Raw genomic sequence first — 41,401 nt, forward strand, 5'->3', positions numbered from 1 at the left:
TAGCACTGCCGAAGTCTCGTCTTGACCGACCTGTTACCAGACCGGTCCGCAAGAACTCCGCCGCCTACGTTTCTCTTTCCCATATTCAGTTGTCAAAGAACCGGAACCCGGAGGCTCCCACCCAAAGGGCGACTGAAACCCACCTTCCAACCCGGAGGCCGGAAGCGCCATGCACCAGAAGGTGACTGAGAAGCTTCAGAGACGCAGAACCGGGCCGGTCAAAGCGCGGCGCCGCGTCGAGGAGGCGGCTTATAGGCCAGCCCGCTCGGGGGTGTCAACAGCCCTTTTTAATTTTTTTGGGGCATCACCCGCAAAGCCTGATCCTTGCTGGCTTCCGCGACAGAACAATGACGGCCGGTGCCCCCCGCCCTCGCCGGCGGATCCAGCACAGCCCTGCCGAGTCGCCGGGGGGATAGGGGAGCAGCCCCCTTCTCGTATAGGCTCGTGCCCTGCCCGCACCGCCGGGCCTTCACCACCCTCTGCACGGGATACCCGACATGACCGCTTCGTCCGACTACACGCCCCCGAAGGTCTGGACCTGGAACAAGGCGAGCGGCGGCCGCTTCGCCAACATCAACCGGCCCATCGCCGGACCGACCCACGACAAGGCGCTTCCGGTGGGCCGCCACCCCATGCAGCTCTATTCGCTCGGCACCCCCAACGGCGTGAAGGTGACGGTGATGCTGGAGGAGCTGCTCGCCCTCGGCCATGCCGGTGCAGACTATGACGCCTGGCTGATCCGCATCTCGGAGGGCGAGCAGTTCTCCTCCGGCTTCGTGTCGGTCAATCCCAATTCCAAGATCCCCGCCCTCCTCGACCGCAGCGGACCAACGCCCATCCGGATCTTCGAGTCGGGCGCCATCCTGGTGCATCTCGCGGAGAAGTTCGGCGCCTTCCTTCCCGAGGACCCGGCCGCGCGGGCGGAAACGCTCTCCTGGCTGTTCTGGCAGATGGGCTCGGCGCCCTTCCTCGGCGGCGGCTTCGGCCATTTCTACGCCTATGCCCCGACCAAGATCGAATATGCCATCGACCGCTACGCCATGGAGGTGAAGCGGCAGATGGACGTGCTCGACCGCCGCCTCGCCGAGAGCGCCTTCGTCGCCGGCCCCGACTACACCATCGCCGACATGGCGATCTGGCCCTGGTACGGGCAGCTCGCCAAGGGTCTCCTGTACAATGCCGGCGAGTTCCTTGAGGTCGAGAGCTACACCAACGTCGTCCGCTGGTCGGAACAGATCTTCGCCCGCCCGGCGGTGCAGCGGGGCCGCATGGTCAACCGGGTGACGGGCGATCCGGCGAGCCAGCTGCACGAGCGGCACGAGGCCAGCGACTTCGAGACGAAGACGCAGGACAAGGTGGGCGGTCCTGCCTGACGAAAGTCCCGGGGCGGCGCCCGCGCGACGCGTTCATGCCGCGCGGCGCCGCCTACCTGCCGACATCCGGCAGGATTCCGCCATGACGCGCGGAGTCAATGATGCATTGTTGCTTTCGCTCGAATACCCCGGTTTGACCTCGCGCAATCTTCGACGAAGGTAGCGCCCTATTTCGCTTTTTTGCGGCGTAAATTCAGACAATTTTTACGGAACCGGCGCACCGTCGCCTGTGACGGATCGTCTCACCGACAGATCCGCCGGCAAGTGCAGACCGCCGTTTTCCCCCAGCGACGGTAAAACCGTTCTGCCCTGCAGACGTCCTCTGGGAACGCCACAATGAAAACAATTCCTCACGGGGCCTCGGACGAGGCCACCGAACGCTCGTCTCGCATGCACTTCATGCGTATCACACCGGAGACGTCGGCGCTTCTCCGCGAGTTCTGGAAGATCGTCGAGCCAAAACTTCCCGACATCCTCGAAGCCTTCTATCGCCATGTCACCAGCGAACCGAAGCTCGCGGCCATGCTGGGCAAGGACATCCCGCGCCTGAAGACCGCGCAGGGCACCCACTGGGCCCGCCTTTTCGATGGCGCCTTCGACGCGAACTACATGCGCGGCGTGCGCACCATCGGCCATATCCACAACAAGATCGGCCTCGAGCCGCGCTGGTACATCGGCGGCTACAACATGGTGCTGAGCGAGCTCTCCGCCCATGCGGTGGCGGCCTACAAGTGGAAGCCGGCCAAGCTCGCCAAGGTGCTGAAGGCCGTCAACGCGGCCGTGATGATCGACATGGATCTCGCCATCTCCGTCTACCAGGAGGCCATGCTGGCCGAGCGGCAGGAGAGGCAGGACCGGATGAGCCGCGCCATCGAGTCCTTCAACGTCGAGATGACGACGTCGCTGAAGTCTATGGAACATTCCGCCGAGCAGCTGAGCACTACCGCCAACGGGCTCGCCGCCAATGCCGAGGAGACCACCCGGCAGTCGACGGCGGTGGCCGCGGCCTCCGAGCAGTCGGCCTCCAACGTGCAGACGGTGGCAGCCGCCTCCGAGGAACTGTCGAGCGCGGTGGCCGAGATCGGCCGCCAGGTCGGCCATTCCACGGAAATCGCCAACCAGGCGGTCAACCAGGCACGCCAGTCGAAGACGGTCATGGACGGCCTTGCGGAAGCGGCCCAAAAGATCGGCGACGTGGTCAATCTCATCGCCAACATCGCCGGCCAGACCAACCTCCTCGCGCTCAACGCGACGATCGAGGCGGCGCGCGCCGGCGAAGCCGGCAAGGGCTTCGCTGTGGTGGCCTCCGAGGTGAAGAGCCTCGCCAGCCAGACCGCCAAGGCGACCGACGAGATCGGGGTGCAGATCGCCGCCATCCAGGCCGCGACGAACCAGTCGGTGAGCTCGATCACCCAGATCGGCACGACGATCGAGACGATCAGCAACATTGCCGGCGCCATCTCGGCCTCGGTCGGCGAGCAACAGTCGGCCATCGAGGAGATCGCCCGCAATATCCAGGAGGCCGCCCGCGGCACCCAGGAGGTGTCGAGCAACATCGCCGGCGTCAGCCAGGCGGCCAGCGAGACGGGGACCACCTCCACCTTCGTCCTCACCGCGGCGAACGCGGTGGCGGACCAGACGACGAAGATCCGCGCCGGCGTGACCGACTTCTTCTCCACCATCAAGGCGGCCTGACGGGCCGTCCACCGTCGGTTCCGGGGGCCGGCCGCTGCGCCGGCCCCCTCGACGGGGCTTCACTTCCCTGCCCCGTCATGCTCTTTTCCTCGCGAACTTTCGCTGAAGGCCGGACGAACCGGCCCGCCCGTTCACGAGGAAACGTCGATGACCCTGCTGATCAACCGCCGCGCGGCGCTCGTCGCCAGCGCCTCTCTTCTCGGCCTCGCGGCCCCTGCCCTCTCCCAGGCCCGCCGCCGCCTGACCGTCGCCACCGGCGGCACCGGCGGCGTCTATTTCGTCTATGGCGGTGGCCTCGCCCGGGTGCTCACCGAGAAGGTCCCGAACGTCCAGGTGACCTCGCAGGTCACCGGCGGGTCGGTGGACAACATCAACCTGCTCTCGGCGGGAGACGCCGACATCGGCTTCTCGACCCTGGATTCGGTGATCGACGCGCTCAACGGCGTCGGGGCCTATGCCCGCGGCGGCAAGCGCGACGTGCGCCTCATCGCGGTGCTCTACGACAATGTCCTGCATACGGTGGCGACGACGGCGCTCAACTCGGTCGCCGACATGAAGGGCAAGCGCATCGGCGTCGGCTCGGCGGGCTCGTCGACGGAAGGGTGGGCGGACCGCACGCTGGAGGCCGCCGGCCTCAACCCGAAGACCGACATCATCCGCGACAATCTCGGCGTCGCCGAGAGCGCCAACGCCCTCGCCGACGGCAAGATCGCCGGCTTCTTCTGGGGCGGCGGCGTGCCGACAGCTGCCATCCGCGACCTCGCCCAGAACGGCCGCACGCCGTTCAAGCTGCTCGACACGTCGAAGGAGCTGGTCGAAATGGACAAGAAGTTCCCCGGCCTCTACCGCCTGTCGGTCATGCCGCCCAATTCCTATGCCGGCCAGACGCAGGCGGTGCAGGGCATCGGTGTCGCCAACGTCATGCTGGTCGACGCCAAGGCGCCGAACGATCTCGTCACCCTCATCCTCGAGGGCATGTTCAACAACCTGACCGACATGCAGGCCATCCACCCCGAGGCCCGCAAGCTGTCCCTGCAGAGCGCAGCGTCGAAACTGGCGGCGCCGTTCCACCCGGCCGCCGAGGCCTTCTACAAGGCGCGCGGCGTCTCGATGTAATCGCGGCGCGAAGACGGTCGAAGGGAAGCCGGAGCGGCGCGACCGTTCCGGCTTTTCCGCATCACTGCGCAGGGCGGCCGGCGAGAGCTCCGTCCGATCCGGCGGGCGCCGGCAGGGGAACAGACAGATGGCGGCAGGTGGAACGACACCGGCGTCGACGGCGGGCGAGCGCATCCTCACGGACGAGGAGATCGAGAAGCTGTCGTCGGATTCCGAGGGCGGACCGGCCCGGCGGGTCGGCGGATGGCTCGGCTGGCTGACGGCGGGGGTTTCCTTCCTCGTCGCCGCCATGGCGCTCTACTGGACGCAGTTCTCCATCACCACGACGGTCTACCGGGCGAGCTTCCTCAGCCTGTGCCTCGCGCTCATCTTCATCCTCTACCCGCTGGCGCGCCCCGGGTCGGACGGTATCACGCAGACGCGCCGTCCGAGCGTCGAGGAGCTGGTGGTGGCGCTCATCGCCATCGCCATGGTCGCCTATGTTCTGCACCACCCCAACCCGATGTTCACGGTGTTCGGGCGCTCGAGCTTCGGATACGGCCTCGGCTGGGCGCTGATCCTGTGCTTCGCCGCCTATCCGCTGCTGGTCTCCAACCGGTTCCTGGCGCGGCTGCAGCCGGCCGACTGGTTCTTCGCGGTGCTGGCGCTCTACACGGCCTGGTACCTCTCCACCAACATCGACGAGTACAAGACCCGCGCCATGCGGCCCTCGCCCGAGGAGCTGGTCATGGGCCTCGCGCTGATGCTGCTGGTGCTGGAGGCGACCCGGCGGACGGTCGGCTGGGTCCTGCCGGCGATCGCCGCCGCCTTCCTCATCTACTGCTATGCCGGCACGGGCTGGCTGATCCCCGACGTGTTCGAGCACCGCGGCTTCACGCTCAACCGCATCGTCGGCCAGAACTTCCTCACGCTCGAGGGCATCTTCACGACACCCCTCGACGTGGCGGCGACCTTCATCATCCTCTTCACCATCTACGGCGCGGTTCTCGACCGCGGTGGCGCCGGGCGGTTCTTCATCGAATGGGCCTTCGCCCTCTTCGGCAAGAACCCCTCCCCCTCGGCCCCCGGGCGCGCGGTGGTCGCCTCCGGGTTCCTGCTGGGCACCGTGTCGGGCTCGGGCGTTGCCACAACGGTGACTGTCTCGACCCTCGCCTGGCCCATGCTGAAGCGTTCGGGCTACGACCCGCAAGTGGCCGGCGGCATGCTCTCGGCGGCCGGCATCGGCGCGACCCTTTCGCCGCCGACGCTCGGCGCGGCGGCCTTCATCATCGCCGAGTTCCTCGACGTCGACTACCTGCAGATCCTGATCTACGCGACCATTCCGACGGTCCTCTACTACGTCTCCTGCTGGCTGATGACGGAGGCGGACTCCCGCCGGCTCGGCGTCGTGCCGGTGCGCACGTCGGAAGCCTCGGTGTGGGAACTGACCAAGCGCGGCGGCTACCACTTCATCTCGCTGGGCGCGATCGCGGTGTTCCTGGTGATGGGCTTCACCAGCTTCATGGCGGTCTACTGGTCGATCGTCGTCGCCTTCGTCCTCTCCATGGTGCGCGAGGACAGCCGGCTGGTGACGCGTGAGGCCTTCGGCATCGGCTGCGTCGCCATGGTCGGCGCCTATCTCTTTGGCGTCAGCGGCGCCGCGCAGCGCATGGGGCTGCAGGAACTCTTCAACGACCGGGCCTCGGTCGCGACGTTCTGGGGCATCGCCGCGGCGGTGGCCGCCTCGGGCCTGCAGAGCTTTGCCGCGACCCGCGCCGGCAGGCCGGTTCCCGCCGGTGGCACCGGCATGATCGACGCCCTCCTCGACGGAACGCGCTCGACGCTCGGCATCGTGGCGGTCTGCGCCTGCGCGGGCATCATCGTCTCGGTGGTGAACCTGACCGGCCTCGGCCTCACCATTTCCGGCATCATCATCTCGGCCGGCGGCTCGAACGTGTTCCTCATCCTCCTCATGGCGGCCCTCGCCATGTGGGTGCTCGGGCTCTCCGTGCCCGTGACGGCGAGCTACATCATCGCGGCGGTCATGCTGGTTCCGGCCCTGGTGAAGGTCGGAGTGCCGCCGGCGGCCGCGCATATGTTCATGTTCTACTATGCCGTGCTGGCGGACGTGTCGCCGCCCACTGCCCTCGCCCCCTTCGCCGCCTCGGCGATAACCGGCGGCGAGCCGTTCCGCACCACGATGCAGGCGTGGAAATACACGCTGCCGGCCTTCATCGTGCCCTTCATGTTCTGCCTGACGCCCGACGGCGCCCAGCTGCTGATGCTGGTGCCGACCGGCACCAATGCCGCGGGAGCCGTCGTCTACGGCATGCCGTCGACCTTCGGCGCATGGATGTCTGTGCTGTGGGTGACGCTTGCCGCCTGCATCGCCCTGGTCGGGTTCTGCATGGCCTTCGCCGGCTACGGCCTCGCCCGCGCCACGGCGACCGAAAGGGTCATCTGCCTCGCCGCGGGCTGCCTGCTGCTTGTGCCGCACGCCTACAGCCAGGCGGCGGGCCTCGCCCTGCTCACCGTGGGACTGGGCGCCCACTGGCGGCGTGTCGGCGGCACCGGCGGCGCGCTGCCGGCTGGCTAGCGCCCGCTCCGCAGCTTCTCGTAGCGGCGGATCGCCCTTTCGCGCTTCAGCCGCGACAGGCGGTCGAGCCAGAAGATGCCGTCGAGCTGGTCGATCTCGTGCTGGAGAACGACGGCGAGGAAGCCCTCGGCCTCGGCCCGTTCCTCAGCTCCGGACAGCGTGTTCCAGACGAGACCGATGCGGGCGGGTCGCTCCAACTCCTCGGCGATGCCGGGCATGGAGACCGATCCCTCCTGCTCGCGCTTGAGCTCGGGCGAGGTCCAGAGGATCTGAGGGTTGACGTAGAGCCGCATCAGCGCGTCGTCGGCGAGACGGATCGCCACCAGCCGCTGCGGCACGCCGATGTGACAGGCGCTGAGACCGATGGCGGGGGCCGCGACCACCGTGTCCATCAGGTCCTGCGCCAGCGATTCAAGGGCTGCGTCGAATTGCTCCACGGGTGCCGCGCGCAGCTTCAGGCGCGGATCGGGATACATGACGAGCGGTCGTGCCGGCACCGGAACTCTCCTTCGGATCCCCGTTCCTCTAGACGAGGACCCCAAAGCACAAAAGGGGCCCGAAGGCCCTCCTTTGCCCATTCGGACGCCGTGGCCTGCTCCGCCGATGGGCGCTCTCCGGCACCCGGCGCGGCGCGCGACCGCGCGTCGTCCACAGCATCGGCGCCATGCCCGCGGCGGGTTGCAATGGAATGGATGTTGCATGAGGATGCGAGCCCGGCGGAGGCCCCGGCCCCGCACAGAAACCTTTTCAAGCGAGTGACATTCGACGTGAGCGCACTGCCCCAGTCTGCCGCCGATTCCCTGGCCCCCGTCCCGAATGCCGGCCCCGTCCTGTCGGTGTCCAACCTCGTCACCTCGTTCCTGCGCGAGGGTGAATGGAACGCGGTGGTGCGCGGCGTCTCCTTCGACGTCGGCCCCCGCGAGACGGTGGCCATCGTCGGCGAATCCGGTTCCGGCAAGTCTGTGACGGCGCTGTCGATCATGCGCCTCATCCCGCCGCAGAGCGGCCGGGTCGAGGGCAGCATCAAGCTGGCGGGCCGCGAGCTCACCACGCTGCCCGAGAAGGCGATGCACCACGTGCGCGGCAACGAAGTCGCGATGATCTTCCAGGAGCCGATGACCTCGCTCAATCCGGTGCTGACCATCGGGTTCCAGATCGCCGAGGCCCTGATCTACCACCGCGGCATGTCGCGCCAGGAGGCCGAGGCCGAGACGGTGCGCCTCCTCGAGAAGGTGCGCATCCCCGCCGCCAAGTCGCGCTTCCACGAATATCCGCACCGCTTCTCGGGCGGCATGCGCCAGCGCGTCATGATCGCCATGGCGCTGGCCTGCCGGCCGAAGCTCCTCATCGCCGACGAGCCGACGACGGCCCTCGACGTGACGATCCAGGCGCAGATCCTCGAGCTCATCAAGGTGCTGCAGGAGGAGGAGGACATGTCCGTCCTCTTCATCACCCACGACATGGGCGTCGTCGCCGAGATCGCCGACCGCACGGTCGTCATGTACCAGGGCAAGGCCGTGGAGGCCGGCGAGACAGGGCAGATCTTCGCCGCCCCCGCCCATCCCTATACCAAGGCGCTGCTCTCCGCCGTGCCGCAGCTCGGCTCGATGACCGGCATCAGCCGGCCGATGCGCTTCCCCATCGTCGACAAGGCGACGGGCGAGAGCGACGTGCCGGTGGAGACGCCGGACACGGTGAAGGCCGCCGAGCGGCCGGTGCTTGAGGTCTCCGGCCTCACCACGCGCTTCGACATTCATTCCGGCCTGTTCGGCAAGGTTTCCGGCCGCGTCCACGCGGTGGAGAACGTGTCCTTCTCGCTCCATTCCGGCGAGACGCTGGCTCTCGTCGGCGAGTCGGGCTGCGGCAAGTCCACCACCGGCCGCTCCATCCTGCGCCTGATCGAGCCCAATGCCGGTTCGGTGCTGGTGGACGGCGAGGACGTGCTCGCCATGGACGGCGGCAAGCTGCGCGACATGCGCAAGCGCATGCAGATCATCTTCCAGGACCCCTTCGCCAGCCTCAACCCGCGCATGTCGATCGGCTCCGCCATCGCCGAGCCCTTCTATGCCCACGGCCTCGCCACGGGCGCCGAGGCGCGCGACCGGGTGGCCGACCTGCTCACCCGCGTCGGCCTGTCGCCCGACATGGCCTCGCGCTATCCGCACGAGTTCTCGGGCGGCCAGCGCCAGCGCATCTGCATCGCCCGCGCCCTCGCCCTCGGCCCGAAGCTGATCGTCGCCGACGAGGCGGTCTCGGCCCTCGACGTGTCGGTGAAGGCGCAGGTGGTCAACCTGATGCTCGACCTGCAGGCGAGCATGGGCCTCGCCTACCTCTTCATCTCCCATGACATCGCGGTCGTGGAGCGCATGTGTCACCGCGTGGCGGTCATGTATCTCGGCGAGATCGTCGAGATCGGCCCGCGCGCCGCGGTCTTCGGCAATGCCCAGCACCCCTATACGAAGAAGCTGATGTCGGCCGTGCCGATCCCGGATCCGGCCCGCCGCCTGCAGAAGCGCGGCGTGTCGAACGACGAGATCAAGAGCCCGGTGCGCGCGCCCGACTACGTGCCGCCCGTCCGGCAGTACCGTGAGGTGTCGCCCGGCCACGTGGTCATGGCCTGGGAAGAGTGAGCGCTGCTGCGCTGGAAATGGAAAAGGCCCCGGTTTCCGGGGCCTTTTTCGTGTGCGGTGGATGCCAAGGAGGCGGCTGGGAGGCACAACGCTTTCCGTCATGGCCGGGCCTGTCCCGGCCATCCACGACTTGAATACCGCGCGTCGAAAACAAGTCGTGGATGCCCGGCACAAGGCCGGGCATGACGCGGTGGCGTGGGCGGCGCCAGACTCCCGCGAAGAGAGTGGCCCTCTCAGAAATGCTCGAACCGGCTGGAGGCGAAGGAGAGCACCCGCCCGTCCGCCATCCAGGTCACATCGGTGCCTTCCGTAACCTTGCCCATCACCACCAGAGGGACATCGGCCGCCGCCGCATCCTCGCGCAACTCGTCGAGCCGCTCCGGCGGGCAGGCGAGCAGGACCTCGTAGTCGTCGCCGCCGGTGAGGACGCGCTCCCGCAACGCCGGATCGATCGCCAGCGCACGCGCAGCGGCGGACGAGAGCGGCACCGCCGCCGCATCGAGCCGCGCCCCGGTGCCGGATGCCGTCATCATCTTGGCGAGGTCGCCGACGAGCCCGTCCGACACATCCATGGCGGCGGAGGCATGGCGGGCCACGGCCGCGGCGAGGGCGACTCGCGGCCGGGGGCTGAGATAGCGGTCGACCAGATGGGCGCGCTCGTCCGGCGCGAGCAGGCGCAGCCAGTCGGGCGACGCCGCGGGCTCGCGCTCGGCCCGCCGGGCGACGAGGCCCAGCGCCCCATCGCCGATCGTGCCGGTGACGCATAGGACGTCCCCCGGGCGGGCGCCTCGGCGGCGGACGGTCCGGGCGGCGCGGCCGAAAGCGGTCACGGAAAGGGTCAGGGGACCCGGCACCTTGACCGTGTCGCCGCCGAGCAGCGGGCAGCCATAGCCGCCGATATCGGTCGCGAGGCCCTCCGCGAAAGCGCCGAGGAAATCAGTCGTCCAGTCCGGCGGCAGGCCGAGGCCGAGGAGGAAGCCGGTCGGAACCGCGCCCTTGGCGGCGAGATCGGAGAGGTTGACCCTGAGCGCCTTGGCGGCAATTAGGCCCGGCGGGTCGTCGGGGAAAAAGTGGACGCCGGCGATCGCCATGTCCATGGTCACGACGAGGTCGCCCTCGCCTTCCGGGACCACGGCCGCGTCGTCGGTCAGTCCGTCGGCGCCCGCGGTGGTGGCGAGCGGTGCGAAGAAGCGGGCGATCAGATCGTCTTCGGACGGACGTGTCATGCGGCGATGATGGCGGAAAGCCCGGGGGAAAGGGAGGCCCGCGGTCCTCAGCCCTTCGGAGCCTCGCCCATCTCGGCGGCGCGCACGCGCTTGGCGATCTTGTCGAGCACGGCGTTGGCCATGCCGACCTCCTCGCGGTCGACGAAGGCATCAGCCACGTCGACATATTCGGTGATGATCACCTTGGCGGGCACGTCAGGCCTCTCGAAGAGCTCGTAGGCGCCGGCGCGCAGCACGGCGCGCAGCACCGCCTCGATGCGGCGCAGCGGCCATTCGTCGGCGAGGATGCGGTCCACGGCCACGTCGATGCGCTGCTGCTCGCGCATCACGCCCTGGATGATGTCGCGGAAGAACTGGTGGTCGGCGGGCAGATAGGTCTCACCCTCCACCTCGCGGCCCATCCAGAAGGTCTGGAAGGAGCCGATGACGTCATTGATGTCGGAGCCCGCGACATCCATCTGGTAGAGCGCCTGGACGGCGGCGAGCCGTGCGGTGCCGCGCTTGTTGGCCTGTTTCGGGCTGGTCTCGGCCATCACGCCTGCTCCGCCGCGCGCTTCAGGCGGATCATGGCGAGGCAGGCCTTCGCCGCCCCGCCGCCCTTGTCGAGGTCGCTGCGGCGGGCGCGAGCCCAGGCCTGGGCGTCGTTCTCCACCGTCAGGATGCCGTTGCCGAGCGGCATCTTGCGCGCCACAGACAGGTCCATGAGGGCGCGGGAGCTTTCCTCGGAAACGATCTCGTAGTGGGTGGTCTCGCCGCGGATGACGGCGCCGAGGGCGACCGCACCGTCGAAAGGCTGGCCGCGCGCCGCCGCCGCGTCCATCAGGATGGCGATGGCGGCGGGAATCTCGAGGGCGCCCGGTACGGTGTGCACCTCGCAGGTGGCGCCGACCTCGGCGATGGCGGCCTTCGCGCCCTCCAGCAGGGCGTCGGCGAGATCGTCATAGAAGCGCGCCTCGACCACCAGCACGCGGGCATGGGTCGGGATCACGTGCTCGGGCGCGGAACGCGGGGCGGCCATGGCAGGTCCTTCGGAATGGGAGCGCTCTAGTAGCCCCCCGCCTTCGCCTCCGCAAGGCGCGCCGCGTAACGGGCCATCATGTCGACCTCGAGGTTGACCCGGTCGCCGGCCCCGGCCGCGCCCCAGGTGGTGACCTGAAGGGTGTGCGGGATCATGGTGACCGTGAAGGTATCGCCGGTTACGCCGTTGACGGTGAGCGAGGTTCCGTCGAGGGCGACCGAGCCCTTTTCGGCGATGAACTTCGCCAGTTCGCGGGGCGCGCGGAAGACGAACCAGGCGGTGCCGTCGCGGTCCTCGCGCGAGACGATCTCCGCGACGCCGTCGACATGGCCGGTGACGATGTGGCCGCCGAGCTCGTCGCCGATCCGCAGCGAGCGCTCGAGGTTCACCTTCATGCCCGTCGCCCAGGTCCCGAGCGTTGTGCGGGCCAGGGTCTCGCCGGAGGCGTCGATGGTGAAGACGGTGCGGGCGTCCTGCTCGGCGAGCGAAGTCACCGTCAGGCAGATGCCCATGTGGCAGACGGAGGCGCCGAGCGGCAGGCTATCGGCGGGATAGGAGCAGGCGATGGCGAGGGTCCGCGCCGTGCCCTTCTCCTCGACGGCGACGATCTCGCCCACATCGGTGATGATGCCGGTGAACATGGGTCAGGCTCCCTGGGGGACGGTCGGATCGGGGCGGAAGGTTTCGATGCGATCGCAGCCGGCCATGCGGCTCTCAGCGAGCCGGTAGCGGGCGGGCATGGGCTCGATGAAGCCGGGGACGCCATCGCCGAGCGCCGCCGGCGAATGGGCGACGATGATCTCGTCGGCGAGTCCGGTGCGCATCAGCGTGGCGCCGAGGATCGGGCCGCCCTCGCTCATGACGCGGGTGATACCGCGGGCGGCGAGCAGGCGCAGCGCGGCGCCCATGTCGACGACGCCGTCGGGCCGGCGACTCACCAGCATGACCTCGCAGCCCGCCTGGCGCAGGGCGCGCTCGGCCTCGGGCGGCGCACCGACGGTGGAGATCACCCAGGTCGGCACCTCGCGGGCGGTTTCCACCAGACGCGACGCCAGCGGCAGGCGGAGCTTCGAATCGATGATGACGCGGATCGGAGAGCGCGCCTCCATGCCGGGCAGACGGCAGGTGAGCAGGGGATCGTCGGCGAGGACGGTGCCGATGCCGATCATGATGGCGTCGGCCATGGCGCGCACCAGGTGGAGCTGGACGGTCGCCGCCGGGCAGCTGATCTGGGTGCGGGCACCGCCCGCCGCCGCAACATAGCCGTCGGCGGAGAGCGCCATCTTCAGCTGCACGAAGGGTCGCCCCTGCCGGACACGGATGAAGTGGCCGCGGTGGTCGAGGGCAGCCTCCGCCGCTCCCGGTCCGACGTCGACGGCGATGCCGTAGGCCCTCAGCATGTGGAAGCCGCGGCCGTGGACGCGCGGGTCGGGATCGCCGATGGCGCAGACGACGCGGGTGATGCCCGCGCGCGCGAGCGCATCGGAGCAGGGCGCCGTGCGGCCGTAGTGCGAACAGGGCTCGAGCGTCACATAGGCGGTGGCGCCGCGCGTCGCGCCGGGGCCGGAGACGGCGAGCGCGTGGGCGATGGCGGTTGTCTCGCCGTGCGGCCGCCCGCCAGCCTGGGTAACGCCGCGGCCGACCACGACGCCGTCTCTGGCGATGACGCAGCCGACAGAGGGATTGGGCCAGGCGAGGCCGAGATGCCGCCGGCCGAGGCGCAGCGCGTGGTCCATGTGCGCGCGATCGAGCGCCGTGAAGGCGTCCCCGTCCATCACGCTAGCTGCGCTCGGGGTCGCCGGCCCCCTCGCCGTCCTCGGACATCTCGCCGATGAGCTGCTGGAATTCGCGCGGATCGCGGAAATTCCGGTAGACCGAGGCGAAGCGGACATAGGCGACGTCGTCGAGCGCCTTCAGCGCCTCCATGACGATGCGGCCGATGTTTTCGGCGGGAATGTCGGATTCGCCCGAGGCCTCCAGTTGCCGGACGATGCCGGAGACGAGCCGCTCGACGCGCTCCGGATCCACCGGCCGCTTGCGCAGCGCGATCTGGATGGAACGCATGAGCTTGTCGCGGTCGAAGGGAACGCGCTTGCCGGACCGCTTGACCACCACGAGTTCGCGCAGCTGGACGCGCTCGAAGGTGGTGAAGCGGCCGCCGCACTCGGTGCAGACGCGCCGGCGGCGGATGGCGGAGCCGTCCTCGGTGGGACGCGAATCCTTCACCTGCGTGTCGGCGAAACCGCAGAAGGGGCAGCGCACGGGCCGCGCGCCGCGTCAGGAATAGATGGGGAAGCGGGCGGTGAGATCCTTCACCTTCTCCCGCACGGCCGCCTCGACGGCGGCGTTGCCCTCGTCGGAATTGGCCTTGGACAGGCCGTCCAGCGTCTCGGCGATGAGCTCGCCCACCCGCTTGAACTCGGCGATGCCGAAGCCGCGCGTCGTGCCGGCGGGGGTGCCGAGGCGCACGCCCGAGGTGACGAAGGGCTTCTGCGGATCGAAGGGGATGCCGTTCTTGTTGCAGGTGATGTAGGCGCGGCCGAGGGCGGCCTCGGAGGCCTTGCCGGTGAGGTTCTTCGGCCGCAGGTCGACCAGCATCAGGTGGTTGTCGGTGCCGCCGGTGACAAGATCGAAGCCGGCAGCCTTCAGCGTCTCGGCGAGAGCCTTGGCGTTGGCAACGACGGCATGGGAATAGGCCTTGAATTCGGGGCGCAGCGCCTCGCCGAAGGCCACCGCCTTGGCGGCGATGACGTGCATGAGCGGGCCGCCCTGCATGCCGGGGAAGACCGCCGAGTTGAACTTCTTGGCGAGGTCCTCGTCATCGGTGAGGATCATGCCGCCGCGCGGGCCACGCAGCGTCTTGTGGGTGGTGGTGGTGGCCACGTGGGCGTGCGGGAACGGCGAGGGATGGGCGCCGCCGGCAACGAGACCGGCGAAATGGGCCATGTCGACGAAGAGGATGGCGCCGACCTCGTCAGCGATGGCGCGGAAGCGGGCGAAGTCCCAGAAGCGGGCATAGGCCGAGCCGCCGGCGACGATAATCTTCGGCCGGGTCTCGCGGGCGATGCGGGCGACCTCGTCCATGTCGATGAGCTGGTCGTCCTGGCGCACCGTGTAAGGGGCGACCTTGAACCACTTGCCGGAGACGTTGACCGGCGAGCCGTGGGTGAGATGCCCGCCGGCGGCGAGGTCGAGGCCCATGAAGGTATCGCCCGGCTGCATCAGCGCCAGGAACACCGCCTGGTTCGCCTGGCTGCCGGAGTTCGGCTGGACGTTGGCGAAGCGGCAGCCGAACAGCTTGGTGGCACGCTCGATGGCGACCGTCTCGGCGATGTCGACGAACTGGCAGCCGCCGTAATAGCGCTTGCCCGGATAGCCCTCGGCATACTTGTTGGTCATCACCGAGCCCTGCGCCTCCATGACGGCGCGGGAGACAATGTTCTCCGAGGCGATGAGCTCGATCTCGTGCTGCTGCCGGCCGAGCTCCTTCTGGATGGCGTCGAAGATGACCGGGTCAGCTTCGGCGAGGGACGCAGAGAAGAAGCCGTCGAAGGGCTGGGAGGCGGCGGCGGAAGACGAGGACATCCGGATCACTCCGTGGCGCGGCGGGTCTCGCCGGGTCGGTCGGGAACGTGGGCTAGCCGGTAGCACAGCGTCGGTGACGAGTCCAAGGTTCAGCGCGGCCGAGACACCACACCTTGTGGCGCTTTCACGCCCCCTCCCCCGCATCCTGCGCGAGCCGGCGCTCGAGCTTACGACGGGCGAGGCGCTCCAGATCGTTGAGGGCGGTGTGGACGGGCCCCATCACCACCACCTCCGTGCCGGTTTCGGCGCAGATGGCGGCGCAGCGAAGATAGGCGCCCACCGCGGTGTGCTCGAAATAGACGGTGCGCGGCTGTGATTCGGGCATGGCGAGAGTGTGCCACGGGACAGGGCGCCACGTGAGGCCGCCCTGAATCAGGCCAGTCGTGGCGCGCCGCCAGCTGAGACAGACCCCTCCCAGAATGCGAAAAGCCCGGCACGAGGCCGGGCTTTCGTTAGATGCAGCAGGAGCTTGCGGGTCAGCGCAGGGCGACAGGCTGGGCCGCGGCGCCGGAGGCCTGGGGGCCGATGCCGTCGCGCTGGTAGATGTCCTCGCGGAACTGGACGAGGCCGTCCGGATTGGCCCAGGCGGTGATGTAGACCCAGTAGACCGGCACGGGCTGCACCGGCTTGGCGTCGACCCGGTCGGTGGTGCGGAAGATGCGGTCGATCTCCGAACGGCTCCACTGGGTGCCCTGGAGGATCCAGGCGATGAGCTCGCGGACGTTCTGCACGCGGGCGCAGCCGGAAGAGTGGAACCGCTGGTCCTCGCCGAACAGCCCCTTGGAGGGCGTGTCGTGCATGTAGACCGCGTGCTGGTTCGGGATGTTGATGCGGACGTTGCCCATCGAGTTGCCCTCGAACGGGTCCTGGCGGAAGCGGAAGTTCATCGCCTCCATGGTGTTCCAGTTGATCGACTCCGGGGCGACCTCCTGGCCCTGGCCGTTGAACACGCGGATGCGGTTCTTGGCGAGGTAGTCCGGCTCCGCCTGCATCTTCGGGATGAGGTCCTTGCGGATGATGGAGGCAGGCACCGTCCAGTAGGGGTTGAAGTTGATGTCCTGGACGCGGGTCGAGATGACCGGCGACTGGCGGTCGATCTTGCCGACGACGGTGACGTGGCGCGAGACGACCGTGCCGTTCTCCACCGCCTCGAGCTGGGCGGCGGGGATGTTCATGACGATGAAGCGGTTGCCGAGGAAGCCGGAATGGGCGCGCACGCGCACCAGATTGGTCTCGAGCTGGCGCAGGCGCATCTCGGCCGGCACGTTGAGCGCGGCATAGGTCGACTCGCGCACCTGCCCGTCGGGCGAGATGCCGTGGCGGGCCTGGAAGCGCTTCACGGCGGTGTCGACGAAGGAGTCGAACACGTCCGAGCGGCCGGCGGAGGGGTTGAGGTCGCCCGAGGCGATCAGCCGCTCGCGCAGGGCGATGACGGACCGGCGGCGCGCACCGATGCGCAGCCGCTCGCGGTCGGGCATGGGCTGCCAGCCGCCGCGGGAGACGATGCCCTGGTACTGGGCGATGGCCTGTTCGAGACCCTGCACCGTGTGGGGGCCGAGAACGGGATAGGGGTTGATGGTGGACCGGGTGCGCGACCCCGCGTCGAAGCTGTCGGACCACTCGGCGACGGCGCCGCGGCCGGACTGGGCGAGGGCCGGGCTCGCCACGGCCATGGTGCCGAGCGAGGCCAGGCCGCCGAGGAGCGTGCGCCGGTCGAGCAGCGAAGCGGGATACGCGGGGAAACGATCGGTCACGATAACGGCTCCGGATGATCGGCAGGGTCGCCTCCCGCCAGAGGGGGAGGAAACACCATTATCCTTAAGGAATGCCAAGCGGGTGTCGAGTTGCACCTAGGGCAACCAATGTGACCAACTCAAGGCATTTCCTGCAGCGGAGCCCTGCGCAGGCGAGAAAGTCGGCCTGAAAGTGGCCGGGACGGGCAGATGTGGCGAAACCGGCGCACCCCAGGGGTCGCCGGCATCGCAGTTCAACAGGATGTGAGGCCGGGCGGGCGTTCAGCCACGCCGGTCGGCGCGGTCCTTCGCCAGAAGCACGGCTCCGGTGACGCCGAGCATGTTCTCGGCGAGCATCAGGACCATGGCGAGGCCGGCGCCGAGCACCGCCCAGTTGGAGATCATCGTCGTCATGGCGTGCCTCAGAGCCGATAGAGGATCTGGTCGGTCCAGAAGCGCTCCAGGCGGAGCAGCGACTTGTTCAGGGTCTTGAAGTCGTCGAGGGCGATGCCGCCGACCTGCTCGACCGTGCGGACGTGCTTGGCGTAGAGCGCCTTCACCATCTCGGCGATCTCGTGCCCCTTGGGGGTCAGGCTGATGCGCACCGAGCGGCGGTCGATGCGCGATCGCTGGTGGGACAGGTAGCCCATCTCGACCAGCTTCTTGAGATTGTAGGAGACGTTGGAGCCGAGATAGTAGCCCTTGGTGCGCAGTTCGCCGGCGGTGAGCTCGCGGTCGCCGATGTTGAACAGCAGCAGCGCCTGGACGGCGTTGATGTCGGAGCGGTTGCGGCGGTCGAACTCGTCCTTGATCACGTCCAGCAGGCGACGGTGCAGGCGCTCGATCAGCGTCAGCGCCTCCATATAGACGGGCGTGATGGCCTCGAAGCGCTCGAGACGTTCGGGTGAGATCGGCGGCGACGCGACGTCGCGCGCCTTTGTCATCATGCTCATGGGACGCCTCTTGTCCTGGTTGGCGCCGGGGCGTTTTTTGACCCTCGGCCGAGCGGCCCTGTTCACCGCTCGTGTGTCCTCAACCTAGACCGGCGAATTTTAAGAGCCCCCGAACAAACAGCGTGAAGGCGGCTTAACCATTACTTCCTCAACAAGAGATTGCATTGATCTATCAGCAATATCTCGTTGTCTTTTCATCAACCTGCCGGCGCCGGGGCAAGGTTCGGTAAAGGATCGGAAGGACCAAATTCCGGACACTTGACCGGCGATGTTTACACTTGATTCAAACGGGCGAAAGCAGTCGTCAACCATCCCCCGCCGCCCGTCTCATTCAACTGCGCGCAGTCGGCGAAACGCCCTGTTCAGCATAGGCCGATGACGCCGCGTCAAAGCCGGCAAGAACCTTCCGCGCCGGGATCGCGGGGTCGCCGATATTCCCTTGGGAAAGGCGCCGGGGGCTCACTTGCCCCGGAGGAAGTTGACGATGCCGGAAAAGTCCGTGCCGGCCTCGCCCTGGGCGGCGTAGAGGCCGTAGAGGGCGGCCGCCTCCGCACCGAGCGGGGTGACCGCGCCGGCGGAGCGGGCGGCATCCTGGGCGAGCTTGAGGTCCTTCAGCATCATCGCAGCCGTGAAGCCCGCCTGATAACCCCGGTTCGCCGGCGAGGTCGGCACGGGACCCGGCACGGGGCAGTAGGTGGTGAGCGACCACGACTGGCCGGAGGACTTGGACGCGATGTCGAAGAGCTTCTGGGCGTCGAGGCCGAGCTTCTCGGCCAGCACGAAGGCCTCGGAGGTGGCGATCATGGTGATGCCGAGGATCATGTTGTTGCAGATCTTGGCGGCCTGGCCGTTCCCCGGCCCGCCAGCGTGGACGATGGTCTTGCCCATGGCCTCGAGATAGGGCCTGGCCGCGGCAAAGGCCGCGTCCTCGCCGCCGCACATGAACGTCAGGGTGCCGGCGCTGGCGCCGCCGACGCCACCGGAGACGGGCGCGTCGATCATCCCGAGGCCGCGCTCCGCGGCGGCCTTCGCCGTGGCCCGCGCCGTGTCGACGTCGATGGTCGAGGAGTCGATCAGGAGGGCACCGGCCTTGGCGCTGGCGATGATGCCCTTCTCGCCGCCATAGAGAGCGCTCACCTCGCGGCCCGAGGGCAGCATGGTGACGACGACGTCCGCCTCGCGCACCGCCTCGGCGATGGAGGCTGCACCCGTTCCGCCGGCGGCGACATGGCGCTCCACGGCGGCGGGGCTCACGTCGGTGCCGACGACCTTGTGGCCGGCCTTGACCAGGTTGGCGGCCATCGGCCCGCCCATGTTGCCGAGGCCGATGAAGGCGATGGTGCTCATGATGTCCTCCCGTCGTCGTGTCTGCGCCCGTGCCGCGGCCGGGCCTCTCATTCGGTGAAGGCGTCGTTCGCCTGGCGGGCCGCCATGGTGGCCGCGGCCGTGTAGAAGAGCAGCAGGACGGCGTCGGCCACCGTCGCGGGCAGGGAGCGCGCGGCGATCTGAACCCAGCCCTGCATTCCGCCGAGCATGGCGAGGTCGATGCCGATGGCGACCGCCGTCGCCAGCACCCAGACGACACCGCCCCAGGCCGAGGTGAGCCAGAGCCCGACGCCGGCGACGAGTTCGATCACCGCGAAGAAGACGATGGAGGCCTGCACGCCCGGGGGCATGTCCTCGAAACCGATGCCCTCGGCATTGGGGCCGCCGCAGATCACCATCCACTGCATCAGGCCGCGGCCGATGACGAGCACGGCCAGCGCGCGCATGAAGATGCGGTAGATGCGGCTCCAGTCGATGCTCCGCTCCTCGGCATCGGCCTGGATCGGCGCGTCGCTTGCGGTGCGGAGCTTGGTGGCGCTCATCGGGGGATGGCCGGCGGCACGAGCTCGCCCTCGCCGAGGGGGGCGAAATGGGCCTCCACCATGGCGGGGGTGACCTCGTCGAGGGTCGCCGGCTGCCAGCGCGGGGCATTGTCCTTGTCGATGATGACGGCCCGCACGCCCTCGTAGAAGTCGTGGCCGCGGCAAATGCGCGAGACGATGCGGAATTCGGTGGTCATCGCCGCCTCGAAGTCGAGCGCGCGGCCGGCCCGCACCTGGGCGAGAGCGATCTTCATCGACGTGGGCGACTTGGTCCTCATGGTCGCGAGGGTCTGGCCGCACCATTGGTCGCCGGCGGCCGCCGCGGCTGCCAGGGCGGACATCGTCTCCTCCACCGCATCGAAGCGGAAACAGGCGTCGATGGCGGCGCGGCGGGCGGTGACGCTCGCCGGCTGGGTGGCGACGTCGGCGAAGCCCTCCAGCACGTGGTCGACCGTCTCGCGCCCGCAGAGCGCGTCCAGCACCTCGGTGAAGCGCTCGGAAGCCATCGCATGGGTGGCAAGCCCGGTGGAAAGCGCGTCGCCCTGCTTCATGCGTTCGCCTGTGAGGGCGAAATAGGCGCCGATCTCGCCGGGAATGCGCGGCAGGAAATAGGTGCCGCCGACGTCGGGGAAGAAACCGATGCCGACCTCGGGCATGGCGAAGACGAACTTCTCGCCGGCCACCACGTGGCTGCCGTTGATCGAGACGCCGACGCCGCCGCCCATGACGATGCCGTCGATGAGCGAGACATAGGGCTTGGGGTAGCGCTTGATGAGGATGTTGAGCTCGTATTCCTCGCGCCAGAACTGAAGCGCCTCGGCATGCCGGCCGGCCTTGCCGAGGTCGTGGAGGACGCGGATGTCACCGCCGGCGCAAAAGGCGCGTCCGCCCGCCCCGGTGACGACGATGCGGGTCACCGCCGGATCGACCGCGAAGGCGTCGAGTGCGCGGCGCATCTCGCGCACCATGCCGAGGGTCAGCGCGTTCAGCGCCTTCGGGCGGTTGAGGGTGATGAGGCCGGCCGAGCCGCGGCGCTCGACGAGGATTTCCGGTTCGACGGGGGCTTGAATCGGTTCGCTCATGGCCTGCCTCTATCACGCGCCGAGCAGGTCGCGCGAGACGATGACGCGCATGATCTCGTTGGTGCCCTCGAGAATCTGGTGGACCCGGACGTCGCGCAGCACGCGCTCGATCGGGTGGTCGTTCAGGTAGCCGTAGCCGCCGTGCAGCTGCAGGCAGCCGTTGACCACCTCGAAGCCGACGTCGGTGGCGAAGCGCTTGGCCATGGCGGCGAGGGTGGTCGCCCGCGGATCCTTCTCCCCGACGGCGACGGCGGCGCGCCGCACCATCAGACGGGCCGCTTCGAGCTCCGTGGCGTAGTCGGCGATGCGGAAGCGCAGCGCCTGGAAATCCTTGATCGCCTGACCGAACTGCTTGCGGTCACCCATGTAGCTGATGGTGCGATCGAGGCAGAACTGGGCACCGCCGAGCGAGCATGCCGCGATGTTGAGGCGGCCGCCGTCGAGGCCGGCCATGGCGATGCGGAAGCCCTGCCCCTCCTCGCCCACCATGTTCTCGGCGGGAATGCGGACATTGTCGAAGTCGACGACGGCGGTCGGCTGGCTCTTCCAGCCGAGCTTCTTCTCCTGGGCGCCGAAGGAAAGGCCCGGCGTGTCCTTGTCGACGACGAAGCAGGAGATGCCGCGCGCCCCCTCCCCGCCCGTGCGGGCCATGACCACATAGACGTCGGAGCGACCGCCGCCGGAGATGAAGGCCTTGGCGCCGTTGATGACCCAGGAATTGCCGTCGCGCACGGCACGGGTGCGCAGCGAGGCGGCGTCGGAGCCGGCGCCGGCCTCGGTCAGGCAGTAGCTGGCGAAGGTCTCCATGGCGCAGAGGTCGGGGACGTAGCGACGGCGCAGGTCCTCGTGCCCGTAGGCGTCGATCATCCAGGCGGCCATGTTGTGGATGGAGATGTAGGCCGTGGTGGAGACGCAGCCCTGAGCGAGTTCCTCGAAGATCACGGCAGCGTCGAGGCGGGTGAGGCCGGAGCCGCCGACGTCCTCGCGCACGTAGACGCCGCCGAAGCCGAGCGCCGCGGCGGCGCGCAGCGTCTCCTCGGGAAAGACCGAGCCGGCGTCCCAGTCGCGGGCATGCGGCGCCATCTCGGCGGCCGCGAAGTCGCGCGCCACCTGGCGGAAGGCTTCCTGGTCTTCGGAAAGGGCGAAATCCATCGGCTGGGGAACCCGGAACAACTGACTGAACCGGTTATGGGGCTTGGCCGCGCCGGGTCAATTCGGCCGGGCGGGGGAGCCCGTTAGGCGGGGCCCCGATCGGGGGAGGTTCGCGCGTGGCGGGGCTGTTCCGAATAATTCCAGAGTGATATTCATGTAACTTCAGCGGCCGCCCAGAGCCGCGGAGACCGGCCATGACCCTTCGCGCCCTCCACAAGCCCGCCGCGGATGCCGCCAGCACCGCCTCGAAGCTCGACATCGCCACCCGCCTCCGGCGCAACCGCAAGAGCGAATGGTCCCGCCGCCTCGTGCGCGAGACCGTGTTGACCACCAACGACCTGATCTGGCCGATCTTCCTGGTCGACGGCACCGAGCCGCGCACCCCGGTCGCGACCATGCCCGGCGTCGACCGCGTTTCCATCGACGAAGCGGTGCGCGAGGCCGAAAGGGCCGCGCGGCTCGGCATTCCCGCCCTCGCCCCCTTCCCCTATGTCGACCCCGCCCTGCGCGACCCCGTCGGCTCCGAGGCGGAGAACAACCGCAACCTGATGTGCCGGGCGGTCCGCGCCATCAAGGCGGCGGTGCCGGAGATCGGCCTCATCACGGACGCCGCGCTCGACCCCTACACCTCGCACGGGCATGACGGCGTGCTGACCGACTGCGGCCGGGTGCTCAACGACGAGACCGTCGCGATCCTCTGCCGGCAGGCCATGGCACTGGCGGAAGCGGGCGCCGACTGCATCGCCCCGTCCGACATGATGGACGGCCGCATCGGCGCTATCCGCGCGGCGCTCGACGCCCGCGGCTTCACCGAAGTTCAGATCATGAGCTATGCGGCGAAATACGCCTCGGCCTTCTACGGGCCGTTCCGCGACGCGATCGGCACCAAGAAGACCCTGATCGGCGACAAGCGCACCTACCAGATGGACCCGGCCAATTCGGACGAGGCGCTGCGCGAGGTGGAGATCGACCTCGCCGAGGGTGCCGACATGGTCATGGTCAAGCCCGGCATGCCCTATCTCGACATCTGCCGCAGGGTGAAGGACACGTTCGGCGTGCCGACCTTCGCCTACCAGGTGTCCGGCGAATACGCGATGATCGAGATGGCGGCGCGGGCCGGCGCCATCGACGGCGAGCGTGCCATGCTGGAGAGCCTCGTCGCCTTCAAGCGCGCCGGCTGCGACGGCATCCTCACCTATTTCGCCCCGCGCGTGGCCGGATTGCTCAGCGCCGCGGCGTGAGGACCGGCATCGCCCTCGTTCTGGCCGCGCTGGCGGCCGGCGGCTGCGCGCCGGTGGTCGAACCGGACCATCTCACGCTCTGCCGCGAGGTGCTTCCCGCCCTGCACGAGGACGGCACTGTCATCCGGGAGAGCCGCTACGGGCCGCCTGCCGACGGCACCGGCGTGCGGATCGATTATCTCGCCGAGCGACCCGGGCGGCCGCGCAGCGTGCATTTCGCCACGTGCCGGTTCGACGGGCGGGACGGGCGCGGACGGCCGGCGCTCGCCGCGCTGTCCACCGAGCGCGGCGCTCTCTCCGAGACCCGCTTCATCATCCTGAAGCGCTGGTGGCTCGAGCAGGGGCCGGCTCCGCCCCTGTCGGCGGCGAAGGCCCGCTCGGGCCTCGCGGAAAGCGCGCCGGCAAGCTAGACCTTGGTGATGACCGACGCGCCGGACGCCGCCCCCCGCCTCACCCATGCCGACGTGCTCGCGGCACGCGACATCATCGCCGGGCAGGTCATGCGCACGCCGATGCTCCCCGCGCCGCCGCTCTCGGCCATCACCGGGGCCGAGGTCTTCGTCAAATACGAGAACCTGCAGGTCACCAACTCCTTCAAGGAGCGCGGGGCGCTGGTGAAGCTCGCCTCGCTGTCGGATGCCGAGCGGCGGCGGGGCGTCATCGCCATGTCGGCCGGCAACCACGCCCAGGCGGTGGCGCTGCACGCCAGCCGGCTCGGCATCCCCGCCACCATCGTCATGCCGGAGACGACGCCCTTCGTGAAAGTGGCGGCCACGCGCTCCCACGGCGCCACCGTCGTGCTCGACGGGGAGACGCTGGCGGAGTCGCAGGCGCGCGCCGAGACGATCCAGCAGGCAGAGAACCGCGTCTGGGTGCACCCTTACGACGATCCTGCGGTCATGGCCGGCCAGGGCACCATCGCCTGCGAGATGCTGGAGGACGTCCCGGATCTCGACATGCTCGTCATCCCCATCGGCGGCGGCGGGCTCATCGGCGGCAATGCGGTGGCGGCGAAGGCGATCCGCCCGGACATCGAGATCGTCGGCGTGGAGGCCGCGCTCTATCCCTCCATGTGGAACGCCGTCCACGGCGGCGACCGGCCGGTGGGCGGGCCGACGCTGGCCGAGGGCATTGCGGTGAAGATCGTCGGGCGCTCGACCCTGCCCGTGGTACGGGAGCTCGTATCCGCCATCGTGCTCGCCGGCGAGAGCGACCTGGAACGCGCGGTCAACCTCTACCTGACGCGGCAGAAGACCATCGCGGAGGGCGCTGGCGCCGCCGGCCTCGCCGCCCTGCTGGCGGAGCCCGCCCGCTTCCGCGGCCGCAAGGTGGGGCTGATCCTCTGCGGCGGCAACATCGACCCGCGCATCCTCGCCTCCATCATGGTGCGGGAGCTGGAGCGTGAGAGCCGCATCGTCTCGCTGCGCATCACCATTCCCGACCGCCCGGGTGTGCTCGGCACGGTCGCGACCCTCATCGGCCGGCTCGGCGGCAACATCCTGGAGGTCGAGCACCGGCGTCTCTTCCTCGACACGCCGGCCAAGGGCACCAAGCTCGACGTGACGGTGGAGACGCGCGACGGCAGCCATGCCCACGAGATCCTCGCCGCTCTCGAGGCCGAGGGCCTGCCCGCGGTCAGGATCGACACCGGCGGCGGCCGGCTCGGCTGACTCCCGGCGACGTGATGGGCTGCGCTCTTGCCGGCGGGTGCCCCTCGCCTACATCATCGGAGTGATGCGGCGGGCGCCGAGCCAGCCGATTCGAACCGGCCGCCACTCCCGACAGATCTTGACCCAGCAACCGCGCGACACGCCCCAGTTCTATCTCACGGCCCCGACGCCGTGCCCCTACCTGCCCGGGCAGTCGGAGCGGAAGGTGTTCACGCATCTGGTCGGGCCGAAGGCGCCGCAGCTCAACGACATCCTGACCCAGGGCGGCTTCCGCCGGTCACAGTCCATCGCCTATCGGCCGGCCTGCGAGACCTGCCGGGCCTGCGTCTCGGTGCGCGTGCCGGTGGCCGATTTCCGGCCCGGCCGCTCGTTCCGGAAGGTGATGCTGAGGAACAGGGATCTGGTGGGCGAGATGCGCCCGGCCATTCCCACCTCGGAGCAGTATTCGACCTTCCGCGCCTATCTCGACGCCCGTCACCGCGCCGGCGGCATGGCCGACATGACCGTGCTCGACTACGCCATGATGGTGGAGGACAGCCACGTGAAGACGCGGCTGGTGGAATATCGCAAGCGCGACGCCGACACCGCCATCAACGGGCGCTCCAAGGGCGACATCGTCGCCTGCGTGCTCACCGACATCCTCGCCGACGGGCTGTCGCTGGTCTATTCGTTCTACGAGCCCGAGGAGGCCGCGCGCTCGCTGGGCACGCTGGTGATCCTCGACCACATCGCCCGCGCCAAGACCATGGGGCTCCCTTACGTCTATCTCGGCTACTGGGTCGAGGGGTCGACCAAGATGGACTACAAGGCGCGCTTCCTGCCCCAGGAGCGGCTGATGCCCGAGGGCTGGGTGCGGGTGGACGGCACCGGCGACTAGTCGATCGGCCGGGTCAGGGTCGAGAAGGTGTAGTCGCGCGCGCCATGCGGCTTATGGCAGGCGAAACAGGCCTCGGTCGGGACGGCACGGCGCTGTCCCGCCCCGTCGAAGGCGCCATAGTCCCAGTCGGCATTGCGGATCGCCTCGGGAACGATGCTGCCCCAGCCCTGCCGCTTCTCCATCACGGCGATGGCGGTGATGCGCGCCGTGGGGACGAGACGTCCGTCCGCCCCGGTCACGACGTTGCCCGCGGCGTCGGTTTCGGCCGCATGGTCCTCCATGACGATGACCGTCCCGTCCGGCAGGGTCCTGCCCGCATCGCGCAGGCCGGCGGCGTTGGGCGAGAGGTAGAGGAACCGGATGATCTTGCGGTCGGGCTTGTCGACCTTGTCGTAGAGCAGGAAGCCCGTCTGGTAGCCGGGCGGCACCGCCACCCGCGTCGTCTGGGCGAACTGGGCGAGGCCGGGCACGGCGAGCCCTGCGAGGAGAGCAGCCCCGAGGGCCGCAGCGAACCGATGGCGCATGAGGTGTCCTCCCAGGACATTTGCCTGGAGCGGATCACGTAACGTCACCGGCAGCAAGGACGCCGTCACCGGTGGTCTTCACGCTGCGGTGATCCCCCCTCAGGACCGTCCATCCGGCGACGCAGGCCGCGTCACATCGCTGTCAGGGGCCCGCGCTAGCCAAGGTCGTCCCCCTCAGCCCGGTGCCCGCCATGCCTTCCCGTCGCCTCGTCCTCGCCGGCCTCTCCAGCCTGGCGTTCGCCACAGCGGCACGCGCCTTTCCGGAGCGGCCGATTCGCCTGATCGTGCCCTTCGCCCCCGGCGGATCTACTGACGTCGCCGCGCGACTCCTCGCCGAGGCGCTCGGGCCGGTCATCGGCCGGTCGGTGATCGTCGAGAACCGCGCCGGCGCGAACGGGGCGGTGGCGTCCGATGCGGTGATCCGCTCCGAGCCGGATGGCCATGTGCTGCTGGTGGCCTCAGCCTCGACCCATGGCGTCAACCCCGCGGTGGCGCGCCGCCTGAGCTTCGATCCCGTGGCCGATTTTGCCCCCGTCACGATGATCGGCACCACGCCGCTGGTGCTGGTGACATCACCGGCCTTCGGCGTGACCACCCTGGCTGCGCTCGTTGCGCGCCTTCGCGGGGAGCCCGCCAAGCACAGCTACGCCTCGGCGGGCGCAGGCTCGATCACCCATCTGGCGGGCGAACTCTTCAAGTTGAAGGCGGAGCTTCCCGACGTCGTGCACGTGCCCTATCGGGGCGGCGGGCCGGCCATGCAGGCCGTGTTGACCGGGGAAGTGGCCTTCACCATCGAGAGCCTCGCCTCGGCCGCCTCGCTGATCGAGGGCAAGCGCGCGCTGGCGCTGGCTGTTGGTTCGCCGACGCGCCAGGCCGTGCTGCCGGACGTGCCGACCTTCGCCGAGGCCGGCCTTCCCGGCGTCGAACTTGCGACCTGGAACATGCTGCTGGCGCCGAAGGCGACGCCGCCGGAACGGATCGAGAAGCTCGGCGAGGCGGCGCGGACGGCGCTGGCCGGGGAGACGCTGCGGGCCCGGCTCGCCGCCGCCGGGACGACCGCCATCCCGGACGCCTCATCCGAGCAGACCGGCCGCTACCTCGCCGCGCAGATCGAGGGGTTCCGCGCCGTGGTGAAGGCGGCGCAGATCGCTCTGGCGGACTGACCCGTCACCCGAACCGGTTCGTCTTGGGGAAGCCCTTCGGCGGCAGGCGGCCGGCCTCGGCGCGGTTGCCGATCCATTCGGTGAGGTCGACCTGCGAGACCGTCCAGGTCCGGTCGGAGGAATCCTTCCACGTCAGGCCCTCGGCCAGCGTGAAGGTCTTGAGGTCGACCATGCCGCCCTCCTTGTACTTCTGCAGGCGGACGCCCTTGCCGCGCGCCATTTCCGGCACCTGGCTGAGCGGGAAGACGAGCAGCTTGCGATTGAGGCCGACGATGGCGACGTGATCGCCCTCGACGAAGCGCACGGCGGCGAGCTCGTCCGGCGTGTCGACCCCCATGACGCCCTTGCCCTTGCGGGTGTTGGCGACGAGTTCGTCCTCGGCGACGACGAAGCCGCGGCCCTCGCGGGAGGCGAGTAGCGCCTTGCGGCCGCCGCGATAGGGCACGACCTCGACGATGTCGTGCTCCTGCTCGAGGTCGAACATGAGCCGCATGGGCTCGCCTGCGCCGCGACCGCCGGGCAGTTTCGACCCCTCCAGCGTGAAGACCTTGCCGTTGGTGGCGAAGACCAGGAGCTTCGACGTCGTCTCGGCGAAGAAGGAGAGCTTCAGCCGGTCGTCTGTCTTGAAGGTGAGCGTCGCCAGATCCTGGACATGGCCCTTGAGGGCGCGGATCCACCCCTTCTCGGAGACCACGACGGTGATCGGCTCGCGCTCCACGAGCGCCTGGGCAATGGCGTCGATGTCCACCTCGGCAGCCTCGCCGAAGGTGGTGCGGCGCTTGCCGAGCGGCGTCTCCTTGGAGAACTGCTTCCTGACGTTGCCGATCTCCCAGGAGACCGTCTTCCACTGCAGCGCCTCGGAGCCGAGCAGCTTCTCGATGCCCTCCTTCTCCTTGGTGAGCTCGGCATGCTCGTTGCGCAGCTCGATTTCCTCGAGCTTGGCGAGGGACCGCAGGCGCATGTTGAGGATGGCCTCGACCTGCACCTCCGTGAGGTCGAAGCGCGCGACCAGCGCCTTCTTCGGCTCATCCGCGGTGCGGATGATATGGATGACCTCGTCGATGTTGAGATAGGCGATGAGGAGACCCGCCAGCACCTCGAGGCGCTTGTCGATGGCGGCGAGGCGGTGCTGCGAACGGCGGATCAGCACCTCGCGGCGGTGGTCCAGCCACTCGCGCAGCACTTCTTTCAGGCCGACGACCTTCGGCACCTTGCCCTTCATGAGCACGTTCATGTTGAGCGGGATGCGGCTTTCCAGCTCGGTGAGCTTGAACAGGCTCTCCATCAGGATGCCGGCGTCGACGTTGCGCGATTTCGGCTCGAAGACGAGACGGATGTCCTCGGCGCTCTCGTCGCGCATGTCGGCGACCAGCGGCAGCTTCCGCTCGTTGATGAGCTCGGCGATCTTCTCGATGAGGCGGCCCTTGGTGACGCCAAAGGGAATCTCGGTGACGACGACGAGATAGGTGCCGCGGCCGGTGTCCTCCTGGTGCCAGCGCGCCCGCGTGCGGAAGGCGCCGCGGCCCGTCTCATAGGCTTCCTGGATGGCGGCGCGGCCCTCGATGATGATGCCGCCGGTGGGAAAGTCCGGGCCCGGCACATGCGCGAGGAGATCGAGCGTGGTGCAGTCGGGATGGGCGATGATGTGCAGCGCCGCGTCGCAGATTTCCGCCGCGTTGTGCGGCGGGATCGAGGTCGCCATGCCGACGGCGATGCCCTGGCTGCCATTGGCGAGGAGGTTGGGGAAGGCGCCCGGAAGGACGATGGGCTCCTCGTCCTCCTCGTTGTAGGTCTTGCGGAAGTCGACCGCGTCCTCGTCGATGCCGTCGAGGAGGAGGCGCGCGACCTCGGTCATGCGCGCCTCGGTGTACCGGTAGGCGGCGGCGTTGTCGCCGTCGATATTGCCGAAATTGCCCTGGCCGTCGACGAGCGGATAGCGCTGCGAGAAGTCCTGGGCGAGGCGCACCAGCGCGTCATAGACAGACTGGTCGCCGTGCGGGTGGAACTTACCGATGACGTCGCCGACGATGCGGGCGCACTTCTTGAAGGCCGTGCCCGGGTCGAGCTTCAGGAGCCGCATCGCGTGGAGGATGCGGCGGTGGACCGGCTTCAGACCGTCGCGGGCGTCGGGCAGCGCCCGGCCCATGATGGTGGAGAGGGCATAGGCGAGATAGCGCTCCTCCAGCGCGTCGCGCAGGTTGATCGTTTCGATACCGTCTTCGCCGCCGGAGGGCGGGTTTATGCGCTCGCCCATGGATCAGGCCTCGCGAATCGGAATGAGGGACATGGACCCTCGATAAGCGCGGCGGATGGTGCGAACAAGCGGGGAACGTCCCGGCGACTGTGGTCAGCGGGGATGGAGACGGCTCTTCGCCCGAACCCGGTCCGGGTGAGGGGCACCGGCGCTGCGTCAGAAGGTGATCGCGACCGAGGGGGCCGAGCGGACGTGCTCGCCGTGGAACACCGCCTCGATGTTGTTGCCGTCGGGGTCGATGAGGAAGGCGGCGTAGTAGCCGGGATGGTACTTGCGCAGTCCCGGGCCGCCATTGTCGCGCCCACCCGCCGCGAGGCCCTCCCGGTGGAAGGCGTCCACCATCGCCCGGTCCTTCGCCTGGAAGGCGAGGTGATGGCGGCCGGTGAGCTCGCCGAGCGCCGCCTCGCTGTCGCGGGAGGAGATGAAGAGCTCGTCCGCCCAGAAATAGCTCTCCTCCTCGCCGCCGATGGGGATCTCCAGCACCTCGAACACGGCGCCGTAGAAGCGGCGTGAGGCGGCGAGGTCGGCGACGACAAGCTGGACGTGGTCGATGAGACGGCCGCGATGCAGTTCCTGGGTTTCCATGGGGCAGCTCCGGACAAAATGCGGTGGCTCGACTGTCGGAGGGAACGGCAGCGCCGCAGCCTCGTTCCCACCCGCGCGCAGTCAACGACATCGGCTTGCCAAACCATGGCGGCAGGGTCCCTATGACCGCCTCACCGGAGCTCTCCCATGCGCCGCCTTTTCGCCGCCGCCCTCGCCGCCCTGACCGCCCTCCCCGCCCTGCCGGCGCTCGCCCAGTCGCCGGAGTTGATCTTCCGCCGCTCGACGGTGTTCCGCCTGCTGTCGCCGAACGACAAGCTCGCCACCTATGGCATCGACGACCCGCAGGTGGAGGGCGTCGCCTGCCACTTCACCGTGCCGGAAAAGGGCGGCTGGGCCGGTGCCTTCGGCCTCGCCGAGGAATTCTCCGAGGCCTCGCTCGCCTGCCGGCAGATCGGCCCGATCCGCATCACCGGCCGCTCATCCCAAGGCGACGTGGTGTTCCGCGAGGGCCGTTCGTTCTTCTTCAAGCGCGTGCAGATCGTGCGCGGCTGCGACGCCCGCCGCAACGTGCTGGTCTACATGATCTATTCCGACAAGCTGATCGACGGATCGCCGCAGAACTCGACCTCCACCGTGCCGATCATGCCATGGGGCCAGCAGGCCGAGGTGGTGCGCTGCGGCGACTTCATTTCATGACGGGTGGCGGAGCGTTTCCTGCGTTTCCGTAAGGGCGCGCCGGACGTCGCCAGACGGAAAGGCGGCTGCGGCAAAAGGTGGGGCGACGATGTCACCCCACCTGCCGGAGCCTTCCATGTCGCGCCGCATCCTCGCCCTCACCGCCCTCGCCTTCCTGTCGCTCACCCCCGCCCATGCCACCGGCGGGGTTTCCTGTGAGGCTGAGGACCGCTCGGCGAAGTTCACCATCGGCAGCCCCGTCGGCCGCTCGACGGGCGGCGCCTTCTTCCAGTTCGAGGGCTCACTCGAGCTGCGCGGCGCCAACGTCGCCGAGGACTTCAAGAAGGTCACACTGGCCAAGGATCATCTCACCCAAAGCTGGTTCGATGCGCGCGACCTGAAGATGCACGTCCATTTCGAGCGTGCGGGCGAGCCCCACGGCACCATCGACCTCACCGTGGAGGCGCGCGGCAACGCCGATGCCGAGACCTGGCGCGGCCGCTACGTGATCAGCATCGGCGAGACGGTCAACGGCGAGTTCCGTACCCGCCGCCTCACCGGACGCGTGTCCTGCTCCGTCGAAGGGTGATGCTTGACGCCGGCGTGCCCTTCTGCGCTATCTCTGCCGCATGAACGGTTCGATCATCCTCATCGGGATTATTTGCGGCTGAGCGTCTTCGCTGGCCGGTCGCCGTTCTTTGCCATAATCCCCAAGCGCAAAAGATCACGCACCCGGCCAGCGGCGGGGAAAGCTGCGCGGAGACGGCTATGGCGATCAGGCTCTACAACACGCTGACGCGGTCGAAGGACGAATTCCGTCCGATCGATCCGGACAACGTCCGCATGTATGTCTGCGGCCCGACCGTCTATGACGACGCCCACATCGGCAATGCCCGGCCGGTGATCGTCTTCGACCTCCTGTTCCGGCTGCTGCGCCACGTCTACGGCGAGGCCCACGTCACCTATGCCCGGAACATCACGGACCTCGACGACAAGATCAACAAGCGCGCCCATGAGCGCGGCATCACCATCCGTGAACTGACCGAGGGCACGGCGGCGCGCTTCCACGCTGCCATCGATGCCCTCGGCGCTCTGCGGCCGACGGTGGAGCCGCGCGCCACCGAGCATATCGGGGAGATGAGGGCGCTCTGCGAGAAGCTCGTGGCGGCGGGCCACGCCTATGTCGCCGAGGATCACGTGCTCTTCTCCGTGCCCTCCATGCCGGGCTATGGCGGCCTGTCGAAGCGACCGTTGGACGACATGATCGCCGGCGCGCGCGTCGACGTCGCGCCCTACAAGCGCTCCGAGATGGACTTCGTGCTGTGGAAGCCCTCCCGCGAGGCGCACGAGCCGGGCTGGGAGAGCCCGTGCGGCATCGCGCAGCCCGGGCGTCCCGGCTGGCACATCGAGTGCTCGGCCATGAGCTGGAAGCACCTCGGCGAGACCTTCGACATCCATGGCGGCGGCATTGACCTCGTCTTCCCCCACCACGAGAACGAGGTGGCGCAGACCACCTGCGCCTTCGGGCATGGGGTGATGGCGAACGTCTGGATGCACAACGGCTTCCTGCAGGTCGAGGGCGAGAAGATGTCCAAGAGCCTGGGGAATTTCGTGACGATCCAGGAATTGCTCGACGGCTGGCAGGGCAAGGCCTGGCCCGGCGACGTCCTGCGCCTGACGATGCTGAAGACCCACTATCGCCAGCCGATCGACTGGACCGTCAGGGCCATGGAGGAGAGCTGGAAGACGTTGGAGGGGTGGTACCGCGCCATCGCCGGCGTCACTGCCTCGACCGTGCCGGATAGCGTGCTCGAGGCGCTCGGCGACGACCTCAACACCGCCAAGGCCATGGCGGAACTGCACGGCCTCGACAAGCGCGGCGACCATGCCGGCCTGAAGGCTGCGCTGCTCCTGATGGGCTTCGACGACGCGCGCCTCGGCGCCCTCACCGCCGAGACCGACGCCGAGGCGGACATGAAGGACACCGCCCGCATCGACGATCTCATCGCCGCCCGCCTCGCCGCCCGCAAGGCGAAGAACTTCGCGGAGAGCGACCGCATCCGTGACGAACTCGCGGCGATGGGCATCCAGCTCAAGGACGGCAAGGACCCGGCCACCGGCGAGCCGGTGACCACCTGGGAGGTGATGCGATGACCACACCCTTCACCGGCGGCTGCCAGTGCGGCGCCGTACGTTTTTCTTGCGAGAGCCTCGGGCGCGCCTCGCTCTGCCATTGCCGCATGTGCCAGAAGGCCTTCGGCAGCTACTTCGCGCCGCTGGCCACCGCCCACGGCCTGACCTGGACCCGCGGCGCGCCGAAACACTTCCAGAGCTCCAGCGTGGTGCGCCGCGGCTTCTGCGGCGACTGCGGCACGCCGCTGACCTATGAGCACGCTGATGGCGTCGAGCTGTCGCTCGGCGCCTTCGACGATCCTGCTGCCCTCCCTCCGGTCATCCAGATGGGGCTGGAGGCGCGCATGCCCTTCCTCGCCGACCTCGCGGGCCTGCCGACGCGATCACCGGCCGAGCAGGAGAAGGTCGCCGGCTTCTACGCGTCGGTCGTCTCCTTCCAGCACCCGGACCACGACACGGCCGCCTGGCCTCCCGCAGACACCTCCCGATCATGACCGACGCCCGCGAACGCCTCTATCTCTTCGACACGACGCTGCGCGACGGCGCGCAGACGACCGGCGTCGACTTCACCCTCGAGGACAAGCTGAAGATCGCCGCGCTGCTGGACGATCTCGGGCTCGACTATGTGGAGGGCGGCTATCCCGGCGCCAATCCGACGGACACGGCGCTGTTCGGCGCGAAGCGGCGGCTGAAGGCGCGCTTCACCGCCTTCGGCATGACCAAGCGGGCGGGACGCTCGGCGGCCAACGATCCCGGCGTCGCCGCGCTCCTGGAGGCGGAAGCGGACGCCATCTGCTTCGTCGCCAAGGCCTGGGACTACCACGTGCACGTCGCGCTCGGCTGCACGCTGGAGGAAAACCTCGAGGGCATCGCCGATTCCGTCGAGGCGGCGAAGGCGCGGGGCCGCGAGGTGCTGGTCGACTGCGAGCACTTCTTCGACGGCTTCAAGGCGAACCGCGACTATGCCCTCGCCTGCGCCCGCACCGCCTTCGAGAGCGGCGCGCGCTGGGTGGTGCTCTGTGACACCAACGGCGGCACCCTCCCCGAGGAGGTCGAGGCCATCGTGCGCGAGGTGACGGCCGTCGTGCCGGGGGACCGGCTCGGTATCCACGCCCACAACGATACCGAACAGGCCGTGGCCAATTCGCTGGCGGCGGTGAGGGCCGGCTGCCGGCAGATCCAGGGCACGCTGAACGGCCTCGGCGAGCGCTGCGGCAATGCCAACCTGACATCGCTCATCCCGACCCTGCTCCTGAAGCGGCCTTACGCCGAACGTTTCGTCATCGGCGTCAGCCACGGGAAGCTCACGCATCTCACCAAGATCTCGCGGCAGCTCGACGAGCTCATCAACCGGCCGCCGAACCGCCACGCTCCTTACGTCGGCGCCTCGGCTTTCGCCACCAAGGCGGGCATCCACGCCTCGGCGGTCCTCAAGGAGCCGGAGACCTACGAGCATGTGCCGCCGGAGACGGTGGGCAACCGCCGCCACGTGCTCGTCTCGGAGCAGGCCGGCAAGTCCAACGTGCTGGCCGAGCTGGAGCGCGTCGGCCTGACCGTCGCCAAGGACGACCCGCGGGTCGCCCGCATCCTCGACGAGGTGAAGGAGCGCGAGAGCCTCGGCTATGCCTACGAGGGGGCGGACGCTTCCTTCTTCCTGCTCGCCAAGCGGATCATGGGCGAGGTACCGGCCTTCTTCGCGGTGGAACGCTTCAAGGTGAACGTGGAGCGTCGCTACAACGCCGCCGGAGACCTCGTCACCTTCTCCGAGGCCACGGTGAAGGTGAAGGTGGGCGACGAGGTGCTGATCTCCGCCGCCGAGGGCAACGGCCCGGTCAACGCCCTCGACGCCGCCCTGCGCAAGGACCTCGGCCGCTACCAGCGCTTCATCGAGGACCTGGAACTGGTCGACTTCCGCGTCCGCATCCTCAACGGCGGCACCGGCGCTGTCACGCGCGTGCTGATCGAGAGCCGCGACGGCGCGGGCGACACTTGGACCACGGTGGGCGTCTCGGCCAACATCATCGACGCCAGCTTCCAGGCGCTGACGGACAGCATCACCTACAAGCTGGTGAAGGAGGGGGTCGGGGTGTGAGGCTCCGGCGCCTCACATCTTCTCGATGACCACCGGGTCGTGTTCCCTGGCCAGCGCCTCCTGCGGCAGCTTCGCCACCTGCGCCTGGATGGTCGGGATGATGTCCCTCACCTCGTCGACGATGGAGTATTTCACAGCCAGACCCGGCCGGATGAAGCCCTCCTCCTTCATGTGGTCGAGGAGGACGCGCAGCGGGTCCCAGAAACCGCCGACATTGGCGACGACGACCGGCTTGGCGTGCCGGCCGAGCTGGGCCCAGGTGAGCTGCTCGACCAGCTCCTCCAGCGTCCCGATGCCGCCGGGCAGCGCCACGAAGGCGTCCGCCTCGACGAACATGCGCATCTTGCGGGTGTGCATGTCGGGGACGGTGACCACGTCGATGACGGCGTCGAGCGGCATTTCCTTGCGCTTGAGGAAGTCCGGGATGATGCCCAGCACCTTGCCGCCGTTGTCGACCACGGATTTCGCCAGCGTCCCCATCAGGCCGATGCCGCCACCGCCATAGACGAGACGAATGCCGGCTTTCGCCATGGCGGCGCCGAGCTCGCGCGCCGCCTTCTCATGGACGCCGTCATGGCCGGAGCCGGAGCCGCAATAGACACAGATGGATGAGATGGTCGCCATGATGGCCTTCTCCGGCGGGTAACGGCTGCGACGCAGCCCGCGAGTCACGGTGCCGACCATAGCAGGGGGAGCGGGCCGGGGTCAGCCATGCGCATTCGGGCGGCGGCGGGGCTTCACCGGAACGTAAAGGAGATTATATCGGTTCCAGACGTCTCAAGCCCTCCCCCAAGGACAAGACCATCGTGTCACCTCCCCACGTGCCGGCCGCGCCCGCGGCCGCGCAGAAGCCCGTCTCCGCCGAAGGCGGCGCCCTGTCGCGCACGATCCTGCACCTGTGGCCCTTCATCTGGCCGCACGAGCGCGGGGACCTGAAGCGGCGCGTCGCCTGGGCGATGGTGCTGCTGGTGATCGCCAAGGTGGTCACCATGGTCGTGCCCTTCACCTTCAAGTGGGCGACCGATGCCCTTGCCGCCCCGCAGGCGGCGGATGCGGGCTGGTGGGCGGCCGTCCTCGCCGCGCCCCTCGCGCTGACCCTCGCCTACGGCGCCTCGCGCATCCTGATGGCGCTCGTCACGCAGATGCGCGACGGCCTCTTCGCCAAGGTGTCGATGCACGCGGTGCGGCGGCTGGCGCTGCTCACCTTCGAACATATGCACAGACTGTCCCTGCGCTTTCACCTGGAGCGCAAGACCGGCGGCCTGACCCGCGTGCTGGAGCGCGGCCGCAACGCCATCGAGACCATCGTCAGGATGATCATCCTGCAGTTGATGCCGACCATTCTGGAACTGGCGCTGATCGTCGGCATCCTCTTGTGGATGTTCGACTGGCGCTACGTGGTGGTCATCATCGTCACGGTTGCGGCCTACCTCGCCTTCACCTACTACGCGACGGAATGGCGGATCGCGATCCGCCGCGACATGAACGACAGCGACACCAACGCCAACGTCAAGGCGATCGACTCGCTGCTGAACTTCGAAACGGTGAAGTACTTCTCCGCCGAAGCGCGCGAGAAGGCCCGCTACGACGTCTCCATGGCGAAGTACGAGGCGGCCTCCACCAAGGCGCTGACCTCGCTCGCAGTGCTGAACGCCGGACAGGCGGCGATCTTCACCGCCGGCATGACCGTCGCCATGGTGCTCTGTGCCATCGACATCACCCGCGGCCGCAACACGGTCGGCGATTTCGTGATGATCAACGCCATGATGATCCAGCTCTACCAGCCGCTGAACTTCATGGGCATGGTCTATCGCGAGATCAAGCAGGCGGTGACCGACATCGAGGCGATGTTCGCCATCCTCGGCCGCAACCCGGAGATCGTCGACCGTCCGGGCGCCCCGGACCTCAAGGTCGCCGGCGGCACCATCCGGTTCGAGGACGTGACCTTCGCCTATGACCCGGCCCGACCCATCCTCAAGGGCGTGTCCTTCGAGGTGCCGGCGGGCAAGTCGGTAGCCATCGTCGGGCCGTCGGGCGCGGGCAAGTCGACCATCTCCCGCCTGCTCTTCCGCTTCTACGACCTCAGCGGCGGGCGCATCACGGTGGACGGACAGGACATCCGCGAGGTCACGCAGGCCTCGCTCCGCCGCGCCATCGGCATGGTCCCGCAGGACACGGTGCTGTTCAACGACACGATCCGCTACAACATCCGCTACGGCCGCTGGGAGGCGAGCGACGCCGAGGTGGAGGAGGCGGCGGGCCTCGCCCAGATCCACGACTTCATCCAGCGCAGCCCGGCCGGCTACGAGACCGAGGTCGGCGAACGGGGCCTCAAGCTCTCCGGCGGCGAGAAGCAGCGCGTCGCCATCGCCCGCGCCATCCTGAAGTCGCCGCCGATCCTGGTGCTGGACGAGGCGACCTCCGCGCTCGACAGCCACACCGAGCGGGAGATTCAGGAGGCGCTGGACCGCATCGCGCGCGACCGCACCGCCATCGTCATCGCGCATCGCCTGTCGACGGTGGTCAATGCCGACGAAATCATCGTGCTCGACGACGGCAGGGTGGCCGAGCGCGGCACGCATGGAGAACTGCTTGCCAAGGGCGGCCTCTATGCGGGATTGTGGAACCGTCAGCGCGAGGCGGCCGAGGCCGAGGAAAAAATCGCAGGCCTTGATCGGGGTACACCTGCCAGGCTGCAGGAATCTGCCCCGGTTTCGCCCGAAGGTCGTGCTGACGTCTTCGCCAAGCCGCCGCGGGAGGCGGCGGAGTAAACGGCCCCATGGTCGAGACACGCGAGCGGCCCCTGTCGCTGTCCTATCGCCGGCCTGCGGACCGTTCCGAGCGGAACGTCCTGCAGCAGGTTCTGGACGGACTGCGCCACGACCCGCAGTCCGACCTGGCCGAAGTCGGCTCGGGCTTCGGCCTCGGCGTCGTCTCCCTCCTCTTCATCGGCCCCGTGGCGCTTCTCCTCGCCTGGGCGCTGCAGTTCGCGACGGGCGTCTCCTTCGGCAGCGACCAGACGTGGCTGCTCGCGGCCCTCCTCTGGCTCGGCGGCTGGGGCGGCATGAGCGCTTTGCGCGTCGCCGCCCGCCGCGGCCGGACCACGGCCCTGCGCCGCGCGCTCTCGGCCGATATCGCGGAGGGCGACGTCCAGGAGGAGAGCTGGCGCTTCGTGGAGGCCGTCGGCTTTCAGGAGGCGGAGACGCTGCCCCTGCTCTACCTGCTGCGCGCGGACAACGGATCGGTCGTCGCCTTCGAGGAGACCCGGCTCACCGGCCGGGAGCGCGGCGCCGGCGAAGCCGTCGTCTCGGCGGCGCCCTCGGACGCGGTGCTGGTGCGCGGCGCGCGCTCGGGCATCCTGATCAGCGAGAACTATTCCGGCCCGCCCCTGCCGCTGCTCGACGTCCAGCCGCTCAAGCTCGCGCGCGACGACAGGCCCCTCCATGGTCAGGTGGTGGATCGCCCCTGGGCGGGCGTCGGCCCCTGGATGTCGGGCCGCGCCGCGGGCGTCTAGCCTTTCCCCTGCGCCAGGGCGACGGCCTCGGCGAGGACGTCCGCATTCCCGATATGGTTGGCGAGTACAAGGACGAGCCGCGCGTCGAAATCGGCTGCCTCGGCGTCCGTCATGCCGCGCCGGGCAGTGGCCAGCAGGCGATAGGCGGCATCGGGATCTGCGAGGCGATTGTCCAGGGCAAGGCCGGAGGGCGTGGCTTGTTCACACGCAGATTCAGCTCCTACAGAGATTGATTCCGATTCAGCCGCACGGGCCAAGTCCTTGACGCGGAATCCCTTTGCCCGGTTGATCGCATCCTCGACCTTCACCGCATCGAAACGGCGCCAGCGCGCCGAGAGATGCCCGTCGGGGCGCAGCAGGAAGCAGGCGCCGGGCGTGGCGTCGAAGCGCGCGGCGAAGAGGCCCTCCCCGTCCAGCACGTCCCGGCCGACCACGAGGAGGCCGCAGGAGCCCGGCGCGGCGCCGATCTCGCCCATCGTCACCAGCAGGAAGCGGCCACCGGTGAGCGCCGTCAGGTGGGTCGCCCCGCCACCGGCCAGGAGGAGCGGCACGTCGGGCACGGGCGCGCCGAGGCGGGCCGACCCGGACCAGGCTTCCCCGTCGGGCGTCGAGAGCGGCGTGTCGTAGGTGGTGGGTGTCGACAGGCGACCGGAGTTGACGAGGCGGCGGGCGAAGGGCGCGGGGCCGGCGAGCGCGAGGACCGCGTCGCGCAGCCGACGCTCGCCCGGCGAGGGCGGCGCGATGAAGTCGGTGGCCCCGGTGGAGTGGCGGATGTTCTCGTCTGCGGCGGCGCCGCGCTCGGCATCATAGGTCGCGAGGAGATCGGGGCCCGCTTGGCCCGACAGAACGAGCGCCAGTTTCCAGGCGAGGTTCTCCGCGTCCTGGATGCCGGAGTTGGCGCCACGCGCGCCGAAGGGCGAGACCTGGTGGGCGGCATCGCCGGCGAAGATCACCGGGCCGTGGATGAAGCGCGCCAGCCGACGGCACTGGAAGGTGTAGACCGACACCCATTCGAGGGTGAAGGCATCGTGGCCGAGCATCCGCCGGATGCGGGGCACGACGTTCTCCGGTCGCTTCTCCGCCTCGAGATCGGCGTCGCGGCCGAGTTGCAGGTCGATGCGCCAGACATCGTCCGGCTGCTTGTGCAGAAGCGCCGACTGTCCGCCATGGAACGGCGGCTGGAACCAGAACCAGCGCTCGGTGGGGAAGTCCGCCGTCATCTTCACGTCGGCGATGAGGAAGCGGTCGTCGAAGACCTCGCCGGCAAAATCGAGACCCATCATGCCGCGCAGGGGCGAGCGCGAGCCGTCGCACGCGATCACCCAGTCGGCGGCGAGGCGGTAGGGGCCGTCCGGTGTCTCGATGGTGAGGACGGCGCCATCAGCCTCGGGGGCGACGCCCGTCACGCGGTTCGACCAGCGCAGGTCAACGAGGGACCCGGGTTCCATCGCCTTCGCCACCAGCGCCGCCTCGACATGGTACTGCTGGATGTTGATGAAGGCGGGCCGGCGATGGCCCGTCTCGGGAAGAAGGTCGAAGTCGTAGAGCTGCCGCTCGCCGAGGAAGACCCGGCCTCGCTGCCAGGTGACGCCCCGGGCGACGAGACCCTCGCCGACCCCGAGGCGGTCGAAGATCTCCAGCGTGCGCTTGGCGAAGCAGATGGCGCGGCTGCCCTCGCCGATGCGGTCCGCATCGTCGAGGACGACGGTGGCGACGCCACGCTCTGCGAGGTCGATCGCGAGAGAGAGGCCCACGGGACCGGCGCCGACGATGACGACGGGTCGTCTGACCGGCACGGCCGCGCTCTGGTCCGGATGGGGCGAATAGGCGAAGCGCAGCGGCAGCGCGCCCGGCGCGGCGGTGGTCATGCGAGGCCTCCCGGTGGTTTCGCTCGAAACCTTTTGGCCTGTTCTGCCCGACCGGCGGCGGCGGAGTCCACTCTCCGGTCAGCCGGCGGCGCGGGTCACGGCCGAGGCCGTCTTGAAGAAGGCGCTGGCGATGCGGAAGGCCGAGAAGAAGGCGATGGCCGCGAGCACGAATTCGAGGAGGCGGCCGCTGCGCCACAGATGGATCCAGAAGGCCCAGGAGACGAGGGGCCAGCGCAGGCGGTAGGGCGCGAGCCCCCGCCGCCAGGGCTTCAGCACCATGTCCTGCTGCGGGAGACCCAGATCATGGGCGACCCAGCGCGGCCAGAAGGACAGGAGCCAGGCGCCTGTCCCGAGCAGCGACAGCCAGACGAGGCCGTGGAGGAGAATATCCATGGGAGGCTTTCACTGGAGCCGGACGGAGCGGCGCCGTCGCGGGGTCATCCGCCGCTCGGCAGGGACGGTGTGTCGGCGCGCGGCGCATAGAGCGGGCCGATGACGCGGACCGGTCGCCTGTCCGGATCCGGAGCGGCCTCGGGCGTCACGGGGACCGCCGGCGTGGCTGGCGTCGAGCCCCGGATCTCCACCGGCTCGGGCTCGGCCGCGGCCCGGATGGCGCCGTCGATGCCGATGGTCGGGCGCGGAGCCCCGTTTCGGGTGCGGGAGCGGTCGATGCGCTCCAGCCGCTCGGCCTCGCGGCGCGCGCGCTGCTCGGAGGCGATCTCCTCACGCACCGCCTGCCGCTGGTCGGCGGGCATGGACAGGAGCCGGGCCTGCTCGGCCGAAATGACCTGGTCGCCGGTGCGCAGCGTCGGGTCGGCGCGCTCGGAGAAGGCCTGCG

At 69.0% G+C, this 41,401-nt stretch carries 39 protein-coding genes and 2 pseudogenes; 17 read left to right on the top strand and 24 right to left on the bottom strand.

Translation table 11 applies throughout. The features are described 5' to 3' along the window. Nucleotides 1–497: 497 nt before the first annotated feature. The 4 genes from yghU (at nt 498) to ACT6XY_RS11165 (ending at nt 6,759) form a co-directional block, all read left to right on the top strand. Nucleotides 498–1,373 (top strand): glutathione-dependent disulfide-bond oxidoreductase, encoded by an 876-nt coding sequence (yghU, locus tag ACT6XY_RS11150; RefSeq protein ID WP_444748411.1) that lies wholly within the window; start codon nt 498–500, stop codon nt 1,371–1,373. Between the two features lie 390 nt (nt 1,374–1,763). Continuing rightward, complete coding sequence (locus ACT6XY_RS11155; RefSeq protein WP_444748446.1) at nt 1,764–3,068, top strand: methyl-accepting chemotaxis protein; 1,305 nt, start codon at nt 1,764–1,766, stop codon at nt 3,066–3,068. Between the two features lie 147 nt (nt 3,069–3,215). After that, nucleotides 3,216–4,184 (top strand): TAXI family TRAP transporter solute-binding subunit, encoded by a 969-nt coding sequence (locus tag ACT6XY_RS11160; RefSeq protein ID WP_444748412.1) that lies wholly within the window; start codon nt 3,216–3,218, stop codon nt 4,182–4,184. Nucleotides 4,185–4,311: 127 nt separating this feature from the next. Further along, nucleotides 4,312–6,759: a TRAP transporter permease gene (locus tag ACT6XY_RS11165; RefSeq protein ID WP_444748413.1), complete on the top strand. Its 2,448-nt coding sequence runs from the start codon at nt 4,312–4,314 to the stop codon at nt 6,757–6,759. Here the strand turns inward: ACT6XY_RS11165 and ACT6XY_RS11170 are convergent. Next, nucleotides 6,756–7,256, bottom strand: a complete 501-nt coding sequence (locus ACT6XY_RS11170) for a peptide deformylase (RefSeq protein WP_444748414.1) — start codon at nt 7,254–7,256, stop codon at nt 6,756–6,758. The genes ACT6XY_RS11165 and ACT6XY_RS11170 overlap by 4 nt on opposite strands. Nucleotides 7,257–7,526: 270 nt before the next feature. Here ACT6XY_RS11170 and ACT6XY_RS11175 point away from each other — a divergent pair, with 270 nt between their 5' ends. After that, complete coding sequence (locus ACT6XY_RS11175) at nt 7,527–9,389, top strand: ABC transporter ATP-binding protein (RefSeq protein WP_444748415.1); 1,863 nt, start codon at nt 7,527–7,529, stop codon at nt 9,387–9,389. 233 nt (nt 9,390–9,622) lie between these two features. Here the strand turns inward: ACT6XY_RS11175 and thiL are convergent, their stop codons facing one another. The 15 genes from thiL to ACT6XY_RS11250 form a co-directional block, all read right to left on the bottom strand. Further along, nucleotides 9,623–10,615, bottom strand: a complete 993-nt coding sequence (gene thiL, locus ACT6XY_RS11180) for a thiamine-phosphate kinase (protein WP_444748416.1) — start codon at nt 10,613–10,615, stop codon at nt 9,623–9,625. A 47-nt stretch (nt 10,616–10,662) separates the two neighbouring features. Further along, nucleotides 10,663–11,148: a transcription antitermination factor NusB gene (gene nusB / locus ACT6XY_RS11185; protein ID WP_444748417.1), complete on the bottom strand. Its 486-nt coding sequence runs from the start codon at nt 11,146–11,148 to the stop codon at nt 10,663–10,665. Beyond that, nucleotides 11,148–11,633: a 6,7-dimethyl-8-ribityllumazine synthase gene (gene ribH, locus ACT6XY_RS11190; RefSeq protein ID WP_444748418.1), complete on the bottom strand. Its 486-nt coding sequence runs from the start codon at nt 11,631–11,633 to the stop codon at nt 11,148–11,150. The genes nusB and ribH overlap by 1 nt, the downstream gene beginning before the upstream one ends. 26 nt (nt 11,634–11,659) lie before the next feature. Continuing rightward, nucleotides 11,660–12,274 (bottom strand): riboflavin synthase, encoded by a 615-nt coding sequence (locus ACT6XY_RS11195; protein ID WP_444748419.1) that lies wholly within the window; start codon nt 12,272–12,274, stop codon nt 11,660–11,662. Between the two features lie 3 nt (nt 12,275–12,277). Next, on the bottom strand, nt 12,278–13,408 hold the full coding sequence (ribD, locus tag ACT6XY_RS11200) for a bifunctional diaminohydroxyphosphoribosylaminopyrimidine deaminase/5-amino-6-(5-phosphoribosylamino)uracil reductase RibD (RefSeq protein WP_444748420.1): 1,131 nt from the start codon (nt 13,406–13,408) through the stop codon (nt 12,278–12,280). A 4-nt stretch (nt 13,409–13,412) separates the two neighbouring features. Further along, nucleotides 13,413–13,895, bottom strand: coding sequence for a transcriptional regulator NrdR (gene nrdR, locus ACT6XY_RS11205; RefSeq protein ID WP_296571508.1), 483 nt, complete (start codon nt 13,893–13,895; stop codon nt 13,413–13,415). Between the two features lie 15 nt (nt 13,896–13,910). Further along, nucleotides 13,911–15,218: a serine hydroxymethyltransferase gene (glyA, locus tag ACT6XY_RS11210; protein WP_444748421.1), complete on the bottom strand. Its 1,308-nt coding sequence runs from the start codon at nt 15,216–15,218 to the stop codon at nt 13,911–13,913. Nucleotides 15,219–15,342: 124 nt separating this feature from the next. After that, entirely contained in the window at nt 15,343–15,543 is a 201-nt protein-coding gene (locus tag ACT6XY_RS11215; RefSeq protein ID WP_444748422.1) for a DUF6898 family protein, read from the bottom strand. 151 nt (nt 15,544–15,694) lie between these two features. After that, nucleotides 15,695–16,972, bottom strand: coding sequence for a L,D-transpeptidase family protein (locus ACT6XY_RS11220; protein ID WP_444748423.1), 1,278 nt, complete (start codon nt 16,970–16,972; stop codon nt 15,695–15,697). Nucleotides 16,973–17,233: 261 nt separating this feature from the next. Further along, nucleotides 17,234–17,365, bottom strand: a complete 132-nt coding sequence (locus tag ACT6XY_RS11225) for a hypothetical protein (RefSeq protein ID WP_444748424.1) — start codon at nt 17,363–17,365, stop codon at nt 17,234–17,236. Between the two features lie 8 nt (nt 17,366–17,373). Next, on the bottom strand, nt 17,374–17,898 hold the full coding sequence (gene ldtR, locus ACT6XY_RS11230) for a transcriptional regulator LdtR (protein ID WP_444748447.1): 525 nt from the start codon (nt 17,896–17,898) through the stop codon (nt 17,374–17,376). Between the two features lie 465 nt (nt 17,899–18,363). Continuing rightward, complete coding sequence (gene mmsB, locus ACT6XY_RS11235; RefSeq protein ID WP_444748425.1) at nt 18,364–19,302, bottom strand: 3-hydroxyisobutyrate dehydrogenase; 939 nt, start codon at nt 19,300–19,302, stop codon at nt 18,364–18,366. Continuing rightward, nucleotides 19,299–19,772 (bottom strand): DUF6163 family protein, encoded by a 474-nt coding sequence (locus ACT6XY_RS11240; protein ID WP_444748426.1) that lies wholly within the window; start codon nt 19,770–19,772, stop codon nt 19,299–19,301. The genes mmsB and ACT6XY_RS11240 overlap by 4 nt, the downstream gene beginning before the upstream one ends. Further along, nucleotides 19,769–20,854 (bottom strand): enoyl-CoA hydratase/isomerase family protein, encoded by a 1,086-nt coding sequence (locus ACT6XY_RS11245; protein ID WP_444748427.1) that lies wholly within the window; start codon nt 20,852–20,854, stop codon nt 19,769–19,771. The genes ACT6XY_RS11240 and ACT6XY_RS11245 overlap by 4 nt, the downstream gene beginning before the upstream one ends. Before the next feature lie 12 nt (nt 20,855–20,866). Further along, nucleotides 20,867–22,006 carry an acyl-CoA dehydrogenase family protein gene (locus tag ACT6XY_RS11250; RefSeq protein WP_444748428.1) on the bottom strand — a complete coding sequence of 380 codons (1,140 nt, stop codon included), beginning with the start codon at nt 22,004–22,006 and terminating at the stop codon, nt 20,867–20,869. Nucleotides 22,007–22,200: 194 nt separating this feature from the next. On the opposite strand from ACT6XY_RS11250, the gene hemB reads away from it, so the two are divergent. The 4 genes from hemB to ACT6XY_RS11270 all read left to right on the top strand — a co-directional run bounded on the left by hemB (nt 22,201) and on the right by ACT6XY_RS11270 (nt 25,794). Further along, complete coding sequence (gene hemB / locus ACT6XY_RS11255; protein ID WP_444748429.1) at nt 22,201–23,247, top strand: porphobilinogen synthase; 1,047 nt, start codon at nt 22,201–22,203, stop codon at nt 23,245–23,247. Beyond that, nucleotides 23,244–23,657 carry a hypothetical protein gene (locus tag ACT6XY_RS11260; RefSeq protein WP_444748430.1) on the top strand — a complete coding sequence of 138 codons (414 nt, stop codon included), beginning with the start codon at nt 23,244–23,246 and terminating at the stop codon, nt 23,655–23,657. The genes hemB and ACT6XY_RS11260 overlap by 4 nt, the downstream gene beginning before the upstream one ends. Nucleotides 23,658–23,666: 9 nt before the next feature. Next, a complete protein-coding gene (locus ACT6XY_RS11265) occupies nt 23,667–24,917 on the top strand; it encodes a threonine ammonia-lyase (protein ID WP_444748431.1) in 1,251 nt (416 codons plus the stop codon). Between the two features lie 118 nt (nt 24,918–25,035). After that, entirely contained in the window at nt 25,036–25,794 is a 759-nt protein-coding gene (locus ACT6XY_RS11270; protein ID WP_444748432.1) for an arginyltransferase, read from the top strand. Here the strand turns inward: ACT6XY_RS11270 and ACT6XY_RS11275 are convergent. Continuing rightward, a complete protein-coding gene (locus ACT6XY_RS11275; protein WP_444748433.1) occupies nt 25,791–26,318 on the bottom strand; it encodes a cytochrome P460 family protein in 528 nt (175 codons plus the stop codon). The genes ACT6XY_RS11270 and ACT6XY_RS11275 overlap by 4 nt on opposite strands. Before the next feature lie 191 nt (nt 26,319–26,509). Here ACT6XY_RS11275 and ACT6XY_RS11280 point away from each other — a divergent pair, with 191 nt between their 5' ends. Next, nucleotides 26,510–27,481: a Bug family tripartite tricarboxylate transporter substrate binding protein gene (locus ACT6XY_RS11280; protein WP_444748434.1), complete on the top strand. Its 972-nt coding sequence runs from the start codon at nt 26,510–26,512 to the stop codon at nt 27,479–27,481. A gap of 4 nt (nt 27,482–27,485) precedes the next feature. Here ACT6XY_RS11280 and parC read toward each other — a convergent pair whose 3' ends face one another. Beyond that, the gene (gene parC / locus ACT6XY_RS11285) at nt 27,486–29,735 is read right to left on the bottom strand and encodes a DNA topoisomerase IV subunit A (protein WP_444748435.1); all 2,250 of its coding nucleotides are present in this window, start codon (nt 29,733–29,735) and stop codon (nt 27,486–27,488) included. Nucleotides 29,736–29,891: 156 nt separating this feature from the next. Continuing rightward, complete coding sequence (locus ACT6XY_RS11290; RefSeq protein ID WP_444748436.1) at nt 29,892–30,320, bottom strand: VOC family protein; 429 nt, start codon at nt 30,318–30,320, stop codon at nt 29,892–29,894. Between the two features lie 147 nt (nt 30,321–30,467). Between ACT6XY_RS11290 and ACT6XY_RS11295 the strand changes: the two genes are divergently transcribed. From ACT6XY_RS11295 to cimA, 5 genes are all read left to right on the top strand, one after another. Next, entirely contained in the window at nt 30,468–30,977 is a 510-nt protein-coding gene (locus ACT6XY_RS11295; protein WP_444748437.1) for a CreA family protein, read from the top strand. Nucleotides 30,978–31,092: 115 nt separating this feature from the next. Further along, nucleotides 31,093–31,545 carry a hypothetical protein gene (locus ACT6XY_RS11300; protein WP_444748438.1) on the top strand — a complete coding sequence of 151 codons (453 nt, stop codon included), beginning with the start codon at nt 31,093–31,095 and terminating at the stop codon, nt 31,543–31,545. 179 nt (nt 31,546–31,724) lie between these two features. Continuing rightward, the gene (cysS, locus tag ACT6XY_RS11305) at nt 31,725–33,110 is read left to right on the top strand and encodes a cysteine--tRNA ligase (RefSeq protein WP_444748439.1); all 1,386 of its coding nucleotides are present in this window, start codon (nt 31,725–31,727) and stop codon (nt 33,108–33,110) included. Then, nucleotides 33,107–33,583, top strand: coding sequence for a GFA family protein (locus ACT6XY_RS11310; protein ID WP_444748440.1), 477 nt, complete (start codon nt 33,107–33,109; stop codon nt 33,581–33,583). The genes cysS and ACT6XY_RS11310 overlap by 4 nt, the downstream gene beginning before the upstream one ends. Then, nucleotides 33,580–35,181: a citramalate synthase gene (gene cimA / locus ACT6XY_RS11315; RefSeq protein ID WP_444748441.1), complete on the top strand. Its 1,602-nt coding sequence runs from the start codon at nt 33,580–33,582 to the stop codon at nt 35,179–35,181. Before ACT6XY_RS11310 ends, cimA begins: the two co-directional genes overlap by 4 nt. A 12-nt stretch (nt 35,182–35,193) precedes the next feature. Here cimA and ACT6XY_RS11320 read toward each other — a convergent pair whose 3' ends face one another. Next, nucleotides 35,194–35,805: an LOG family protein gene (locus tag ACT6XY_RS11320; RefSeq protein WP_444748442.1), complete on the bottom strand. Its 612-nt coding sequence runs from the start codon at nt 35,803–35,805 to the stop codon at nt 35,194–35,196. Between the two features lie 182 nt (nt 35,806–35,987). Between ACT6XY_RS11320 and ACT6XY_RS11325 the strand changes: the two genes are divergently transcribed. Together ACT6XY_RS11325 and ACT6XY_RS11330 are read left to right on the top strand one after the other, a co-directional pair. Further along, nucleotides 35,988–37,952: an ABCB family ABC transporter ATP-binding protein/permease gene (locus ACT6XY_RS11325; RefSeq protein ID WP_444748443.1), complete on the top strand. Its 1,965-nt coding sequence runs from the start codon at nt 35,988–35,990 to the stop codon at nt 37,950–37,952. Between the two features lie 8 nt (nt 37,953–37,960). After that, a complete protein-coding gene (locus tag ACT6XY_RS11330) occupies nt 37,961–38,695 on the top strand; it encodes a hypothetical protein (RefSeq protein ID WP_444748444.1) in 735 nt (244 codons plus the stop codon). Here ACT6XY_RS11330 and ACT6XY_RS11335 read toward each other — a convergent pair. From ACT6XY_RS11335 to ACT6XY_RS11350, 4 genes and pseudogenes are all read right to left on the bottom strand, one after another. After that, nucleotides 38,692–38,952: a DUF2783 domain-containing protein gene (locus ACT6XY_RS11335; protein WP_444748448.1), complete on the bottom strand. Its 261-nt coding sequence runs from the start codon at nt 38,950–38,952 to the stop codon at nt 38,692–38,694. The genes ACT6XY_RS11330 and ACT6XY_RS11335 overlap by 4 nt on opposite strands. 15 nt (nt 38,953–38,967) lie before the next feature. Continuing rightward, nucleotides 38,968–40,563, bottom strand: a pseudogene (locus ACT6XY_RS11340) (FAD-dependent oxidoreductase); the annotation flags it as partial. A 78-nt stretch (nt 40,564–40,641) separates the two neighbouring features. Then, nucleotides 40,642–40,956 carry a hypothetical protein gene (locus ACT6XY_RS11345; RefSeq protein WP_444748445.1) on the bottom strand — a complete coding sequence of 105 codons (315 nt, stop codon included), beginning with the start codon at nt 40,954–40,956 and terminating at the stop codon, nt 40,642–40,644. A gap of 44 nt (nt 40,957–41,000) precedes the next feature. Beyond that, nucleotides 41,001–41,401: pseudogene (locus ACT6XY_RS11350) on the bottom strand (hypothetical protein); the annotation flags it as partial.

The organism is Phreatobacter sp. (assembly GCF_052440005.1).
Lineage (GTDB): Bacteria > Pseudomonadota > Alphaproteobacteria > Rhizobiales > Phreatobacteraceae > Phreatobacter.

Bases quoted from the DNA above. Each gene is read 5' to 3' on its own strand.
- ACT6XY_RS11290 (WP_444748436.1), bottom strand. From the start codon at position 30,320: ATGGAAACCCAGGAACTGCATCGCGGCCGTCTCATCGACCACGTCCAG.
- ldtR (WP_444748447.1), bottom strand. From the start codon at position 17,898: ATGATGACAAAGGCGCGCGACGTCGCGTCGCCGCCGATCTCACCCGAA.
- hemB (WP_444748429.1), top strand. From the start codon at position 22,201: ATGACCCTTCGCGCCCTCCACAAGCCCGCCGCGGATGCCGCCAGCACC.
- ACT6XY_RS11295 (WP_444748437.1), top strand. From the start codon at position 30,468: ATGCGCCGCCTTTTCGCCGCCGCCCTCGCCGCCCTGACCGCCCTCCCC.
- mmsB (WP_444748425.1), bottom strand. From the start codon at position 19,302: ATGAGAGGCCCGGCCGCGGCACGGGCGCAGACACGACGACGGGAGGAC.
- ACT6XY_RS11165 (WP_444748413.1), top strand. From the start codon at position 4,312: ATGGCGGCAGGTGGAACGACACCGGCGTCGACGGCGGGCGAGCGCATC.
- ACT6XY_RS11215 (WP_444748422.1), bottom strand. From the start codon at position 15,543: ATGCCCGAATCACAGCCGCGCACCGTCTATTTCGAGCACACCGCGGTG.
- glyA (WP_444748421.1), bottom strand. From the start codon at position 15,218: ATGTCCTCGTCTTCCGCCGCCGCCTCCCAGCCCTTCGACGGCTTCTTC.
- ACT6XY_RS11245 (WP_444748427.1), bottom strand. From the start codon at position 20,854: ATGAGCGAACCGATTCAAGCCCCCGTCGAACCGGAAATCCTCGTCGAG.
- ribH (WP_444748418.1), bottom strand. From the start codon at position 11,633: ATGGCCGCCCCGCGTTCCGCGCCCGAGCACGTGATCCCGACCCATGCC.
- ACT6XY_RS11265 (WP_444748431.1), top strand. From the start codon at position 23,667: ATGACCGACGCGCCGGACGCCGCCCCCCGCCTCACCCATGCCGACGTG.
- nusB (WP_444748417.1), bottom strand. From the start codon at position 11,148: ATGGCCGAGACCAGCCCGAAACAGGCCAACAAGCGCGGCACCGCACGG.
- ACT6XY_RS11345 (WP_444748445.1), bottom strand. From the start codon at position 40,956: ATGGATATTCTCCTCCACGGCCTCGTCTGGCTGTCGCTGCTCGGGACA.
- ACT6XY_RS11330 (WP_444748444.1), top strand. From the start codon at position 37,961: ATGGTCGAGACACGCGAGCGGCCCCTGTCGCTGTCCTATCGCCGGCCT.
- cimA (WP_444748441.1), top strand. From the start codon at position 33,580: ATGACCGACGCCCGCGAACGCCTCTATCTCTTCGACACGACGCTGCGC.
- ACT6XY_RS11195 (WP_444748419.1), bottom strand. From the start codon at position 12,274: ATGTTCACCGGCATCATCACCGATGTGGGCGAGATCGTCGCCGTCGAG.
- cysS (WP_444748439.1), top strand. From the start codon at position 31,725: ATGGCGATCAGGCTCTACAACACGCTGACGCGGTCGAAGGACGAATTC.
- ACT6XY_RS11250 (WP_444748428.1), bottom strand. From the start codon at position 22,006: ATGGATTTCGCCCTTTCCGAAGACCAGGAAGCCTTCCGCCAGGTGGCG.
- ACT6XY_RS11300 (WP_444748438.1), top strand. From the start codon at position 31,093: ATGTCGCGCCGCATCCTCGCCCTCACCGCCCTCGCCTTCCTGTCGCTC.
- ACT6XY_RS11160 (WP_444748412.1), top strand. From the start codon at position 3,216: ATGACCCTGCTGATCAACCGCCGCGCGGCGCTCGTCGCCAGCGCCTCT.
- ACT6XY_RS11240 (WP_444748426.1), bottom strand. From the start codon at position 19,772: ATGAGCGCCACCAAGCTCCGCACCGCAAGCGACGCGCCGATCCAGGCC.
- ACT6XY_RS11320 (WP_444748442.1), bottom strand. From the start codon at position 35,805: ATGGCGACCATCTCATCCATCTGTGTCTATTGCGGCTCCGGCTCCGGC.
- ACT6XY_RS11280 (WP_444748434.1), top strand. From the start codon at position 26,510: ATGCCTTCCCGTCGCCTCGTCCTCGCCGGCCTCTCCAGCCTGGCGTTC.
- ACT6XY_RS11225 (WP_444748424.1), bottom strand. From the start codon at position 17,365: ATGACGACGATGATCTCCAACTGGGCGGTGCTCGGCGCCGGCCTCGCC.
- yghU (WP_444748411.1), top strand. From the start codon at position 498: ATGACCGCTTCGTCCGACTACACGCCCCCGAAGGTCTGGACCTGGAAC.
- ribD (WP_444748420.1), bottom strand. From the start codon at position 13,408: ATGGACGGGGACGCCTTCACGGCGCTCGATCGCGCGCACATGGACCAC.
- ACT6XY_RS11155 (WP_444748446.1), top strand. From the start codon at position 1,764: ATGCACTTCATGCGTATCACACCGGAGACGTCGGCGCTTCTCCGCGAG.
- ACT6XY_RS11310 (WP_444748440.1), top strand. From the start codon at position 33,107: ATGACCACACCCTTCACCGGCGGCTGCCAGTGCGGCGCCGTACGTTTT.
- parC (WP_444748435.1), bottom strand. From the start codon at position 29,735: ATGGGCGAGCGCATAAACCCGCCCTCCGGCGGCGAAGACGGTATCGAA.
- ACT6XY_RS11275 (WP_444748433.1), bottom strand. From the start codon at position 26,318: ATGCGCCATCGGTTCGCTGCGGCCCTCGGGGCTGCTCTCCTCGCAGGG.
- thiL (WP_444748416.1), bottom strand. From the start codon at position 10,615: ATGACACGTCCGTCCGAAGACGATCTGATCGCCCGCTTCTTCGCACCG.